The organism is Pseudomonas sp. HD6422 (genome assembly GCF_025377065.1).
Taxonomy (GTDB): Bacteria; Pseudomonadota; Gammaproteobacteria; order Pseudomonadales; family Pseudomonadaceae; genus Aquipseudomonas; species Aquipseudomonas putida_U.
In genome coordinates this window covers 1-56144 of the sequence record NZ_JAHWIW010000034.1, presented here as the reverse complement: position 1 = coordinate 56144, position 56144 = coordinate 1, and the positions used below count along the sequence as shown (strand labels likewise).

Annotated in this window: 54 protein-coding genes, 2 pseudogenes and 2 riboswitches (1 of these 58 running past the window's edge); of the genes and pseudogenes, 25 read left to right on the top strand and 31 right to left on the bottom strand. The window is 62.9% G+C overall.

The genetic code is table 11. From position 1 onward, the window contains the following. The 3 genes from KY379_RS22015 to KY379_RS22005 form a co-directional block, all read left to right on the top strand. A protein-coding gene (locus KY379_RS22015; protein WP_261241428.1) for an efflux RND transporter permease subunit crosses the window boundary here: on the top strand, nt 1-1055 show its 3' end. It extends 2053 nt beyond the left edge of the window; the window shows 1055 of its 3108 coding nt (coding positions 2054-3108); the start codon falls outside the window, past its left edge; the stop codon is at nt 1053-1055. Then, a complete protein-coding gene (locus tag KY379_RS22010; protein WP_133329348.1) occupies nt 1052-2542 on the top strand; it encodes an efflux transporter outer membrane subunit in 1491 nt (496 codons plus the stop codon). Before KY379_RS22015 ends, KY379_RS22010 begins: the two co-directional genes overlap by 4 nt. A 131-nt stretch (nt 2543-2673) precedes the next feature. After that, nucleotides 2674-4761 (top strand): putative bifunctional diguanylate cyclase/phosphodiesterase, encoded by a 2088-nt coding sequence (locus KY379_RS22005; RefSeq protein ID WP_261241427.1) that lies wholly within the window; start codon nt 2674-2676, stop codon nt 4759-4761. On the opposite strand, the gene KY379_RS22000 is transcribed toward KY379_RS22005, so the two are convergent. Beyond that, entirely contained in the window at nt 4758-5018 is a 261-nt protein-coding gene (locus tag KY379_RS22000) for a DUF1652 domain-containing protein (protein ID WP_133329352.1), read from the bottom strand. The genes KY379_RS22005 and KY379_RS22000 overlap by 4 nt on opposite strands. A 460-nt stretch (nt 5019-5478) precedes the next feature. Between KY379_RS22000 and xerC the strand changes: the two genes are divergently transcribed. Next, nucleotides 5479-6393: a tyrosine recombinase XerC gene (gene xerC / locus KY379_RS21995; protein ID WP_261241426.1), complete on the top strand. Its 915-nt coding sequence runs from the start codon at nt 5479-5481 to the stop codon at nt 6391-6393. Nucleotides 6394-6408: 15 nt separating this feature from the next. Here xerC and KY379_RS21990 read toward each other — a convergent pair whose 3' ends face one another. Together KY379_RS21990 and gspG are read right to left on the bottom strand one after the other, a co-directional pair. Continuing rightward, the gene (locus KY379_RS21990) at nt 6409-7599 is read right to left on the bottom strand and encodes a type II secretion system F family protein (protein ID WP_261241425.1); all 1191 of its coding nucleotides are present in this window, start codon (nt 7597-7599) and stop codon (nt 6409-6411) included. An 11-nt stretch (nt 7600-7610) separates the two neighbouring features. Next, nucleotides 7611-8036 carry a type II secretion system major pseudopilin GspG gene (gene gspG / locus KY379_RS21985; protein WP_133329358.1) on the bottom strand — a complete coding sequence of 142 codons (426 nt, stop codon included), beginning with the start codon at nt 8034-8036 and terminating at the stop codon, nt 7611-7613. A gap of 181 nt (nt 8037-8217) precedes the next feature. Here gspG and KY379_RS21980 point away from each other — a divergent pair, with 181 nt between their 5' ends. The 4 genes from KY379_RS21980 to KY379_RS21965 all read left to right on the top strand — a co-directional run bounded on the left by KY379_RS21980 (nt 8218) and on the right by KY379_RS21965 (nt 13540). Further along, on the top strand, nt 8218-8811 hold the full coding sequence (locus tag KY379_RS21980; RefSeq protein WP_196173351.1) for a transglycosylase SLT domain-containing protein: 594 nt from the start codon (nt 8218-8220) through the stop codon (nt 8809-8811). A 126-nt stretch (nt 8812-8937) separates the two neighbouring features. Further along, on the top strand, nt 8938-10362 hold the full coding sequence (locus tag KY379_RS21975) for a sensor histidine kinase (RefSeq protein WP_261241433.1): 1425 nt from the start codon (nt 8938-8940) through the stop codon (nt 10360-10362). 294 nt (nt 10363-10656) lie between these two features. Continuing rightward, nucleotides 10657-12147: a sensor histidine kinase gene (locus tag KY379_RS21970; protein WP_261241424.1), complete on the top strand. Its 1491-nt coding sequence runs from the start codon at nt 10657-10659 to the stop codon at nt 12145-12147. Then, complete coding sequence (locus KY379_RS21965) at nt 12116-13540, top strand: sigma-54-dependent transcriptional regulator (protein ID WP_133329366.1); 1425 nt, start codon at nt 12116-12118, stop codon at nt 13538-13540. Before KY379_RS21970 ends, KY379_RS21965 begins: the two co-directional genes overlap by 32 nt. 48 nt (nt 13541-13588) lie before the next feature. Here the strand turns inward: KY379_RS21965 and KY379_RS21960 are convergent, their stop codons facing one another. The 3 genes from KY379_RS21960 to KY379_RS21950 all read right to left on the bottom strand — a co-directional run bounded on the left by KY379_RS21960 (nt 13589) and on the right by KY379_RS21950 (nt 15972). Beyond that, nucleotides 13589-13888 (bottom strand): hypothetical protein, encoded by a 300-nt coding sequence (locus KY379_RS21960; protein WP_133329368.1) that lies wholly within the window; start codon nt 13886-13888, stop codon nt 13589-13591. Between the two features lie 79 nt (nt 13889-13967). Next, complete coding sequence (locus tag KY379_RS21955; RefSeq protein ID WP_133329370.1) at nt 13968-15320, bottom strand: GntP family permease; 1353 nt, start codon at nt 15318-15320, stop codon at nt 13968-13970. 112 nt (nt 15321-15432) lie between these two features. Then, a complete protein-coding gene (locus KY379_RS21950) occupies nt 15433-15972 on the bottom strand; it encodes a gluconokinase (protein WP_133329372.1) in 540 nt (179 codons plus the stop codon). Between the two features lie 207 nt (nt 15973-16179). Here KY379_RS21950 and KY379_RS21945 point away from each other — a divergent pair, with 207 nt between their 5' ends. The 3 genes and pseudogenes from KY379_RS21945 to KY379_RS27475 all read left to right on the top strand — a co-directional run bounded on the left by KY379_RS21945 (nt 16180) and on the right by KY379_RS27475 (nt 18629). Beyond that, on the top strand, nt 16180-17196 hold the full coding sequence (locus KY379_RS21945) for a LacI family DNA-binding transcriptional regulator (RefSeq protein ID WP_133329374.1): 1017 nt from the start codon (nt 16180-16182) through the stop codon (nt 17194-17196). A 50-nt stretch (nt 17197-17246) separates the two neighbouring features. Further along, a pseudogene (locus KY379_RS27480) lies at nt 17247-18092 on the top strand (PAS domain-containing protein); the annotation flags it as partial. 42 nt (nt 18093-18134) lie between these two features. Then, nucleotides 18135-18629, top strand: coding sequence for a methyl-accepting chemotaxis protein (locus tag KY379_RS27475; RefSeq protein ID WP_409977291.1), 495 nt, complete (start codon nt 18135-18137; stop codon nt 18627-18629). Here KY379_RS27475 and KY379_RS21935 read toward each other — a convergent pair. The 7 genes from KY379_RS21935 to KY379_RS21905 form a co-directional block, all read right to left on the bottom strand. Further along, nucleotides 18604-21861: a transporter substrate-binding domain-containing protein gene (locus tag KY379_RS21935; protein ID WP_261241422.1), complete on the bottom strand. Its 3258-nt coding sequence runs from the start codon at nt 21859-21861 to the stop codon at nt 18604-18606. The two genes, KY379_RS27475 and KY379_RS21935, sit on opposite strands and share 26 nt — an antisense overlap. Before the next feature lie 12 nt (nt 21862-21873). Next, the gene (locus KY379_RS21930) at nt 21874-22488 is read right to left on the bottom strand and encodes a response regulator transcription factor (RefSeq protein ID WP_133329380.1); all 615 of its coding nucleotides are present in this window, start codon (nt 22486-22488) and stop codon (nt 21874-21876) included. A 221-nt stretch (nt 22489-22709) separates the two neighbouring features. Next, nucleotides 22710-22952, bottom strand: a complete 243-nt coding sequence (locus KY379_RS21925) for a DUF1272 domain-containing protein (RefSeq protein WP_133329382.1) — start codon at nt 22950-22952, stop codon at nt 22710-22712. Nucleotides 22953-23017: 65 nt separating this feature from the next. Beyond that, complete coding sequence (gene cobM / locus KY379_RS21920; protein ID WP_261241421.1) at nt 23018-23770, bottom strand: precorrin-4 C(11)-methyltransferase; 753 nt, start codon at nt 23768-23770, stop codon at nt 23018-23020. A 29-nt stretch (nt 23771-23799) separates the two neighbouring features. Then, nucleotides 23800-24192: a cobalamin biosynthesis protein gene (locus KY379_RS21915; protein WP_133329464.1), complete on the bottom strand. Its 393-nt coding sequence runs from the start codon at nt 24190-24192 to the stop codon at nt 23800-23802. After that, nucleotides 24192-24884 (bottom strand): CbtA family protein, encoded by a 693-nt coding sequence (locus KY379_RS21910; protein ID WP_261241420.1) that lies wholly within the window; start codon nt 24882-24884, stop codon nt 24192-24194. Before KY379_RS21910 ends, KY379_RS21915 begins: the two co-directional genes overlap by 1 nt. A gap of 10 nt (nt 24885-24894) precedes the next feature. Further along, complete coding sequence (locus KY379_RS21905) at nt 24895-25080, bottom strand: CbtB-domain containing protein (RefSeq protein ID WP_133329388.1); 186 nt, start codon at nt 25078-25080, stop codon at nt 24895-24897. A 105-nt stretch (nt 25081-25185) separates the two neighbouring features. Continuing rightward, a riboswitch (cobalamin riboswitch) is annotated at nt 25186-25417 on the bottom strand. 80 nt (nt 25418-25497) lie between these two features. Beyond that, a riboswitch (cobalamin riboswitch) is annotated at nt 25498-25702 on the top strand. Nucleotides 25703-25802: 100 nt separating this feature from the next. Between KY379_RS21905 and cobW the strand changes: the two genes are divergently transcribed. The 4 genes from cobW (at nt 25803) to KY379_RS21885 (ending at nt 32315) form a co-directional block, all read left to right on the top strand. Beyond that, on the top strand, nt 25803-26870 hold the full coding sequence (cobW, locus tag KY379_RS21900) for a cobalamin biosynthesis protein CobW (protein ID WP_261241419.1): 1068 nt from the start codon (nt 25803-25805) through the stop codon (nt 26868-26870). Between the two features lie 3 nt (nt 26871-26873). Further along, a complete protein-coding gene (gene cobN / locus KY379_RS21895) occupies nt 26874-30635 on the top strand; it encodes a cobaltochelatase subunit CobN (protein WP_261241418.1) in 3762 nt (1253 codons plus the stop codon). Nucleotide 30636: 1 nt separating this feature from the next. Further along, nucleotides 30637-31647, top strand: coding sequence for an ATP-binding protein (locus KY379_RS21890; RefSeq protein WP_261241417.1), 1011 nt, complete (start codon nt 30637-30639; stop codon nt 31645-31647). A gap of 98 nt (nt 31648-31745) precedes the next feature. Then, nucleotides 31746-32315, top strand: a complete 570-nt coding sequence (locus tag KY379_RS21885) for a vWA domain-containing protein (protein WP_314733527.1) — start codon at nt 31746-31748, stop codon at nt 32313-32315. Nucleotides 32316-32428: 113 nt separating this feature from the next. Here KY379_RS21885 and KY379_RS21880 read toward each other — a convergent pair whose 3' ends face one another. Then, on the bottom strand, nt 32429-32695 hold the full coding sequence (locus tag KY379_RS21880) for a hypothetical protein (RefSeq protein WP_016392598.1): 267 nt from the start codon (nt 32693-32695) through the stop codon (nt 32429-32431). A 343-nt stretch (nt 32696-33038) separates the two neighbouring features. Here KY379_RS21880 and KY379_RS21875 point away from each other — a divergent pair, with 343 nt between their 5' ends. Then, on the top strand, nt 33039-34364 hold the full coding sequence (locus tag KY379_RS21875; RefSeq protein WP_261241416.1) for a sigma-54 dependent transcriptional regulator: 1326 nt from the start codon (nt 33039-33041) through the stop codon (nt 34362-34364). A gap of 23 nt (nt 34365-34387) precedes the next feature. Here KY379_RS21875 and KY379_RS21870 read toward each other — a convergent pair whose 3' ends face one another. From KY379_RS21870 to KY379_RS27465, 11 genes and pseudogenes are all read right to left on the bottom strand, one after another. Continuing rightward, the gene (locus tag KY379_RS21870; RefSeq protein ID WP_409977289.1) at nt 34388-36595 is read right to left on the bottom strand and encodes an LTA synthase family protein; all 2208 of its coding nucleotides are present in this window, start codon (nt 36593-36595) and stop codon (nt 34388-34390) included. 105 nt (nt 36596-36700) lie between these two features. Then, the gene (locus KY379_RS21865; protein ID WP_261241414.1) at nt 36701-37981 is read right to left on the bottom strand and encodes a hypothetical protein; all 1281 of its coding nucleotides are present in this window, start codon (nt 37979-37981) and stop codon (nt 36701-36703) included. A gap of 45 nt (nt 37982-38026) precedes the next feature. Continuing rightward, entirely contained in the window at nt 38027-38797 is a 771-nt protein-coding gene (locus KY379_RS21860) for a hypothetical protein (RefSeq protein WP_196173335.1), read from the bottom strand. A gap of 43 nt (nt 38798-38840) precedes the next feature. After that, nucleotides 38841-39521, bottom strand: a complete 681-nt coding sequence (locus KY379_RS21855) for a C39 family peptidase (RefSeq protein ID WP_133329406.1) — start codon at nt 39519-39521, stop codon at nt 38841-38843. Between the two features lie 63 nt (nt 39522-39584). After that, nucleotides 39585-40916 carry a heme utilization protein gene (locus KY379_RS21850; RefSeq protein WP_196173333.1) on the bottom strand — a complete coding sequence of 444 codons (1332 nt, stop codon included), beginning with the start codon at nt 40914-40916 and terminating at the stop codon, nt 39585-39587. Nucleotides 40917-40968: 52 nt separating this feature from the next. Continuing rightward, a complete protein-coding gene (locus KY379_RS21845) occupies nt 40969-41541 on the bottom strand; it encodes an adhesin (RefSeq protein ID WP_196173331.1) in 573 nt (190 codons plus the stop codon). Nucleotide 41542: 1 nt separating this feature from the next. Next, nucleotides 41543-41980, bottom strand: coding sequence for a hypothetical protein (locus KY379_RS21840; RefSeq protein WP_133329412.1), 438 nt, complete (start codon nt 41978-41980; stop codon nt 41543-41545). 290 nt (nt 41981-42270) lie between these two features. After that, entirely contained in the window at nt 42271-42831 is a 561-nt protein-coding gene (locus KY379_RS21835; RefSeq protein WP_261241413.1) for an AAA family ATPase, read from the bottom strand. Then, entirely contained in the window at nt 42828-43400 is a 573-nt protein-coding gene (pnuC, locus tag KY379_RS21830; protein ID WP_133329416.1) for a nicotinamide riboside transporter PnuC, read from the bottom strand. Before pnuC ends, KY379_RS21835 begins: the two co-directional genes overlap by 4 nt. A gap of 54 nt (nt 43401-43454) precedes the next feature. Beyond that, complete coding sequence (locus KY379_RS27470; RefSeq protein WP_409977290.1) at nt 43455-44189, bottom strand: methyl-accepting chemotaxis protein; 735 nt, start codon at nt 44187-44189, stop codon at nt 43455-43457. A 138-nt stretch (nt 44190-44327) separates the two neighbouring features. Further along, nucleotides 44328-44999: pseudogene (locus tag KY379_RS27465) on the bottom strand (cache domain-containing protein); the annotation flags it as partial. A 390-nt stretch (nt 45000-45389) separates the two neighbouring features. On the opposite strand from KY379_RS27465, the gene KY379_RS21820 reads away from it, so the two are divergent. Together KY379_RS21820 and KY379_RS21815 are read left to right on the top strand one after the other, a co-directional pair. Then, nucleotides 45390-46220 (top strand): undecaprenyl-diphosphate phosphatase, encoded by an 831-nt coding sequence (locus tag KY379_RS21820; RefSeq protein ID WP_133329418.1) that lies wholly within the window; start codon nt 45390-45392, stop codon nt 46218-46220. Nucleotides 46221-46222: 2 nt separating this feature from the next. Further along, nucleotides 46223-46669, top strand: a complete 447-nt coding sequence (locus KY379_RS21815; protein WP_261241412.1) for a DUF1294 domain-containing protein — start codon at nt 46223-46225, stop codon at nt 46667-46669. A 10-nt stretch (nt 46670-46679) separates the two neighbouring features. Here KY379_RS21815 and KY379_RS21810 read toward each other — a convergent pair whose 3' ends face one another. Beyond that, nucleotides 46680-47582 (bottom strand): LysR substrate-binding domain-containing protein, encoded by a 903-nt coding sequence (locus KY379_RS21810; RefSeq protein ID WP_133329422.1) that lies wholly within the window; start codon nt 47580-47582, stop codon nt 46680-46682. Between the two features lie 132 nt (nt 47583-47714). Between KY379_RS21810 and KY379_RS21805 the strand changes: the two genes are divergently transcribed. Both KY379_RS21805 and KY379_RS21800 read left to right on the top strand, forming a co-directional pair. Further along, on the top strand, nt 47715-48326 hold the full coding sequence (locus tag KY379_RS21805) for an FMN-dependent NADH-azoreductase (RefSeq protein ID WP_133329424.1): 612 nt from the start codon (nt 47715-47717) through the stop codon (nt 48324-48326). A 114-nt stretch (nt 48327-48440) separates the two neighbouring features. Continuing rightward, on the top strand, nt 48441-49466 hold the full coding sequence (locus KY379_RS21800; RefSeq protein WP_261241411.1) for an alpha/beta hydrolase family protein: 1026 nt from the start codon (nt 48441-48443) through the stop codon (nt 49464-49466). Here KY379_RS21800 and KY379_RS21795 read toward each other — a convergent pair. From KY379_RS21795 to KY379_RS21785, 3 genes are all read right to left on the bottom strand, one after another. Continuing rightward, nucleotides 49446-50627, bottom strand: a complete 1182-nt coding sequence (locus KY379_RS21795) for an MFS transporter (RefSeq protein WP_261241410.1) — start codon at nt 50625-50627, stop codon at nt 49446-49448. The genes KY379_RS21800 and KY379_RS21795 overlap by 21 nt on opposite strands. 151 nt (nt 50628-50778) lie before the next feature. Then, on the bottom strand, nt 50779-52365 hold the full coding sequence (locus tag KY379_RS21790; RefSeq protein WP_133329430.1) for an ABC-F family ATPase: 1587 nt from the start codon (nt 52363-52365) through the stop codon (nt 50779-50781). A gap of 235 nt (nt 52366-52600) precedes the next feature. Beyond that, nucleotides 52601-52837, bottom strand: coding sequence for a hypothetical protein (locus tag KY379_RS21785; RefSeq protein WP_261241409.1), 237 nt, complete (start codon nt 52835-52837; stop codon nt 52601-52603). A 155-nt stretch (nt 52838-52992) separates the two neighbouring features. On the opposite strand from KY379_RS21785, the gene KY379_RS21780 reads away from it, so the two are divergent. Then, on the top strand, nt 52993-53190 hold the full coding sequence (locus tag KY379_RS21780; RefSeq protein WP_133329434.1) for a hypothetical protein: 198 nt from the start codon (nt 52993-52995) through the stop codon (nt 53188-53190). 28 nt (nt 53191-53218) lie between these two features. Next, nucleotides 53219-53401 carry a hypothetical protein gene (locus KY379_RS21775; protein ID WP_133329436.1) on the top strand — a complete coding sequence of 61 codons (183 nt, stop codon included), beginning with the start codon at nt 53219-53221 and terminating at the stop codon, nt 53399-53401. 33 nt (nt 53402-53434) lie between these two features. On the opposite strand, the gene KY379_RS21770 is transcribed toward KY379_RS21775, so the two are convergent. Then, complete coding sequence (locus tag KY379_RS21770; RefSeq protein WP_133329438.1) at nt 53435-54097, bottom strand: SOS response-associated peptidase; 663 nt, start codon at nt 54095-54097, stop codon at nt 53435-53437. A 110-nt stretch (nt 54098-54207) separates the two neighbouring features. Here KY379_RS21770 and KY379_RS21765 point away from each other — a divergent pair, with 110 nt between their 5' ends. The 3 genes from KY379_RS21765 to KY379_RS21755 all read left to right on the top strand — a co-directional run bounded on the left by KY379_RS21765 (nt 54208) and on the right by KY379_RS21755 (nt 55720). Next, nucleotides 54208-54501 carry a hypothetical protein gene (locus KY379_RS21765; RefSeq protein ID WP_261241408.1) on the top strand — a complete coding sequence of 98 codons (294 nt, stop codon included), beginning with the start codon at nt 54208-54210 and terminating at the stop codon, nt 54499-54501. Nucleotides 54502-54926: 425 nt separating this feature from the next. Beyond that, complete coding sequence (locus KY379_RS21760; RefSeq protein WP_261241407.1) at nt 54927-55256, top strand: hypothetical protein; 330 nt, start codon at nt 54927-54929, stop codon at nt 55254-55256. 161 nt (nt 55257-55417) lie between these two features. Next, nucleotides 55418-55720: a hypothetical protein gene (locus KY379_RS21755; RefSeq protein WP_196171849.1), complete on the top strand. Its 303-nt coding sequence runs from the start codon at nt 55418-55420 to the stop codon at nt 55718-55720. Here KY379_RS21755 and KY379_RS21750 read toward each other — a convergent pair. After that, complete coding sequence (locus tag KY379_RS21750) at nt 55707-55898, bottom strand: hypothetical protein (RefSeq protein ID WP_133329444.1); 192 nt, start codon at nt 55896-55898, stop codon at nt 55707-55709. The genes KY379_RS21755 and KY379_RS21750 overlap by 14 nt on opposite strands. Between the last annotated feature and the right edge of the window lie 246 nt (nt 55899-56144).

Sequence of the window (56144 nt, the reverse complement as noted above, 5' to 3'; positions counted from 1 at the left end):
CGGCCCTGGTGCGTACCTTGCCCGAACTGACCTCGGTCGATGCCCGCGACGGCGGCGGGACGCAGCAGGTGACCCTGGTGGTCGACCGCGACCAGGCCAAGCGGCTGGGCATCGACATGGACATGGTCACCACGGTGCTCAACAACGCCTACAGTCAGCGGCAGATCTCGACCATCTACGACAGCCTCAACCAGTACCAGGTGGTGCTGGAGATCAATCCGAAATACGCCTGGGATCCCAGTACCCTGGAGCAGGTGCAGGTGATCACCAGCGAAGGTGCACGGGTGCCGCTGTCGACCATTGCCCATTACGAAAACACCCTCGCCGACGATCGGGTCAGCCACGAGAACCAGTTCGCCTCCCAGGACATCAACTTCGATATCGCCGAAGGCTATAGCACCGACCAGGCGATGGCTGCGCTCGAGCGGGCGGTGGCCAAGCTCGGCTTGCCCGAATCGGTGATCGCTCGCCTGGGCGGGACCGCCGACGCATTCGCCAAGACCCAGCAGGGCCAGCCTTTCATGATCCTTGGCGCGCTGGTGCTGGTGTACCTGGTGCTGGGCATTCTCTACGAAAGCTACATCCACCCGTTGACCATCCTGTCGACTTTGCCTTCGGCAGGGGTCGGGGCCTTGCTGGCGTTGTACCTGACCGGGGGCGAGTTCAGCTTGATTTCCCTGCTGGGGCTGTTCCTGTTGATCGGCGTGGTGAAGAAGAACGCGATCCTGATGATCGACCTGGCGCTGCAACTTGAGCGGCATCAGGGACTCACCCCTGAAGAGTCGATCCGCCGCGCCTGCCTGTTGCGTTTGCGACCGATCTTGATGACTACCCTGGCGGCCATCCTCGGCGCCTTGCCGCTGTTGCTCAGTCGCGCCGAGGGCGCGGAGATGCGCCAGCCCCTGGGCCTGACCATCATCGGTGGCCTGGTCTTCAGCCAGGTCCTGACCCTTTATACGACGCCGGTGGTGTACCTGTACCTCGACCGCCTGCGTCACCGTTTCAATCGTTGGCGCGGCGTGCGCACCGACGCCGCCCTGGAAACCCCGCTATGACCTTTGCCCAAGCTCCTCTCCACCGTGCCCTGCAGTTGCTGACCCGCGGGCGCGGTTCGCACCTGATCGGCGCCGGGCTGTGCGTGGCCATGCTCAGCGCCTGTACCCTCAGTCCGGATTACCATCGTCCGGAGATGGACACACCTGCGCAGTTCAAGCAAGCCGAAGGCTGGACCCAGGCCAGCCCTTCCGATGCCATCGCCCGTGGCGCCTGGTGGGAGGTTTACGGCGATCCGGGGCTCAATGCTCTGGTCGAGGAACTCAATCGCAGTAACCAGACGGTGGCCCAGTCCGAGGCCCAGTATCGCCAGGCCCAGGCGTTGGTGCGCAGCAGTCGTGCCTCGCTGTTTCCCACGTTGGACCTGACCACCAGCAAGAACCGTTCAGCACAAGGCACCGGCAGTTCGAGCTCGAGTCTGTCGAACAACAGCAGCGGCATTCGCAATACCTACAATGCTCAGCTTGGTGTCAGTTGGGAGATCGACCTGTGGGGCAAACTGCGTGAAACGCTCAACGCCGACAAGGCCAGCGCCGAGGCCAGCCTGGCCGATCTGGCCGCGATTCGCCTGAGTCAGCAGTCGGAGCTGGTGCAGAATTATCTGCAACTGAGGGTGATCGATGAGCAGAAACGCTTGCTCGAGGCTACCGTCGCCGCCTACCAGCGTTCGCTGCGCATGACCGAGAACCAATATCGTGCCGGCGTCTCCGGCCCCGATGCGGTGGCCCAGGCGCGCACTCAGCTCAAGAGCACCCAGGCCGACCTGATCGACCTGGCCTGGCAGCGTGCGCAATTCGAGAATGCCATCGCCGTTTTGCTCGGCAAGGCGCCTGCCAATTTCGCGCTGGCCGACAGCAAGTCGATCCCGGCGTTGCCGGATATTCCGCTGGCGTTGCCGTCGCAACTGCTCGAGCGTCGCCCCGACATCGCTGCAGCCGAGCGTAACGTCATGGCGGCCAACGCACAGATCGGCGTGTCGCGGGCGGCGTACTTCCCCGACCTGTCGTTGAGCATGAGCGGGGGGTACTCGAGCAGCAGCTTCAGTAACTGGATCGAGTTGCCGAACCGCTATTGGTCGGTGGGGCCGCAGTTGGCCCTGACCTTGTTCGACGCAGGCAAGCGCAGCGCTGAAGTCGACCGCACGGTCGCCGCCTATGACCAGACCGTAGCGCAGTACCGGCAGACAGTGCTCGATGGCTTCAAGGAAGTTGAAAACTACTTGGTGCAGTTGAAGGTGTATGGCGATGAGGCTGTCGTGCGCCAGGAGGCGCTGGAGGCTGCCCGCGAGTCGCTGCGTCTGACCGAGAACCAGTACAAGGCTGGACTGATCGGTTATCTGGACGTGGTCAACGTGCAGGCAACCGCCTTGAGCAACGAACGCAGCGTGCTGTCGTTGCTGGAAGGGCGGCTGGTGGCCAGCGTCCAGCTGATCGCCGCATTGGGCGGTGGGTGGCAGGCCGAACAGGCGTTCGCCGAAGCCAGAGAGTGAGCGGGGAGGGGCGGCAGGGCTACAGACTGGACCCATTCCCATTCGCGAAAACCTCGTGGCGTTTCGCCAGCGCTTGAGTACAATCTGCAGCCTTGTCCGGGTGCCTCCCGTGCCCGTCGCTGGAACTGCAAATGCTGATCGGTAGCTATTCTTCCGCGCTGGTGTTGATTTCTCTCTGCGTGGCCATTCTTGCCTCTTACACCGCCCTCGACCTCACCGGCCGCCTGACCACCGCCAAAGGACGGGCGGTGTACCTGTGGATGGGGGGTGGGGCGCTGGCCATGGGCTTCGGCATCTGGTCGATGCATTTCATCGGCATGCTGGCCTTCAGCCTGCCCGTGGAGCTTGGCTATGACATCGGGCTGACCGCGTTTTCGCTGCTGATCGCCGTGCTTTCGGCGGGCTTCGCGTTATGGATGGTCAGTCAGCCCAGCTTGCCGTGGCAGGCGTTGAGCTTCGGTGCGCTGATCATGGGGGGCGGTATCAGTTGCATGCACTACACCGGCATGGCGGCGCTGCGCATGTCACCGGGCATCGACTACGACCCGACGTTGTTCGGCATGTCCCTGGTCATCGCTGTCGGTGCGTCGGCGGCCGCCCTGTGGATCGCTTTCCGTCTGCGACGGCATACGCCCTACGTCAGACAGGTCCGAGGGTTGGCGGCGGTGCTCATGGGGATCGCCATCGTCGGTATGCACTTCACCGGCATGGCGGCGGCCAACTTCAGCGAAGGCAGTTACTGCGGGGCGCTGGCCAACGGTCTCAAAGGCGATGGCTTGGTCTACCTGGTGCTGATCACGACCCTGGCGGTGCTGGCGGTGGCCTTGCTGACTTCGGTGCTGGACGCCCGTCTGGAGGCGCGCACAGCCGCCCTGGCGCGTTCACTGGCCCTGGCCAACCAGGAGCTGACCCAGTTGGCCCTGCACGACACCCTGACCGGATTGCCTAACCGCACCCTGCTGGCCGACCGGATCGATCAGGCCATCGCCAAGGTTGCGGAGCAGGGCGGTTGCTTTGCGTTGATGTTCATCGACCTGGATGGCTTCAAGCCTGTCAACGACGCCTTTGGTCACCATGTCGGAGACCTGTTGCTCAAGGCCGTGGCCACCAGGCTGCGTGGGCATCTGCACAGCCAGGACACATTGGCACGCATCGGCGGCGATGAGTTCGTGCTGCTGGTCGACTTGCAGGAGCCGAATGACGCCATGGACGTGGCGGTCAAGCAGGTCAACCTGGTGTCACGGGCGTTCGAAGTGGCCGGCCACGACCTGCAGGTTACCGCGAGCCTGGGCATCGTCCTGTATCCAGGTAATGGCCTGGACCAGCACGAACTGCTGCGCAACGCCGATGCCGCCATGTATCACGCCAAGAGCGCCGGCAAGAACGGCTACCGCTTCTTCGACGCCTCGATGAACAGCGATGCCCGCCAGCAGCTGCAGTTGCTTCAGGACCTGCGCATGGCCCTGGAGCAGGGGCAGTTCCGCTTGCACTACCAACCCAAGTTTGCCGCCCAGGGTTGCCAGCCGATTGGCGCCGAAGCACTGTTACGCTGGCAACACCCGCAAGATGGACTGATGCTGCCGGATCGTTTCATCGCTATGGCGGAGAAAACCGGGCTGATCATCCCCATCGGCGAGTGGGTGCTGGGCGAAGCCTGTCGACAAATGCGGCAGTGGCTCGACCAGGGGTATCAACACTGGCGCATGGCGGTGAATCTGTCGGCATTGCAATTCTGTCATGGCGGCCTGGTCGACAGTGTGGCCCAGGCACTGCGGGACAATGGGCTGCCGGCCAACCACTTGACCCTGGAAATCACCGAAACCACGGCGATGCACGATGCCGATGCCAGCTTGCTGGTGCTACAGCGTCTGTCCGACATGGGGGTGGACCTGTCGATTGACGATTTCGGAACCGGCTATTCGAGCCTGATGTACCTCAAGCGGCTGCCGGCCAATGAACTGAAGATCGACCGAGGGTTCGTGCGCGACCTCGAGCAGGATGGCGACGACGCCGCTATCGTCTCGGCGATCGTGGCGCTGGGGCAGGCCCTGGGGTTGCGGATCGTCGCCGAAGGTGTGGAAACCGACGGCCAGCAGGCATTCCTGACCGGGCTGGGCTGTGATTCGCTGCAGGGCTACCTGCTCGGTCAGCCGGTGCCGGCCGAGCAGTTCATGGCGCGGTTGCAGGCCCTGGCACAGGATGTCGAGGTGCCCGCCTAAACGGCATCCTTGAGCATCAGCCTGGGTATGAAGGCATCCATTTCCGCTTCGACCGCCTCGATGATGCGCTCGACATCGGCGGCGGGCATCACTGCCGTGCACGGGATTCCGGCGATTGCCAGCAGGGTTTCGCCGGTAGCTCGGTCGAATAGCCGGGCGACCATGCTGCGGGGGGCATCCATGCTGGCTTCGAACCCAAGCGGGTGAAAATGCCAACGCATCACCTGGCAGGCGTTAGGGAACGTCATCTTGTTCATGCCAGCCTCCTTGTCCTTTCCTGGACAGCGTGAGGGTAGCCCAGGCTGCGGCCACCGGGTATGTAACCATAGCACCGGAAAAGGTCGCGCAGGCCTGGCGAACAGGAAAACTTCGCAAATACTTGAAACCGGTCACCTGTGGCATTCTGGCGCAGCCGCCGTCGGCGCCCATCGCAAACGTTTTCCGGAAGGAGGGTGGCTGAGCGGCGGGTGGGACACTATCAGACCAATGGCACTGCATCGGTGTGACGGCGCTGAGCGGGACCACCACGCTGAGCATCGTTCGATCGCACATCAACAAGGCGCCAATAGGGTACTATCACCCCCTGTGCCATTCTCCAACCTATTGAATATCAAGGTGATGGCACTGTTTCCGGGTCGTCCTGACCTGCCGTTTGGTTGTCGCCTCGATGTTGCCGGGGCGCGGCTTGACTCGCTTTCGCGCTACAGGATCCACGTTTTGTCCGAGCTTTCCCAGAACCCGCTGTTGCAATACCTGGCCCGCCTGGCTCCGTCCAGTCAACAGACCATGCGCTATGTGCTCCAGGATGCCGCCGATCGGCTCGGTTTCGTCGATCAGGATATTGCCGACGTGCCGTGGCACCGCCTTGACCCTGGCCATGTCATCGGCCTGGTTGCGGCGCTGAGGGCTGATGGTTACGCCCCCAACAGCTCGTCGCTGTATGTCAATGCCGTACGCGGCGTGATGAACGAAGCCTGGCGCCAGGGCCTGATCGATCATGAGCGGTTGTTGCGCATTCGCGAGGTCAAGCCTGACACGGGCAGCCGCTTGCCGCCGGGGCGCAACCTGCGCCGCAGCCTGATCCGCGAGCTGATGGAATTGTGCGCTGCCGATCCTCGGCCCCAGGGTGTGCGCGATGCAGCGATCATCGCCTTGCTGTATGGCACCGGCATGCGCAAGTCGGAGTCGGTCGACATCGACCTGGACGATGTCGACTTCGAGGCGCGGAGCATCCAGGTGCTGGGCAAGGGCAACCGGCAGTTGATCAAGTACGCGCCAGCCTGGGCGTTCGAGAAGCTGCAGGCTTGGCTGGACCTGCGCCGCGAAATGCTGCCCGCAGGGGTCCGTGACGATACGTTCCTGTTCAACCGCATTCGCCGGGGCAACCATATTACCCGCGCGCGCATCACCAAGCATGCCATCTACTACATCGCCCGCCAGCGTGGGGCGCAGGTGGGGGTAAAGATCATGCCCCATGACTTCCGCCGGGCGTTCATCACCCGGGTGATCGAAGAGCACGACCTGGCCATCGCGCAAAAGCTGGCCCATCACGTCAACATCCAGACCACCGCCAGTTATGACCGCCGCGATGACAACGAGCGGCGGCGTGCGGTGGACCGATTCGATTATTGAACCAGCCCCGGCGCGTCAGTGAATGCTCGATGCCAGTTCGAAGATCGGCATGTACATCAAGATCACGATCAGCCCGATCAGCAGCCCGATGAAGGTCATCAGCAGAGGTTCGAACAGCTTCACGAACCACTCGACCCAGCGTCCGATCTCCTGGTCGTGAAAGTCCGCACAGCGCTCGAGTATCTCGCCGAGGTTGCCAGACTGCTCCCCGGCCCGCAGCAGGCGCAGCGATACCGGTGTCACCAGCTTGGCCGCTTCCAGGGCATCGGACAGCGGTAGACCTTCGCCCACCCGCTGACTGGCCTGCTCCAGGCCCTGCGCCGAGGCGCTGCCCAGCAGCCCGCGGGCCATGCCCATGGCGGTCAGGATCGGTATACCGCCTTGCAGCAAGATGCCCAGCGAGCGGTAGAATCGCGCCAGTTCGTACATCATCAACCGTTGATGCAGCGCCGGTATGCGCCGCGTCTGGCGTGCGAACCAGCGGCGCACCCGCGGATGGCGACGTAGCAGCACCAGGGTCACGATGCCACCGACGGCACCCAACGCCAAGGGCGCCTGCTGGGCGTGCAGGAACAAGCCGATCTGCATCAGCATGCGCGACAGCCAGGGCAGTTCACTGCCCATGCCTTCGAACACCAGGCTGAAGCGAGGCACCACATAGCCCAGCAGGAACAGCACCACGCCCCCACCGACCAGCAACAGCAGCAAAGGGTAGACCGAGGCGCCCACCAGCTTCTGTCGGACCAGGTCCAGGCGCTGGCGATAACCAATGTAGCGGGACAACGCATCGCCCAACGCTCCGGTCCGTTCACTGGACTGCACCAGTGCCACGTACAGCGTAGGAAACACCCGCGGTTGCTGGCTCAGCGCCTGGGACAGCGAACGGCCTTCGTAGAGCTGACGAACCAGGGCTTCGAGCACCCTGCGCGCACCTGCGCCTGGGGCTTTTTCCGCCAGGCTCTCGAGGGCGTCGATCAGTGGCAGGCCAGCATTGAGCAAGGTAGTCAGTTCCTGGCTGAACAGCACCAGGTCGAACGCTGCCTCGCGACGCCAGGTCATGCTACCCAAGGTGCGGCCCTGGCCGCGAATGCTTACCACCCGCAGGCCTTGCTCGCTGGCTTTGCGCCGGGCTTGTTCGATGTCGTCGGCCTCGACCTGCAACTGCACCACGCCCTGGCTGCCCAGAGCCTTCAGGTGATAGCGCATGGGCCACCCCCTCATTGCCAACTGGTGATTTCGGCGTTTTCGCCATCGCCGCCGGGCTGGCCGTCCTTGCCCATCGACAGCAGGTCATATTCGCCGCCGTTCTCGCCCGGCTGGCGGTAGATGTAAGGCCGGCCCCAGGGATCCTGGGGAACTGCCTTCTGCAGGTAGGGGCCCGACCAGCGCGCCTCGCCGCTGGGGGCGACCACCAGGGCCTGCAGGCCTTGTTCGCTGTTGGGGTAATGACCGACTTCCAGCCGATAGAGATCCAGGGCCTTGCTCAAGCCTTCGATCTGCGCTCGCGCCACCTTGGCTTCCGAGCGGCCGAGCTGGCTGAAGTACTTGGGCGCGACGATGCCGGCCAATAGACCGAGCACCACCAGTACCACCAGAAGTTCAAGCAGGGTGAAGCCACGTTGGGGGTTGGGCCGGCGTTGCATGGTGAAATCCTCCGCTGCTGGGACATGCCGTGCAGGTCCCATGCAACAGCCGTGCACGTCTGCCTCGGGGCCTTGCGCCATGCGCCATGGCAAGCGGCACGCAGCTTGCGTCTTAGGCAAAAACGCCCTGATTCGCGGGGCATTTCCCCCAAAACGGGGGCAAGGCGGGGAGGCGAGCGACATGCGTGGATTGATCCTGCTTTCACTGTGGCTAGCGGCGACGATCGCCCAGGCCGATGTGTACATTTCCATCGATGCCAAGGGCGGCTACGTACTGACCAACGTCCATCGACCAGGACGCCACTATGAACGGGTGATCAGCGAGCCGATCGCCCAAGCCGGACCGAGCGACGCCCAGTTGATCACCGGGCGTCCCTATGCCGACGTGGTGGCCGCCGCGGCACGGATTCACGATGTGCCCCAGGCGCTGTTGCACGCGTTGATCAAGGCGGAGTCTGGCTATAACCCCCAGGCTCGCTCGGCCGCCGGGGCGGTGGGGCTGATGCAATTGATGCCGGACACCGCGCGGGAAATGGGAGTCGAGGACCGCCTCGACCCGGAAGACAACATCAAGGGCGGCGCGCGCTACCTCAAACGCATGCTGAGGCTGTTCGATAATGACATTACCCTGGCGGTCGCGGCCTACAATGCCGGTCCCGAGGCGGTACTGCGCCGTGGCGCGGTGCCGCCATTCGCCGAAACCCGTCGTTACGTACCGGCAGTTCTGCGCGAATATCGCAAGCTGCAGGGGCTGGCGGCGGATTCTCCGCTCTAGGGGGGTGAACGTGGACCTCATGCAGATTATCCCCTTCGATCCCCCCAACTCTGGGCTATAACCTTTCACAGGTGCCCAGCAGTGGAGTTTGCCATGGCCATCGTTCCCCCTTCCGAACTGCTCGTCATGCCTACCGCGACTGAGGCCTCCGGCGGGCCCAAGGCATTCAACCTGCTGCGCTGGTACGCCTGGGTGAGCTTGGCCATCATCGTCTCTGTGGCTGCCGGACTGGGGCTGATTTCCAGCCGTTTCATCATCGATGAGAGCGTCGAGCGCGATGCACTGCTCACCGCCCAGTTCATCACTGCGATCGCCGATGCCGAAGTCCGCCACGTGTCCATCCCCAATGTCCGTACCATGGGCGAACTGCTCGATCCGCGTACCGACCAGGCGGCCTTGCCGGATGTCGATCCCGATGCCCGGCGCAGGGCACGAGGCGAGTTTCTCGATCACATCGCCCACTTGCCGGACATGCTGCTGGCCAACATCTACGCACCGGACCGTACGGTGATCTGGTCGAGTAACCCGGCGCTGGTGGGCAAGCTGATCCAGGGCGACGACGATCTGGAGCGGGCGTTCGAGTACAAGATGCGCGTCTCGGCCAGCTATCACAATTTCGAGCAGGCCCGTAGCGAGCAGAAGTTCGTCACGCCGCCCGAGCAGTTGTTCATCGAGAACTACATTCCGCTATTCGACGCCAATGGCGAGCAGGTGACCGCCATGGTCGAGATCTACAAGGAGCCCCACGATCTGATCGTGCGCATCGAGCATGGGTTGATCCTGATCTGGTTGGCCATCGCCGTAGGGGCCGGTCTGGTCTATGTCGGCCTGTACGGCATCATGCGCCGTGCCGCGCGGGTCATGGCGGTGCAGCAGAAGCGTCTGATCAGCAACGAGACCTATGTGGCGTTGGGCGAAGTGTCGTCGGCAGTGGCGCACAGCCTGCGTAACCCACTGGCCAGCATCCGCTCCAGTGCCGAGTTGGCCCAAGCGTTCGATGACGGACCGGCCCAGCGCAATGTCAACGACATCATCAGCCAGGTGGACCGCATGTCCCACTGGATCCGCCAACTGTTGCAGTCGTTGCGCCCGCTCAACGATGAGGCCGTGGCGGTGGACCTGGCCAGGGCCCTGCAAGAAAGCCTGCAGGCCTTCGCCGTACCCCTGGCGCGCAGTGGCGTGACGCTTGATTTGCAGCCGCTCCCTTCGGTGCAGGTCCTGGGGCATCCGGCGTTGCTCGCGCAGATATTCCACAGCGTGATAGACAACGCGCTGGAAGCGATGGAGCAGGGCGGTCGCCTGCGGGTGGAGGTGGTGCGCCATGATCGGCGCAGCATCACGTTGTGCCTGTCGGACACGGGCATAGGCATGACCGAGCACCAGTCGCGCCTGGCGTTCAGGCCGTTTTTCACCACCAAGCAAGGGGGCTTGGGTGTAGGGCTGGTGTTGGTGCGACGGATAATGGAGCGCTTCGCCGGCTCGGTGCGGCTCAGCAGCCGTGAGGGGCGTGGGACCCGAGTCTGGCTGAACTTCAAGCTGGCGAAGTCATGACAATCTACATCTAGATATATCTATAACTATCTGATTTTAAAATAAAACTGGTCGATTGGGTGAAAGTTACCCAAAAGTGGGGAATCATTATCGAATGTGGATTCTGAGTTGTCTGTAAGCTATTGTTTTATATAGATTTAATTTTTTAGATAAAAGCTGGCTGACTTTTTGCTGTACCTAAAGCAACGTATTCGGCAGCGTGGCTGCCACGGCGAGGCGCCATCAAAACGCTACCTTGGGTAGCGGTCTACACAGGGCGCTTTCAGAACGCAATCGTTCAGTGGAATCCAACCGATGCAGATGCTGGAAGACCCTGTTCCCACAGCGGCATCACCTGCCAGCAGTCCGGCAACGCCGGTCAGCCAATTCAATTTGCTGCGCTGGTTTTCGCTGATCAGCCTGTTGATCATCACTGCTGTGGCAGTCGGCCTGGGCTACGTCTCGACCCGATTCGTGGTACGCGACAGCGTCCAGCGCGATGCCATGCTGACGGCCCAATTCATTCAGGCCATCGCCCAGGCCGAAGTGCGTCACTCGCAACTGCCGCCGGGCACGGCCATGGGGGAGTTGCTCGATCCGCGCCTGGATCAGCAGCATTTGCAATTCACCCCGGCGCTCGCCGAAGCCACCCGTTCCGAATTCCTCGACCACGTCGCTCATCTGCCTGACACCCTCCTGGCCAACGCGTATGCCCGCGACCGCACCATTATCTGGTCGACCAATCCGCAGTTGGTCGGCAAGCGTATCGAGAGCGATGGCGACCTCGAACACGCATTTCATTCGCGCAAGGCCGTGTCGGCCAGCTACCACAAGGCTGACGAGGACCGCGAAGAGCAGAAATTCCAGCGCGCCCCCCAATACCTGTTCATCGAGAACTACATCCCGCTGTTCGACAGCCAAGGCGAGCAGGTGTTGGCAATGGTCGAGATCTACAAGGAGCCCCAGGACCTGATACGCCGGATCCAGCGCGGCTATGTACTGATCTGGGCCTCGACCCTGGTCGGCGGGGTGCTGATCTACTTCGGCCTGTTCTGGATCGTGCGCCGCGCCGCCCAACTGCTGAGCCATCAGCAGGATCGCCTGGTGGCCAGCGAAACCTATGTGGCCCTTGGCGAGATGTCCTCGGCGGTCGCCCATAGCCTGCGCAATCCGTTGGCCAACATCCGCTCCAGCGCCGAACTGGCGCAGGAAATCGCGACCCCCCAGGCGCAGAAGAATATCGTCGACATCATCAGCCAGGTCGACCGGATGTCGCGCTGGGTGCGCGACCTGCTGGTGTCGCTGCGCCCGGCCAGCGACGAAGCCGAGGCCGTGGATCTGGTGGCGGCGGTCGAGGATACTCACCTGGCGTTTGTCCAGCAGATCAAGCGCAACGGTGTGCAGTTCCGTTTCCAGGGCCCTGCGGTGCAATGGGTCGCCAGTCAGCCATTGCAGCTCACGCAAATCCTCAACAGCCTGTTTTCCAATGCCATCGAAGCGATGCCCAACGGCGGCACCCTGTGCGCCGAAGTCAGCGTGCTCGAGGGGCAGCGTGCGCAATTGCTGCTTACCGATACCGGCAAGGGCATGACGCAGCAGCAGGAGCGTTTGGTATTCAAGCCGTTTTACACGACCAAGCAAGGCGGCCTGGGGGTCGGTTTGGCACTGGTCAAGCGCATCATGGAACGTTTTGGCGGCTCGGTCAGCCTGAGCAGCCGCCAGGAGGAAGGAACCCGCGTCAGCCTCATTTTCAACATCGCAGCGGGAGGGGACCATGGAGCACAGCATCCTGGTAGTGGAGGATGATGAAATCCTCGCCGAAAACATTCAGACCTACCTCGGACTCAAAGGCTTCGAGGTCACCGTGTGCCACAGCGCCGAACTGGCATTGGAGCAAGTCAAACGGATGCAACCCGATGCGGTGCTGACCGACAATTCATTGCCTGGCATGAGCGGGCATGACTTGTTACGTACGCTCGTGGCTCAGTCCCCGGACCTCAAAGTGATCATGATGACCGGCTACGGCAACGTCGAAGATGCCGTACAGGCGATGAAAGAGGGGGCGTTCCACTACCTGACCAAGCCGGTGGTGCTGGCCGAGCTCAAGCTGACCCTGGACAAAGCCCTGGCGACCGAGCGAATGGAGCGCACCCTGTCGTTCTATCAGGAGCGCGAGGCACAGAAATCGGGGCTGCAGGCATTGATCGGCGAGTCGCCGGCGATGCTCGGGCTCAAGCACACCTTGCGCCAGGTGCTCGACGCCGAGCGGCGCATGGCCAGCGATGACCTGCCGCCGGTACTGATCGAAGGCGAGACCGGTACCGGCAAGGAACTGGTGGCCCGCGCCCTGCATTTCGACGGCTCGCGCAGCAAGGGCCCGTTCATCGAATTCAATTGCGCCTCGATCCCGGCCAACTTGCTGGAAGCCGAGCTGTTCGGCCATGAGAAAGGTGCCTTCACCGATGCCAAGGACCGCCGCGTCGGTCTGGTCGAGGCGGCCGATGGCGGTACGCTGTTCCTGGACGAGATCGGCGAGATGGACCTCTTGCTGCAGGCCAAACTGCTGAAGTTGCTCGAGGATCGCAGCATTCGCCGGATCGGCGCAGTGAAGGAACGCAAGGTCGACCTGCGGGTGATCAGCGCCACCAACTGCAACCTGGAGCAGATGGTGCAGCAGGGCAAGTTCCGCCGTGATCTGTTCTTCCGCCTGCGCATCATTGCCCTCAAGGTCCCCAGGCTGTACGCCCGTGGCCAGGATATCCTGTTGCTGGCACGGCACTTCCTGGCTCACCACGGGCGCCGCTACGGCAAGCCCAACCTGCGTTTCAGCGCAGAGGCCGAATCACTGATGCTCAGTTACAGCTGGCCGGGGAATGTGCGGGAACTGCGCAATATGCTGGAGCAGACGGTGTTACTGGCGCCCCATGAGGTGATCCAGGCGCACCAGCTCAACCTGTGCCTGACATTGATCGACGAGCCGCTGACCTCGCCAGCGCCGATACCGTTCGAAGCGCCACGGCAAGAGCCGGAACCCGGCACCAGCCTACCGGACATGGAGCGCGACCTGGTATGCCGGACCCTCGACCGTACCGACTGGAATGTCACCAAGTCGGCACGGATGCTCGGGCTGTCACGCGATATGCTGCGCTACCGGATAGAGAAACTCGGCCTCATCCGGCCGGACAAGCGGCAATGGTAGGGGTTGCCGGCGCTGCCAGCGATGTCGGCGGAATGGGCGGTACGGGCTTCAGGGTTTACCGCTGCCGCCGTCGCCACCTTGGCCCCCTGCGCCCTCCGAGCCAGTGCCGTCCATTCCTGGCAGGTCACGGTTGTCATTCTGTCGAGCGGGTGGGTCTTGCGGCTCGCTGCCTTGCAGGCGCGGATCGGTGTCGCGCGGCATCGGTTTCTCGATCGGATTGAGGGTGCTGTCGACGCCCGGCTGGGGCGCCGGGTTGTGCGGATCGTCGGGGTAGGTGGGTCCAGTGCCGACCGCCCAGGCCATGGGTGTGGCGAGCAGGGCGGCAAGTACCAAGGTCGATCGATTCATGGGGCAGGCTCCTTTGCAGGGGTAGGTCCTCAGTTGGGCCCTACCCGAGCAGCCAGGGTGCCATCACCCCGATCAACGGTCAGACCACCAGTGACAGCAGCATGATGAAGATGATGCCGACCACCGAGAGGATGGTTTCCATCATGCTCCAGGTCTTGAACGTCTCGGCGACGGTCATGTTGAAGTATTGCTTTACCAGCCAGAAGCCGGCGTCGTTGACGTGCGACAGGATCAGCGAACCGGCTCCGGTGGCCAGTACCAGCAGTTCACGGTTGACCCCCGGCACCAGGTCGATCACCGGCGCGACGATACCGGCCCCGGTAATGGTGGCCACGGTCGCCGAACCGGTGGCGATACGAATGACGGCGGCCACCAGCCAGGCCAGCAGAATCGGCGAAATCTGCGCTTGCACCGCCATCTGCCCGATCACGTTGCCGACCCCGGTGTCCACCAGCATCTGCTTGAAACCACCGCCTGCACCGACGATCAGGACGATGGCGGCGGTCGGTGCCAGGCTCTGGTCGAGCATCTTCATGATTTGCTGGCGGGTGAAACCGCGTGCCGAACCGAAGGTGTAGAAGGCCAGTAGCAAGGCCGCGAGCAGGGCGGTGATGGGGTGGCCGATCAGGTCCATCCACTGGCGTATCACGTGCTCGGCGGGCAGTACCACGTCGGCGAAGGTCTTGAGCAGCATCAGCACCACCGGCAGCAGCACGGTGACCAGGGTGATGGTGAAGCTTGGCAGGTTGCCTCGGTCGGACTCTTTGGCGATCTGGTCCATCAGCTCCTGGGACGGACTACCAGGGATGTAGCGGGCGATGAAGTTGCCGAACAGCGGACCGGCGATGATCGCTGTCGGCAAGGCGACCAGCAGGCCATAGAAAATGGTCCGGCCGATGTCGGCATGGAAGATCCCGATGGCCAGCAGTGGACCCGGATGCGGCGGGACCAGGCCGTGGACCACGGAGAGACCCGCCAGCAGTGGAATGCCGATCTTGATCAGCGAAACCCCGGAGCGCCGGGCGACGATGAATACCAACGGCACCAGCAGCACGAAGCCGATCTCGAAGAACAGCGGAATGCCGACCAGGAAGGCAGCGAACATCATGGCCCAGTGCACGTTCTTCTTGCCGAAGGCGCGGATCAGCGTTTGCGCGATCTGGTCCGCGCCCCCGGAGTCGGCCATCAGCTTGCCCAGCATGGTGCCCAGCGCCAGGACGATGCCGACGAAGCCGAGCACCCCGCCAAAGCCGTCCTGGAACGACTTCATGACCTTGGCCACGGGCATGCCCGAGGTCAGGCCGAGAAAGCCCGCTGCCAAGGTCAGGGCGACGAAGGGGTGAACCTTGAAATGGGTGATCAGCAGAATCAGCCCGACGATGGTAACCAGAGCGTCGAGCAACAGGTAGGTATCAGTAGCCAGTCCGAACATGGTGGTTATGCCTCGGTCTTATCGTTGTTTTTGGCGTAGCGTGGTTTGAAGGGTCACCGCATTGCGGTGGCAAGGTAGCGCTGTCTTTGGTGAGCGGAAAAAACCACCGAAATCAGGCAGTTCGCGCCAGTTCCCGTTCACCGCAAGGCTTTAGCCAGGTGTCTACCGCCTCGGCCAGGTCTTCGATCGGGCGGGTGGCATCGAGTGCCAGGGTCAGCGGCTCGCCATGGGGCGGCTCGAGTGCGGCGAACTGGCTGTCGATCAGGCTGGCCGGCATGAAATGCCCTGGACGCGCGAGTACCCGTCGTTCGGCATCGGCCGGTGTCAGTTCGAGGAACACGAAACCCACGCCGGGCATGCTGGCGCGTAGCGTATCGCGGTAGCGACGCTTGAGTGCCGAGCAGGTGAGGATAGGGCGTACGCCGGTGGCCGCGACATCGTGCAGTTCCTGACCCAGGCGCACCAGCCAGCCGGCACGGTCGTCATCGTCGAGGGGGATACCGGCGCTCATCTTGGCGATATTGGCGGCAGGGTGAAACGCATCGCCTTCGATCAGGCGGCCGCCACTTGACTTGGCGATGGCGGCGCCGATGCAGCTTTTACCGCAACCGGCCACGCCCATCACCACGATGGCGGACAGTGGAGCATTCATTGAAACCTCCTGCGGGGCGAGACAGCGCTGTCTTGATAGAAACGCCTGACTGTCTTCCCGGTGTTGTTGGTCTTGTCCTTACGCAGTATGGACGCCAGGCGCTCGGTCGCTACCGTCGCGACCAAAGATTACATTGCCTGCGTCCTGAGACAGCGCTACCTTAGTGGCCGTTCCCGTCTCTTTGCAAGTAGTAAAATTACAACAATCATGTCTCGTACAGGTTCCCGCACCACCGGCCGTCCCACCCTGGCAGAAGTCGCCAGGCTCTCAGGGGTTTCCCCGATCACCGCCTCGCGCGCGCTGCGCGGGGTCAGCACCGTTGCGCCAGCATTGGTGGAAAAGGTCGTGGCGGCCGCAGCAAGCCTCGGTTACGTGGCCAACCCTGCCGCGCGAGCACTGGCGTCGGCGCGCAGCCAATCGGTGGTGGTGCTCATCCCATCGCTGTCCAACCAGTTGTTCATCGACACCCTCGAGGCGATTCACGAGGTCATGCGTCCGCGTGGCTTGGAAGTGCTGATCGGTAACTACCACTACGACGTGACCGAGGAAGAAAACCTCATCCGCAACTACTTGGCCTATCAGCCATGCGGCATCCTGCTCACCGGCTTCGAGCGCAGCGAGGCTTCCCGTCAGATGCTCGCTGCCAGTGGCGTGCCATGCGTGCACATGATGGAGCTCGGTGGCGAGGGCGTGTTCTCGGTGGGCTTTTCCCAGGAGCTGGCCGGACGGGCGGCAGCCCAGCACCTGATAGCGCGGGGTTGCAAGCAGCTGGCGTTCATTGCTGCGCAACTCGACCCGCGGGTGATGCAGCGCGCCGAAGGTTTCCGCCAGGCGTTGGTCGAGGCCGGTCTGCAAGGGGGCGAACGTGAGTTGCTCGCGCCCCAGCCGTCTTCCATCGCTCTGGGTGGCGAACTGTTCAGCCAGTTGTTGGCGCAAGCGCCAGAGGTCGATGGGATCTTCTTCTGCAACGACGATCTGGCCCAGGGGGCGGTACTCCAGGCATTGCGCCAGGGCATCGACGTGCCGGGGCAGGTAGCGATGGTCGGCTTCAACGACCTGCCAGCCTCGGCGCACATGGTCCCGCGGCTGACCTCGATTCGGACCCCGCGGGCGGCGGTTGGCAAGCGTGCCGCTCAAGCACTGCTGGCCTTGCTCGATGGCAAGCTGGTGGCGGCCGAGCAACAGGATCTGGGCTTCGAACTGATGGTCAGGGAAAGCTCCTGAAGCCATCGGAAACGGTAGTCACAACGGAGTAATTCCTTAGCAATAGCATTATGCTGGCACTTGTGCGCAGGCAATCTATGCTGAGGGCATCTCATGAGGAGGAGCCTGGCGTCATGTTCGATTTCCATCACAAGGCAGACCTGATTGAAATCCAGCGCAGCAGGGAGGCACTGGCGGGCCTTGAGGCCAAATTGGCGGCCATCAGCCGCTCGATGGCGATGATCGAATTCGCCCCCGACGGCACCATCCTCGAAGCGAACCAACGCTTCTGCCAGACCTTGGGCTACAGCGCCGACGAACTGCGCGGTCAGCATCATCGGATGTTCTGCGCCCCGGCCTATGCCAACAGTGCCGAATACCAACAGCTATGGCGTGAACTGGGCGAGGGCAAGGCGATCAGTGGCACCTTCGAGCGCCTGGACAAGGCTGGGCGAGAGGTGTGGCTGGAGGCTAGCTACATGCCGGTGTTCAATGCTCAGCGCGAGGTCACCAGTGTGATCAAGGTAGCCTCGGACATTACCTGCAGGGTGATCGAGGAGCACGAGAGCGAAAGCCTGCTCAAGGCCATCGGCCGATCGATGGCGGTGATCGAATTCACACCCGAAGGCCGGGTGATCAAGGCCAACGAAAACTTCCTGGCGACCATGGGTTACAGCCATGAGGAGGTGGTCGGTCGTCATCATGGTCTGTTCTGCCAGCCCCACGAGCGCGAGTCTGCGGCCTATCGCGAATTCTGGGCATCGCTGAACCGGGGCGAATACCACTCGCACCGCTTCGAACGGGTCAATAAATACGGGCAGACGGTCTACCTTGAGGCGTCGTACAACCCGATCTTCGACAACAAGGGCCGGCTCTACAAGGTGGTGAAGTTCGCCAGCGACATCACCGCCCAGGTCACCACCCAGCAAACCGCCGCCGAGGCTGCCCACGCCAGTTCGGTGCAGACCGACGCCTGCGCGCGCAAAGAGACCGAAGTGGTTCAGCAGACGGTAGAAGTGATCGAGCAGATTTCTCAGGAGCTCAACGATGCCGCCCGCAGCATCGATGCGGTGAGCAAGCAGTCGGATGTGATTGGTCAGATCGTCCTGACCATCCGCGGCATTGCCGACCAGACCAATCTGCTGGCCCTCAACGCAGCTATCGAAGCAGCGCGGGCCGGCGAGCATGGACGCGGCTTCGCGGTGGTGGCCGATGAGGTGCGCAGTCTGGCCGCGCGGACCAGCAAAGCGACGCTGGAAATCGTCGATGTGGTGCGCCAGAACCACGATCTTTCGTTGACCGCAGTGGCCAGCATGCAGTCGAGCCTGTCACGTACCGGTCGTGGCGTGGCGCTGGCCAACGAAGCGGGCACGGTGATCATGGAGATCCAGCAAGGCTCCCGGCACGTGGTCGATGCGATCGGCGAAATCACTTCGACGCTGCAATTGCATTGAGCTGTTCGTCGAGTTCGCGGCAAAGGGTCTGCAGGCCGGCATGGAGTTGCCGGCGCAGCTCGGCAGTCGGCTCACCACCGGCCTGAGCCTGCTCGATAGCCTCACATACGCTGACGATGCGTCGGACCTTGAGCATCTTCGCTCCTCCCTTGATGCGGTGGGCCAGGGCGCGAAGTGCTGCGTCGTTGCTGTCTTCGTCCAGGGCCTGCAGGGCGGCGAGGTCTTCGCCGGCGCTCTTGGCCAGTTGCTCCAGCAAGCGACGGGTCAATTGCTCGTCGTCCTGGGTCAGGTGGCGCAGCTCATCCAGGTTGAAGTAGCTGACCGGTGAGTGCTTCGGCGTGGCGCCTGCCACATGCTGCCTGAGGGTCTGCAGGCCGATCGGCTTGAACAGGCAATCGTCCATGCCGCTTTCCAGGCAACGTTCGCGCTCCTCGGCCTGGGCATTGGCCGTGATGCCGATGATCCGGCAGGGCACTGATCCCCGGGCCTGCTCGGTATTGCGGATGGCGCGGGTCAGGGCGTGGCCATCCATGACCGGCATGCTGCAATCGGTCAGGACCAGTTCGAATGGCGTCGACTGCCACAGGGCCAGCGCCTGCTCGCCGTTTTCAGCCAAGGTGACACGGTGGCCGAGACTGGAAAGCTGTTTGTCCAGCAGCATCAGGTTCGCCGGAAAGTCGTCGACCACCAGGATATCCAACGCCCCTTCGGTCGCCTGTGGCGCGCAGTGGACAGGCTCGGACACTTCGACGGGCGCGCTGCGCGGTAGGTTCACCAGCACCTCGACCCGGGTGCCGACGCCTTCGACACTTTGCAGATTGAGTTCGCCCCCCATCAGTTCGGCCAGGGTGCGGCTGATCACCAGACCCAGCCCGGCGCCCTGCTGCGCCCGCGGACCTTGGGCCTGGGCAAAGGCGCTGAACAGGCGGTCCTGGTCGGGCGCGGCGATGCCGATACCGGTGTCACGCACCACCAGGCTCACGCCGATGTGCTCGGGTTGCGATGTGAGCCGCAGGCTGACCTTGACCTCGCCGCGGTCGGTGAATTTGATCGCATTGCTCAAAAGGTTGGAGAGCACCTGCTTGAGGCGAAGCGGGTCAGCTTGCACCCAGCACGGCCCTTCGGGTACTTCGCTGTTCAGCTGCAACCCTTTCAGGTGCGCGTTGCCCTCGAAGACCCGCAAGCAGGCGTGCACCAGGCCGACCAAGTCGACCGCGACCGGTTGCAGGGTCATATGTCCGGATTCGATGCGCGAGATGTCGAGGATGTCGCCGATCAGTTCGAGCAGGCCGATCGCCGAGTCGTGCGCGGTGCGTAGGGTCTCGACGTCGCAGCGCCCGGCCTGGCTGTCTTCCAGGGCCAGCTCCAGCAAGCCGATGACGGCATTCATCGGCGTTCGAATTTCGTGGCTCATGGTGGCCAGGAAGGTGCTCTTGGTCTGGCTGGCCCGCACCGCGTCATCCTTGGCCTGGCGTAATTGCTCCAGGAGGCCCCGGCTCAGCCCCAGCTGAGTCTGCAGTGCTTGCTGGGCCTCGGTGCGCTGGTGGATGAGCTTGCGCAGGTAGCTGTTCCAGAACACCACACCCGCCAGCAGCAGCGCCGAGAGGATCAGCACCTGCAAGGCCAGGGTGCGGTAGTTGCGCCAAGGGCTGTCACTGACCAGGGTACTGGTCCGCCAGCGGTTGATCAGTTGGTCTAACTCATCCGGCGGAATGCTCAGCAGCACCTTGTCCAGAATCGCCTGCAGCTGTGGCTGGTTCGGAGCTACGGCGAACGCCGCTACAGCGGGGTCGTCGCCGAGCATGGCGGCGATCTGCAGGGTGCCTTTGAATGCGTGATTGATGTAATAACTGGCGTTGATGTGGTTGCTCATGGCCACATCGGCGTCGCCGTTGGCCACGGCTTCCATCAGACCGAGCGGATTGTCCACCTCAACAAGCTCGACGCCTGGGTACTGGCGCTGTAGCTGTGCGCGCTGCGGTGAACCGCGTAGCAAGGCTACACGCTTGCCGTCCAACGACTTGGCCTGGGCGGCCGAAACGCCTTGGGAACGCGTCACCAGCACTCTCGGGCTGACCAGGTAGGGGCGGGTATAGCGCAGTTTGGTGGCGCGCTCCGCGCCATAGCCCAGGGCGCCGATCATCTGTGCCTGGCCGCGGGCTACCAGATCGACCATCTTCTGCACAGAATCGTGCTCGACGACGTCGAAGTGCAGACCGGTACGCAGGGTTATCTGCTTGAGCAGGTCGAGGGTGATGCCGGTGGCATGCTGCTGGGTATCGTTGAAGGTCAGGGGCGCCAGGGCACTGTTGACCAGTACAGTGACGCTGGGGTGTGCGGCGATCCAGCTACGCTCCTGCTCGGTCAACGCCGCAGGGTGACGATCGAGGAGCAGGCTGGTGTTGCCGCTGCTCCAGCGTCTCAGGATGTTCATTCGCTCGCTTTCGCTGATCCTGGCCAGGGCGTCGTCGACCAGACGATGCAAGCGCGTGTTGTCGTGGGCCAGGGCAAAAGCGAACGCAGCCGCTGGTGCCTGGCAGAAATGGTCGATCTTCAGGGACCCCTGATAGCTTTTGCCGATCAGGTGGTCGGTGCTGATTGCATCTCCCAGATAGGCGTCGGCTTCCCCCAGTTCGACGGCTGCCATGCCCGTGAGCGTGGAGCGATACAGGCTCAGTTGGGCGTTGGGGTAGAGTGCCCGGACCTGCGCTGCGGGCAGGTAGTGGTCGACCATGGCCAGGCGCAGGCCGTCGAGGGCGTGGTTATGCTCCAGGCTACGACCTTCGCGGGTGACGATGACCGGCAGGTCGTCGGCGTAGGGTTGGCTCAAGGCCAGTTGGGCATCGGCGGCCTCGAATGCGTTGGAGCTCCCCAGTATGTCGATGCGTCCGTCACGCAGCGCGGCGATTGCCTCATGCCGGCTGTCGAATCGCCGTACCTCGATGCTGACCCCCAGTTGCTCGGCAATCAACCCGGCATAATCGGCACTGAGGCCTTCATAGTCGTGGAGACTGGCATTTATCTCGAAGGGAGGATAGTCAGGGCGTGAACTGCCCAGGCGCAACACTTTACGCTGTTGCAACCACTGGCGATCCTGGGCAGCGAGCTTCAACGGCGGTGCAGCACTGACCGAGCGCGCCAGCAAGTGACGCTGTTCGCCAGCGGCCTGCGCGAAGGCGTCGGTGGACAAGCAGCCCAGCAACAGGAAAAGACAGCAGAGGACGATTCTCATCACATCGCCCGTTCAGTTCACCTGGTTGCGCTTGGCCAGATCGACCATTTCCACGAGCGATTCGGTGCGCAGCTTCTCCATGATCCGGCCGCGGTAGGTGCTGATGGTCTTGGCGCTGAGGTTCATCTGCTGGCCGATGAACTTGTTGCTCTCGCCGCGGGCAAGGCGGCGCAAGACTTCCATTTCTCGGTTGGACAAACTGCCCAGACGGTAGGCTTCGCTTTCCAGCGTGCTGCTGTTGACCGACATCTGGGGAAAGGTGGAGTAGCCTTTGACCAGTGCTTTCAAGGCGAACACCACGGCGTCGAGGTCTTCATCCTTGGTCAGGAATGCGGCGATGCCGGCGTCCAGGCAGCGCCTGACATACAGATCTCCAGCCTGGCCGGTGAGGACCATGATCTTCGGTTGCGGCTCGAGCTTCTGCAGGCGTTTGATCACCTCCATGCCATCGAGTCCAGGGAGGCCGATGTCGAGGATGACGACATCCGGTTGAAGGTCACGTACGGCTTGGGCGACTTCTTTCCCGTCATCGATTTCTCCTACAACCTGAAAGCGATCACGCTCCAGAATGATGCGTAGGGAAAGGCGAACAATAGGGTGATCGTCGACGATCAGTACTGTAGTCATGTAGAAAACTCCTGTCGGAATGTGGTCCGTTTCTCCCGCGTAGCGGGAAGAGGCCTGCAGACGATGGCCGGCAGCGCGCAAGATACGGACATTCCTCCTCCTTAGTAATGGCGAGTATAGAACTGTGGAAATTCACACCATACTCTGTTGAAAAGCCCTACAAAGGACGAGGGAATGCTTAACCCCTTGCAGCACAGGGGCAAGACATCTTTACAGGGGTTTCAGAGGCACGAACCGTGGGGTTTGGATACGCGCGTGGAGGAGGCGGGGTTGTTACGCAAGGCCAGGCCCACTCGGCTTGGCCGGGCGACCAGTTGTCCCGCGCAATTGGGGCATTGGCCTTGCAATCTCTGCTCGGCGCAGCGACGACAGAACGTGCATTCGAACGAGCAGATCATGGCGTCGGGGCTATCGCCGGGCAGGTCGGTATCACAGCATTCGCAGTTGGGGCGCAGCTCCAGCATGGTAGAACTCCGTGGCATGGGCGGGAAGCTGGAGTCTGCTCTGGCCTGTAGACGCTTGGCAATCTTTAGTCACGGGGCCGGTACAGATGCGCGTGCCCGGCGCGATAAAGGGCCGAGTCGGCGAAGGCGGCATCGCCCAGCACCTGACCCACCAGAATCAGCGCGGTACGCCTAAAACCCTTGGCGGCCACCTGCTCGACGATGTCGTCGAGGCGACCGCGGACCCAGTCCTGATCCGGCCACGTGGCACGATGGATGACGGCGATCGGGCAGTCGCCGCCATAGTGCGGCAGCAGATCGGCGACGATCCGCCTGAGGTTCTTGATGCCCAAGTGGATGGCCAGCGTGGTGCGGTGACGCGCCAGGTCGGCCAGTTGCTCACCGGCTGGCATCGGCGAGGTGTCGCCGTAACGGGTCAGAATCACCGTCTGCGCCACTTCAGGCAGGGTCAGCTCGCAGCCGAGCAATGCTGCGCTGGCAGCGACGGCAGTGACCCCAGGGATGATCTGGTAGTCGATTCCCAGTTCGCGCAGGTGGCGGATCTGTTCGCCGATGGCGCCGTACAGGCTTGGATCGCCACTGTGCACCCGGGCGACATCCTGGCCCTTGTCGTGGGCTGCGCGGATCGCCGCGATGATTTGCTCCAGGTGCAGTTCGGCGCTATTGATCAGGGTTTCGGCCTGGTGCCCTTCGAGCACGGCCGCAGGCACCAGCGACCCCGCGTAGATGACCACCGGGCATTGGCGGATCAGGCGTTGTCCCTTGATCGTGATGAGTTCGGGGTCGCCTGGGCCTGCGCCAATGAAGTAAACAGTCATGGTGGATCCTTGAACGATGGGTGAGGCGATTATCGACCACGCGCCATGGCCAGGGTAGCCGGGCCGTGGACCTGGCGGGTGAGTACCAGGCTGGCCTGGCCTTCGACCTGCCAGGCCAGGGCCAAGGCCGCGCTTTCGGCTACGCCCCAACAGCCAGTGTGGAGGTGGGCGACGGCCGAGCGGTGGCTGAGCTGCGCCTCGAAGCGCTCGAGCGCAGGGGCGTCGAAATGCTGCAGCTGCAGGCCATGGCGCTCGGCGAGTTGCACCAGTGCAGGCTCGTTGGCCCTGGACGTCACGGTAGCGATGCCACATATCGCCGAAGGCGCCAAGCCATGGTCCTGCAACGCTTGTCGCAGCGCGCTTTCGAGGGTTTCCAGCGGACAGCCTCGGCGGCAACCGAGGCCGATGTACAGCGCCGTCATCAGGCCGGGTTGGCGCGACGATAGAGCCAAGCACTGAGCAGGCCCAGAGCCAGCCAGAACACGGCATTGGTCAGCCAGGAGGCGATCTTGAACTGGGTTTCCAGGTCCGCTGGCGCCAAGCTGGAATGATGTTCAGGTTGGGGCGCGCCGATGATATGGGGCAGTACCAGCAGCGCTGCACCGAGCGCCTTGAGCAGCCAGTGCTGACCGAACACCAGCAAGCCCAGGCCCACGGCAGTGGCGGCGGCGGTGCCGATCCACCAGGCCTGGCGCTGGCCGAGGTCAGCGGCGGCAGTCCCGGGCAGTTCCGGTGGCAGGCCCAGGGTCGGCGCCAGGCAGAACACGGCGAAGCCGGCCAGCCCCCACCAGGCGCCCGAGAGCGCGCGATTGGGTTCACGCAAGCTGTACAGTGCGGCAAGGATCAGGGCGAAGCCGACGGCTACCACCAAGTTGCCGCCGGTGGTGGCAACGATGCGCTGCCAACCGTCTTCGGGTGACCAGGCCTCGCTGTCGTGGCTGTGGGCGGCCGACGCTTCGTGGTCATGCTCGTGGTGCTCGCTCACTGGACCGGCGTTCTCATAGGTTTCGGCCTGGAGAATCAAGGGAGCGACCCAGAAGCTTTGCAGCAGGGTCAGCAAAAGAGCGGCGAGCAGGCCGCTGAACCCGGCGGTGCGGGCGATGCGCTTGATCATGCGGGCGGGCTCAGTGGCAGGGGAAGGCGGCGCTGTGACGCGTGTCGTGGGCGGCGTTGTGCACCGCTTCGATGTGCGAGAAGCCTGCGAAGTAGACCAGGCACAGGCCTAGCAGGCTGGCGCCGACAGCGACGACGAGGCGCTGGCTGAGGGAGCTGGGGGTGGCGACGCTGTGTTTGAGAGTGGTGACGGGCATGACGCATTCCTCTGCATTTATCTCAGGCAACAGGCGCGGCCGCCCCGGACGCATCAGCGCCTTGGGCCCCAGGAAAGGGGAATGCGACAGCGCCCGCCCTCCGCGGGGTGTACATGAACGCCAGGCCGGTCTCCGGGCTTACGAGGAGGAGCGTGGCTCCTGATGGGGTCACCTTCCCATGCCGAACTGCGTGGCACAGTGGTCAAGACCCTTCACTCGTCTACCGTTGCGGGGGCAGCACCGGAATGGTCGGGCCTGTTCGACATGTGTCGAGGGCCTGCGACGCACCGGTTTCCCGTTTCACCCCCGTAGGGGCACCTGAACGCAGGGCATAAGAAGAGCACGGGGCCGCAGTGGCGTCAACCACGACCCGGCACAATTTCCCCCGTCATCGGTTGACCCCCAGCCACCCCCCGCGTAGCCTTGCCGCTTCGAGGTTCTTCGGCCATGCCGAAGCTAAGATGGGAACGCGGTACAAGCCGCGGCTGCCCCCGCAACTGTAAGCACCCTTTGGATCGACACAGCCACTGCGCGACGGCGCGGGAAGGCGTCGTCCGCAAGCCCTGGATCACGGGGGCGACCGGTGCAAGCCAGGAGACCTGCCTCGAGGCGATTTCGACTTTCAACCGGGCGGGGTGATCCGGTGGCGAACGAGCCCAGCCGACCTGGCCCCGGGGCTGTCGTCCCGCATGCCCGCGCCAACCTGCCAAGGGCAACGCGACATGAAAACACTGGCCAAACTCCCCGTCACCATCGTCACCGGGTTCCTCGGCTCGGGCAAGACCACCTTGCTGCGCCACATGCTCGACAATGCCCAAGGCCGTCGTATCGCGGTCATCGTCAACGAATTCGGCGAACTGGGCATCGATGGGGAGATTCTCAAGCAATGCAGCATCGGCTGCACCGAAGAAGAAGCCAGCGGCCGGGTCTACGAGTTGGCCAACGGCTGCCTGTGCTGCACCGTGCAGGAGGAATTCTTCCCGGTGATGCGCGAGTTGGTGGCCCGCCGTGGCGACCTCGACCACATTCTCATCGAAACCAGCGGCCTGGCGCTGCCCAAACCGCTGGTTCAAGCGTTCCAGTGGCCGGAAATCCGCAACGCCTGCACCGTCGATGCCGTCATCACCGTGGTCGACAGCCCGGCCGTGGCCGCCGGCACCTTTGCCGCCTACCCGGATCAGGTCGATGCTCAGCGCAAGCTCGACCCTAACCTCGATCACGAGTCGCCGCTGCACGAACTGTTCGCCGACCAACTGGCCAGCGCCGACCTGGTGGTGCTGAACAAGGCCGACCTGATCGATGCACAGGGTCTGGCCAAAGTCCGTGCCGAGGTGGCGCAAGAGTTGCCGCCGGCAGTCAAGGTGATCGAGGCCGTCAGTGGCCGCTTGCCGCTGGAGGTATTGCTGGGCGTGGGGGCCGAGGCCGAAGCGCATATCGATGGCCGACGTACCCACCACGACAGCCATCATGACGGCGACGACCACGACGATCACGACCACGATGCCTTCGACTCCATTTCGATCGACCTGCCCGAGGCCGACGAGAGCCTGCTGCTCGACGCCCTGACTCAGCTCGTGGTCGAGTTCGGTATCCTACGTGCCAAAGGCTTCGCGGCCATTCCGGGCAAGCCGATGCGTCTGCTGGTGCAGGGCGTGGGGACGCGCTTCGACAAGCACTTCGATCGTGCCTGGCGTGCCGACGAACCGCGCATCACCCGACTGGTGCTGATTGGCCAGGACCTCGACGCCGCTCACCTGGAAGGGCGCCTGCGCCAGGCCCTGGGCGCCTGATCGATGCACCTGCTGCGGACCCAGCCCGGCGGCTTCGTGCCGGATGACAGCATTGCCGACCTTGGCCAGACTCCCGCCGAGCTGGTGATCCTCTGCAGCGGCGATTCGCACCTGGCGTTGCTCGCCGACACCGCCGAGCAATTGCCCGACGACTTTCCGACACTGCGCCTGGCCAATCCCATGCAGGTGCAGAACCACGCCTCGGTCGACCTCTACATCGACCAGGTGCTGCGTCACGCCAAGGTGATCCTGGTGTCGCTGCATGGCGGCGTCGGTTACTGGCGCTATGGGGTCGAGCAACTGGTCGAGCTGGCGGCCCAAGGCGTGCAACTGATCCTGGTGCCTGGCGACGATCGTCCGGACCCGGAGCTCACCGCGCTGGGCACGGTCGACCCGGCCCAGGCCGAGCGCCTCTGGCACTATCTGCGCCAGGGCGGCAAAGCCAATGCGCTCAATTTGTTCAACTGCATGGCCAGCCTGTGGCTGGGCAGGCAGTATCCCTGGTCAGAACCTCAGGCACTGCCGCGTACGGCCGTTTACCATCCGGCCAAAGGCAGCGCGACCCTGGAGCATTGGTACAGCCAGTGGCATCCGCAGCAACCCGTTGCAGCGCTGCTGTTCTACCGCTCACACCTGCAAGCTGCCAACACCGGCTTCATCGACGTGTTCTGCCAGCGCTTGCAGGCGGCGGGGCTCAATCCGCTGCCGGTGGCCCTGGCCAGCCTCAAGGAAAGCGCCTGCCTGGAGCAGCTTGAGCAGTGGCTGGAGGAGGTGGGGGCCGAAGTGGTGATCAACACCACGGGTTTTGCCCTGTCGAGCCCGCAACGTCCCAACCTGCGGCCGTTGCGCCGAGACATCCCGGTGCTGCAGGCCATTTGCGCCCAGGACAATCAGCCGGCGTGGGAGGTCAGCGAGCAGGGACTTGGCGCGCGCGATCTGGCCATGCATATCGTCCTGCCGGAGCTGGACGGGCGGATCATCACCCGGCCGGTCAGCTTCAAGGACCTGGCCTGGCGCAGCGAGCGCAGCCAGGCCGATGTCGTTTGCTACCGTGCTCACCCTGAGCGCATGGACTTCGTCGCCGAGCTGGCGCGGCGCTGGGTGGCCCTGGCCCGCCTGCCCAACGGGCAAAAGCGGGTGGCCCTGGTGCTCGCCAACTACCCGACCGGTGATGGCCGGATCGGCAATGGTGTCGGCCTGGACACCCCCGCAGCCGCTCTCAACATACTCGTAGCCTTGCGTGACGAAGGTTACCCGGTAGGCGACCTGCCCGACAGCGGCACCGGCCTGATCCATGCCTTGCTCGGTGGGGTGACCAACGATCTCGATCACCTGGACCTGCGCCCCTGCGCCCAGAGCCTGGCCCTGGCCGACTACCAGGCCATTTTCGCCCGCTTGCCCGAAGCCAACCGCCAAGCCGTGCTGGAGCGCTGGGGGCCACCTGAACAGGACCCTATGTACCGCAGCGGGCGATTGATGGTGGCCGGCCTGCGCTTTGGTCAGACCTTCGTCGGTATTCAGCCAGCACGGGGTTACCAGGTCGATCCCAGTGCGGTCTATCACGATCCTGACCTGGTGCCGCCCCACGCCTACCTGGCGTTTCACTTCTGGTTGCGCCACGTCTACGCCGCCGATGCAGTGATCCATGTCGGCAAGCACGGCAACCTCGAATGGCTGCCCGGCAAGGGCGTGGGACTGTCGGCACAGTGCTGGCCGGACGCACTGCTCGGGCCGTTGCCCAACGTCTATCCGTTCATCGTCAATGACCCGGGCGAGGGTGCCCAGGCCAAGCGCCGTACCCAGGCGGTGATCATCGACCACCTGATGCCGCCGCTGACCCGCGCCGAGACCTACGGGCCGCTGCGTCATCTCGAACGGCTCGCCGACGAGTACTACGAGGCGCAACTGCTGGACCCGCGCCGGGCCCGCGAGTTGCAGCGCGAGATTCTCGAACTGGTCAAGGCCAACCATATCGATCGCGAACTGCAGCTCGAAGGTCAGCTGGACGATGCCGCAGTGTGGCTGCCTCGGCTGGATACCTATCTGTGCGACCTCAAGGAATCGCAGATCCGCGACGGCCTGCACGTCTTTGGCCAGTCGCCGCAGGGACGGTTGCGCCGTGACACGCTGTTGGCGCTGCTGCGCGTCGAACGTGGCGATGGCAAGGATGGCAATGCCAGCCTGCCACGGGTCTTGGCCAAGGCACTGGCACTGGGCTTCGACCCGCTCGACTGTGACCTCGGTCAGCCATGGACAGGGCCGCGTCCGGCACTGTTGAAGGTAGTTGACGACAGCGCCTGGCGCACCTGCGGGGACACCCGCGAACGCCTGGAGCTATTCGCTTTGCAGGTGATCGAACAGGCGCTCGACGGTCGATTGCAGTTACCGCAGGATACCTCCTGGCAGGGGGTGCACAGGGTGCTCCAGGCGCTGTGCGAGGAAGTTGCACCCAACCTCGATGCCTGCGGCAATGCCGAGCGTGATGGCCTGCTCGCTGCCCTGGCCGGTCGTTTCGTTCCGGCCGGCCCCAGTGGGGCGCCCAGCCGTGGGCGCCTGGATGTGCTGCCCACCGGTCGCAACTTCTATACCGTCGACGTGCGTAACCTGCCGACCACCACTGCCTGGCGCCTTGGCTTCGCCTCGGCCAGCCTGATTCTCGAGCGCCACCTCCAGGACCATGGCGACCACCTGCGCCAGCTGGGCCTGTCGGTGTGGGGCACGGCGACCATGCGCACCGGCGGTGACGACATCGCCCAGGCCATGGCCTTGATGGGCGTGCGCCCGGTTTGGGCCAGCGCAGGCCAGCGCGTCGATGATTTCGAGATACTGCCGTTGAGCCTGCTGGACCGCCCACGGGTGGATGTGACACTGCGCGTCTCGGGCTTTTTCCGCGATGCCTTCGGCAACCTGATACGGCTGTTCGATGCGGCGGTGCAGGCCGTCGCCGCACTCGACGAGCCGGACGACCTCAACCCCCTTGCCGCACGCGTCCGTGCCGAGCGCCAGGCCTTGCAGGCACAAGGCGTCGACGCCGAGCAAGCCGCGCGCCAGGCCGGTTGGCGAGTGTTCGGCGCCAAGCCGGGTGCCTATGGCGCAGGTGTGCAGAACGCCATCGATGGCCGTCTGTGGCACAGCCGCGAAGACCTGGCCGAGGTCTACCTCAACCACGGTGGCTATGCTTATGGCGGCCAGGACGATGGTACTCCCGCCCGCGCACAGTTCGCCTCGCGTCTGGGCCAAGTCCAGGCAGTGCTGCACAACCAGGACAACCATGAGCACGACCTGCTCGATTCCAACGACTATTACCAGTTCCAGGGCGGCATGCTGGCGGCCTCGGAAACCCTGTCCCAGGCGACGGTGGCCAGCTATCACGGCGATCACAGCCAGGTCGACCGGCCACGGGTGCGTACCCTGAAGGAAGAATTGAACCGGGTGATTCGCGCCCGTGCACTCAACCCCAAGTGGATCGACGGCGCCAAGCGTCATGGCTACAAGGGCGCGTTCGAGATGGCGGCGACTGTCGACAACCTGTTCGCTTTCGATGCCACCACGCACCTGATCGATGATCATCACTATCAGTCGCTGGCCGATGCCTATGTACTCGACCCAGCGACCCGCGACTTCATGCGCCAACACAACCCCGAAGCGCTGCGTGACCTGACCGAACGCCTGCTGGAAGCCCAGCAACGAGGTCTGTGGGAGCAGCCCGGTGATTACCGCGAGGCCCTCGAGGCGCAACTGCTCGATGGCGAGGAACAGGCTTGAAATGAGTGAACCCGTGCAATTTCCATTGGCAGCCGTGGTGGGTGCCGACGACCTGAAACTGGCCCTGTGTCTGACCGCGATCGATCCGAAGATCGGTGGCGTGCTGATCGAAGGACCCCGTGGGATGGCCAAGAGCACCCTGGCCAGGGGGCTGGCCGATCTGCTCGGCGAGGGCCCTTTCGTGACCCTGCCGCTGGGGGCCAGCGAAGAACGCCTGGTCGGCACGCTGGACCTGGATGCCGCGTTGGGTCAGGGCAGGGCGCAGTTCTCGCCTGGTGTACTGGCCCAGGCCGACGGCGGCGTGTTGTACGTCGACGAGGTCAATCTGCTGCCGGACACCTTGGTGGATCTGTTGCTCGACGTGGCTGCCAGCGGCACCAACCGCATCGAGCGCGACGGCATTTCCCATCGGCACAGCGCCCGTTTCGTATTGATCGGCACCATGAACCCCGAGGAAGGCGAGCTGCGCCCGCAATTGCTCGATCGCTTTGGCTTGAACGTCCTGCTCGACGGCCTGCCCGAGCCGGCTGCCCGGCAGCAGATCATTCGCCGGCGCCTGGCTTTCGATACCGATCCTGAAGCGTTCAGCCAAGAGTGGGCCGGGGCGCAGGCGAGCTTGCGCGCACGCTGCCACAGCGCTCGGCAACGTCTGGCGGCTATCGCTCTCGATGACCAGGCGCTGGCCTGGATCACCGAGCGCTGTTTCGCGGCGGGCGTCGATGGCTTGCGGGCTGACCTGGTCTGGCTGCGTGCGGCCCGCGCGCACTGCGCCTGGCGTGGCGGGGAATGCATCGCCGAAGAGGATGTCGAGGCGGTGGCCGAGTTCGCTCTGCGCCATCGGCGGCGGGGCACGCCCCCCGAGAGCCAGTCCAATCCGCCGGCTGGGTCATTCAGCGCTGCCGGGCAGAGCACTGCCGGGCAAGGCGGGCAGGGGGATTGGGGAGCGCTACCGGCACAGCCCGTCTCCACCGGCGCTCGGCGTGAGGTACCGAACTGGGCAAAAAAGCCCTGAGCATCCGTCAGCAGCCGCAGGCGGCGGATGCCAGGGGCAGCGCCGGGGAACTGACAGGCCCCCGCGGCGGCCATGCGCAGCCCTCGTCCAGTGGTCGCGTGGCCTGGTTGCCGACGTTGCTCAAAGGTCGTCCCCGTCAGCGCCAGGACCTGTGTTGGCAGCAGCGCCGCAGCCAGGCGCCGGTAGTGTGGCTGGTGATCGTCGATGCGTCGGCCTCGACCCGTCGCCATCAGGCGCTGGCCACCACCAAAGGCGTGCTGGCGGAGCTGTTCGATCAAGCGTATCGCCAGCGCGCTCGGCTGGCCCTGCTCACCGCCAGTGGCGGTGCGCCACGCTGGCAGCGACACGGATTGAAGGCGTCGGCGGCGTTGCAGCCCTGGTTGCGTGCCCTGGGTGCCGGTGGTGGTACGCCATTGCTGGAGGCACTGGAGCAAGCACGCGACTGGTTACTGACGCGGCGCAAGGCGCACCCCCACGAAGCCCAGCGATGCCTGGTGTTCACCGATGGTCGCTTGCAGCGCTGGCAAGCCCTAGCCCCCATGCCCTGTGATACGGTGCTGATCGACATAGAACTGGCCCCTGTACGTCTGGGGCGGGCGCGGCAGTTGGCCGAACAGTTGCTGGCCGATTACCAGCACCTCGAACAATTGGCGTTAAAGAACAATTAAGAAGGGGCGCGACACTATGCCGCAATAAGGAAAGTGTCCATCCCCAATAATGGGGGAGTGGGGAAAGTTCCCCAAGTGCGTGGCAGGCACGCACTTGCAGGCAACCGGCGATATTACTTTGGCATCGACCAAGGTTGCAGGTCGTAGCCTTTTTCGCACAGTTCGGCGCGTACTTCTTCGATCAGGCAGGCCCACTGCGCGGGGTCGGAATAGATGCGCGAGGAAACTTGCTTGCTGCCGATACGCGTGCTGGTCCGGTCGATCACTGCCAGGCTCAGCTCTCCAGTGCCGTTGGGGGCATCCCAGGCTACACACTGGAAGGGTTCGAAGGCGTGGTCGGCGATCAGCAGTGCTTCGTTGACACGGAGCGGGGCGTTCATGGTTCGGTCTCTCTATGGTCCCAAACATCGAAATGTTAGTCCGCGGGATTTCTGGCTCGCTACAGTTATCGCGATGCGCAGCGCGGGGTTATTCGTACTGATGCTCCAAGTAGGTGTCCAAGTCACACGGCAGTTGTAAATTTTTTCGTGCGGTTATGAAGTTTGTTGTCCGCCGCCGTCTGTGACGCCATTAAACCGATGAAATTCCCGGGTGCCGTTGGTGTGGCAGCATTTAGTAGACAAACGGTAGTGGGAAGCGTCAACTTCGTTGCTACTGTTAATTCGGGCGTCGCAACTTACTGTTTTCTCGCACAAAACCATAATTTGGCGCCAAGGAACGGTCATGCACGAAACCGCAGCCCCTCGTCGCCTGCTCATCGTCGACCCGTGCGACGACTGCCACCGCCTTCTCCCCGGTTTGCGTAGCGCCGGATGGGATGTGCACAGCTGTTCCCTCGACCACGCGCTGGAGTATCCCTGCGATGTCGGCCTGCTGCGCTTGCAGGCTTCGCACCTGCGCCACCCAGACGCCGTCAAGGACATGATCAAGCGTAGCAACACCGAATGGATCGCCGTGCTCAGCGCCGAGGAACTGCGTATCCAGAATGTCGGAGACTTCGTCTGCGAATGGTTCTTCGACTTTCATACCTTGCCCTTCGATGTATCGCGCGTGCAGGTGACTCTGGGCCGCGCCTTCGGTATGGCGCGTCTGCGCGGCAAGGGCACGGCCAGGGTGGATGAGCCGGAACACGAACTGCTGGGGGAGAGCCGGCCGATCCGGGAACTGCGCAAGCTGCTTGGCAAGTTGGCGCCGACCGAGTCTCCAGTGCTCATCCGCGGAGAAAGCGGCACCGGCAAGGAACTGGTGGCGCGCACCCTGCATCGTCAATCGTTGCGCCACGAGCAGCCGTTCATCGCGATCAATTGCGGCGCGATACCCGAGCATCTGATTCAGTCCGAGCTGTTCGGTCACGAGAAGGGCGCCTTCACCGGCGCGCACCAGCGCAAGGTGGGGCGAATCGAGGCGGCGAACGGCGGAACGCTGTTTCTCGACGAGATTGGCGACCTCCCGCTGGAACTGCAAGCGAACCTGCTGCGTTTTCTGCAGGAAAAGCACATCGAACGTGTCGGCGGGAGCCAGCCAATCCCCGTAGATGTGCGTGTATTGGCGGCGACCCATGTCGATTTGGAGAAAGCGATCGAGCAAGGGCGTTTTCGCGAAGATCTGTACTATCGGCTCAATGTGCTGCAAGTGGTGACCGCGCCGTTGCGCGACCGACATGGCGACCTGTCGATGTTGGCCAACCATTTTTCCCACTTCTACAGCCTGGAAACCGGGCGCCGGCCACGTTCGTTCAGCGATAGTGCCTTGGCCGCCATGGGGCGTCACTCATGGCCGGGCAACGTGCGTGAGTTGGCCAACCGTGTGCGTCGCGGCCTGGTGCTGGCTGAGGGACGACAGATCGAGGCCCAGGACCTTGGACTGCATACCATCGACGCCGAAGAGCAACCCCTGGGAACGCTGGAAGACTACAAGCACCGGGCCGAGCGTCAGGCCTTGTGCGACGTGCTCAACCGGCACAGCGACAATCTGAGCATTGCCGCCAAGGTCCTGGGTGTTTCCCGGCCGACGTTCTACCGGCTGTTGCACAAGCATCAGATACGTTGAGGCCGCAGCGACTGGCGTTCGCCTCAACTGGCCTGTTCAGCTTCCGTGTCGACGCTTTCGGTTGGCGGCTCCTCTTCGCCCGGCAGCGCGGTGATGACACTGAAATCGGTAATCTCGACTGCGCCACCCCCATAGCCCAGGAGGTGGAAGGAAAACGCCTTGCGCGCGGTAGGGTTGTCGAAACCGAACTCCATCTCCAGAGGGGTGTCGGCACTGACGCGCATCTCGCCGGGTAGCCCGACCGAGACATCTTGTTCGTACTCCTTGGCCTTGAGCTGGATACGCGCCTCATGGCGGCTATCGAGCGAACGGACCTTGATGCGCACCCGGGTATGCGAGCCTTCAGGCATTTCCAGGTATTGAGCGCCGATCAGGTTGTCGGTCCAGTCGTCGTGAACGCGTTGTTGCAGTTCGATGCGGGCCGGGCCGCCAAACTGATAACGCAGGTTCAGTGGCGTCTTGAGCAGCGATTGATCGAGGACCGCAGCGAGGTCGCTGATCTGCTGCCCGGTACCGGCACGGCCGGGGCCGAGGTATTTGGCCTTGTCAGCGATGAAGCCCTCGCTGGCATAGGTGCGGCAACGCTGCTGGAAGTCGCATTCGGTGAATACGCCACGGCCATTGTGATAGCGCAGCATGCCATTGGTGAACGCGATCATCTCGCGCCCGTTGTCATACTCGCGGTACAACGAGCGGCCGCCCAAGTCGGCGGGAATCGGCAGCGCGAAGTAGTCGAGCAGCGATGTGGTCAAGTCGATATGGCCGTAGGTACCACGTTTGATGCGGGGAAGCGCGGCCTGCTCGGGCGCCAGGGTCAGGTTGAAGCCCCATGACGATGCCAGGCGCACCCCGTCGATGCCGTGGGACTCGTCGGAGGTGACTACCACCAGCGTGTCCTTGAGCACGCCCTGGCGCTCGAGACTGGCGAGAAAGCCATCGACGGCATCGTCAAGATAGGCCACTGCCGCCTGTTTGGGATCGTCATTGCGCTGCAGGTACGCTTCTGGCGCGGAATAGGGCTGGTGGGTGCCCACGGTCAGCAACGTCAGCATCCAGGGCTTGTCCTGCTTGCGCAGATCGCCGATGTAGGTCAGGGCGCCTTCGAAAAACGCGCGGTCGTCCTTGCCCCAGGGGAACTCGACGTAGTTGGGGTTGCCGAACCATTCCTGGCCATGCACCTGATCGAAGCCGATATGCGGCATGATCCGATCCTTGGCCATGAAGCGTAGGCCGGCACCCTGCAGGAAGTGAGTGCTGAAGCCGGCCTGGCGCAGTTGCGACGGCAGGCATGCCTGGTTGCGTCGGCCCTGGGTCAGCATCTCGGTCCCTTTTGGCGTGCCATTGGCGAGCTTGTCGTAGTCGCCGCACAGCATCGTGTACAAACCACGAATGGTCTGGTGGGTGTGCACGACGTAGTCCGGGATGTTCATGCCGCGCTCTGCCCAACGACTGAGCTTGGGCATCAAGTCACTGACGTAGTGGCTGGGCAGCGCCTCGCGGTTGGGGCGCAGGTACGCTCCTGGAATACCCTCGAGGGTTATGATCAGCAGATTGCGCGCCTTGCCCGGCGCTTCGAGCAGCTTGTGGCCGTTGAGGTCGGAGTGGGTCAGGCCGCTGCTCGGCAGGGGCGCGAGCCGGTTCTGCGGGGCTATCCAGCCCTGCGTGCGCTGCTGCAGATCACCCACCGCAGCTGACATCGCTTGGTGCAACAGGTTGTATTGGCGCCACTGATCGGCGTCGGAGGGAGCCAGATGCTGACCGGCCCAATGGGCTGTGAACAGTCCTGCGACCAAAGCCCAGGCCTTGCTTGGGACGCGGGTTCTCGGTTGGCCACGACTGCGCCAGACGCTCACCAGCCAGCCCACCAGACCCGCCCCCAGCAGCCAGGGCAACCAAGGATGGGCCAGGCCGCCGCCCGTGGAGTTTTCCATGAACTGCGCGTCGGACAGGTAACCCAGGTCGGCATAGGTTGGTAGCCTGCCGACGGCACTGACCAACTCAGCCGAGGCAATCCACAGGGCGCCCCAAGCGAGCAACAGCGGTAAGGCCAGCCACCATGCCCGTCGATGCAGCAGCAACAGCAACAGGCTGCCTACGGCGAGGTCCGAGAGGTATCCGAATGGATCGGACCAACCCAGCAGTGCACGTGCACTTAAGGGGATGACCAGTACCAAGGTCGCCAGGCTGGCGAAGCGGGTACGGGAGGGGCCGAACAGGTCGTTCACGAGCATTCCTTATTTGCCATCAAACCGTCATACATCTGTGCTTGATGATAACAGGCCAGGCGAGATAAGGCGGGGAGGCCGACGGTGGGCGCATCGCGCGCCCAGGTCAGGTCAGAAGTAGTAGGGGAATTTCAGGCTGAAGGAGAAGTCCGGCGAGTCGTCGGTCAAGCCGATGGACAGGTTGGGGACGATGGTCAGGTTGTCCGTAGCGGCGAAGGTCATGCCGATGTTGAAGTTGGCGGCGTTGTAGTCACTGTTGGGCACCGATTGCCAGTCACCGCCATCGGGCTTGATCTTGCTCTTGCTGGCGAACTGGTCCGATACCGAGAACGACATGCTCATCTTCTCGTTCAGGGCAAAGGCGATACCGGCGCCGATCTGCCAGGAGTCGCCGAGCTTCACGTCACCCGGCACCTTGGTGTTGACCGTGGGGCTGATGTCGCTGAACGAGTCCTCCATGTTGTAGGTGTAGGACAGGCTGCCGAACAGCACGGCGGGGTCGAAGGTCTTGACCAGCGACAGCCCAGGCGTGATCGACCAGACGCCGTTGCCAGTGGGCAGGTCTTCCGGCACCGAGAGGTTGTCGTTGGTGGGGTCGTTGATCAGCTTGATGCCGTACGGATCCTTGCCGGTTGGCGCTTTCACCCGCAGGGTGACCACGGCGTCCGGCCAGCTTTCCGATTCATCGAGGAATTTGTAGGCAACGCCGACATTGACGTCGCCGATGGTCGGGTCTCGGGTGACCGTGGCATCGGAGGTGACGGGGCCGGCGCCCCCGGCGCCCCCGGACGAGTAGGTCGATTCGCGGTAGACCACCGGTACGTTGATATCGAACTGCCAACGTTGGTCGAGGTTGTAGCGGGCCGTGAGGTCCAGTGTCCAGTTGTCGGCCTTGATCCGGTCGAGGTTGATGTTGCCGAGGAAGATCGAGTCCAGCGCCAGGAAGCCGTTGAGCACCAGGGCGCGGGTATCGTAGTGAGTGTAGGTCAGTCCGGTCTCGACACTGAACTTGCCGCCGCCGAAGAAGCCGCTGGCCTCGTCGTAGAGGTTGGATACGCTCTGCGCGGGCTCGGAGTCGTCCTTGAGCGACTGGCCATAGGAGCTGCCGGTGGTACCAGGCGCGCCGGCGGCGACGGTCTGGCCGCCCCTGACCGTTTCCGCCGGGGATTTGGTCAGGCGCCTTGGCGCTGGGGCAGGGGGCGCTTCTTCGACTTGGCGCAGGCGCTGCTCCAGCACCATCAGTGCGTTCTGTTGTGCTTCGTAGCGCGCTTTGAGCGCCATCAGTTCCTGTTTAAGGGCTTCGACCTGTGGATCGGTCGCTGCGTACAGCAGGTTGACCGGTGCCAGGGCCGTCAAACAAACGACAGCTTTTAACGTCAAAGATCGGTGCATGGTTAACCGTCCCTTCCGACTGCATTTGATGAGACGAAGCGTAGATCAGTATCCGAGGGTGCGAAGGCCTTTAAGCTGATCCAGGTTGCCGCTCACCGCGCCGGCGGTCGACACGTTGTCGCGTAGCACCACGTTGAGCGAGGTGAAGTTCTTCACCTGGTTGCCAGTGCCGAGCAGGGTGGCGTTCTGCAACAGGCCGCCCTGGGCCAGGCGCTGCAGGGTTGCGCCCTGGTTGTTGCTGGCGACGATGTTCATCTGTACACCACTGCTGGTGGACGAAACGCTCATCGAGCCTGCGCCATTACTGGCGGAGATCGTCGAGCCGGCGGTCAGCAACTGGCCCTTGGGCGTCGTCGAAGCCGTACTGCCGGCTTGGCTGGCCTTGGTGACGTTGATGGCGACGTCGTTGTTGGCGGCGTTGTTGTCCCCGGCGGCGCGCACGACCTGGGTCACGCCCTGGGTGGTGCCCAGCCCGGCGCCGCCGGTCACGGTGCCGGTTCCGGCGCTGATGGTGCCGGCTTGGCTCGACTGGCCGCTGGTGGTGGATTTTTCGTCGATGGTCGAGACATAGAATTGCGGTTTGATGGTGTTCTGCTGGATCTGCATCGTCGAACTGACGCCAATCACCTCGCCTTTGGCGTTCTGCCAGGTGCTGGACATGACGACGCCGAAGCTGATGATGCGCCCGGGCATGACGAAGCGCCCGCGCAGATTGGCCAGTTCATGGTCCTTGAGTTCGATGGGCGCAAACGTCTGCGCCTGGGTGGGCAGGCTCGCCGCGAGGCAGGCCAGGGTGAGCCAGGTTGGAATCTTCATGGGATGCTCCCCGAGCTTCGTGCTCTTTTGTTATAAGAGTCGATTAGAAGAAGTCGCTTTGGATGAAGCCGAAGTCCATCAACTCCGCGTCCTGTACCGGGGTGAAATTGTTGATGCGGCCTTTCGCGGTCAGTGGCAAGGGCGGATCGAGCAGGGCGTTGCCCTTGTCGTAGCCTTGGCCGATCACGGCGAAGATGATGCCGTTCCAGCCTTTGAGGAAATCGTCGACTTTATAGCGTTTGTGGCCCAATACCGGATCGCCGATGTACACCCAGCCCTTGTCGACCTTCTGCATGACCACGAAATGTTTGTAGCCGCGGATGTCCATCAGGACGACTACCGGAATGCGCACGCTGGTCAGGGTGTCCGCTGCCACCCGATAGCCCCGGGCGCGCATGCCCAGGCTTTCGACATAGCGTTTCATGTCCAGCATGGAAAAGCCCTGGACCCTCACCAGTTCTGGGTCGGCATGGGCCAGCATGCCTTCGATGATCTGTTTTTCGTCGACATCCAGCCAGTAGGCCTGGCGCAGGATGGTCGCGAGCGCGGCTGCGCCGCAGCTGAAATCGGTTTTCTGTTGCACCAGGTCGGCGAACTTGCGTTCGCGGATACTCTGGATCGGCTTGTAAATCACAGCGCCACCAGGAAGCACGGAAAGCGGCATCTGCGCCGCTTCGCTAATACTTGCCACACACAGCAAACATGCCAGGGCCAAAATGCGCATGTCGAACGCCTCTGATACGGTCGTGGCAAAGGCCCCCCGAAGGGGGCCTCTGTTACGCGCTGGTTAGAACGAGACGTTGGAAATGGCCAGCGAGTTGCTTTGCTGGTTGCCCACGCCCGCTGCCACGTTGACACCGAGGTTGCCACTGCCGCCATTGACCGAACCGCTCAGGGTTGCGATGTTGGTCACAGGGTTGGCCCAGCCGGTCGGAGTCAGAACCTGGAACGACACGGTGTTGCTCAGGTCGTAGGAGCTGCTCTCGCTGTAGCTCTGGGCTACGTTCTGGTGGGACTCGGAGCTTCCATCCTTGGATTTTTCGTAGCTCGAACTGGACGATTTGTCATAGGACGAATCGTAGGCCTTCTCGAACGACGAGTCATGGCTCGAACTGTGCGAGGCATCCACGGTGGCGTTGAGCGATGCATCCAGGGATCCATCGAACGTTTCGCTTTCACTGCGCTCATGACGGCCATAATCCCAGGTGCGGGTGGTCGATGCGTTGGCGGCTGCGTTGAACGTCACATCCAGCGAAGCGTTGTGGGACGAATTGGATTCCGAGCTCTTCGAGCCCGAGGCGCCCCAGCTTGCGCTGCCACTTGCATTGTGGCTGCTCGAGCCACTGGCGTTCTTGGCCCACGACGAGGTGCTGTCGGACACCAGGTTCGAGGCGTTGGCGCGGGCGGTGGAACCGGTGGCCCGAGTGGTGTAGGTCAGCGTATCCACTCGATAGGTACGGTCAGCACGGTTGTTCACGACCAGGCCTGGGCCGGTCTGGGTGGCCGAGGCGGTCGCTACCGCGTTGCCGATGTCAGCACCGGCGTTGGCGATGGCCATGGTGTTTTTCTGCTGGTTCAGGTCGCCGCCAGCGATGTTGATGCCCATGTTGCCGCTGCCGCTGTTACCCGATCCGCTCATCACTGCAGCCGCTTGGCTGCCGTAATTGTTCACCTTGTTGTTGTTGCTGTACTGGTTGACCTGGGCGGTTGCAGTGGCGGTGCCGAAGACGAAGCTGTTGTCCAGGCTCGATTCGGCTGCGGCGTTGGCGATGGCGGCGGCGTTGTCCTGCTGGTTGCCGGAGCCTGCCGCCACGTTGACCCCCACGTTGCCGCTGGTGCCGGTGGCCGAGTTGCTCATTTCAGCGCCATTGAGGGTGCCTTCGTTGAGGATCTTATTGTCTGTGCTGCTCTGGGCGTCCATGGCATTGGCGGTCGCCGAGATGTAGATCACGGTTGGATCGTCGTTGCCGTTGTGACCACCGTTATGGCCGTTGTTGTGGCCATTATTGTGACCGTTGTTATGGCCGTTGTTGTGACTGCTTTGCCCAGCTTGTACAGCAACAGCCATGACCGCAGCAATTGCGAAAACCAGAGGCTTGAGTGCCATCGAGGGTTTCATGGTGATTCTCCGTACGTTGTTTTAGGTTAAGTGCTGTCTTTACCTGTTTGGGTCAGTCCGCGACCCGGACGCTCAGGGTATTGGCAGTTCGATTTCCTACCCCGGCGCTCTGATTCACCTGGATGACCCCACGGCTACCGGTGAAGGCCCGGTCGCTGGTGGTGACCTGGCGATAGCCGGGTACGGATCCAGGTGCATCGGAGTTGTTGACCAGCGCCACGTTCTGCTGCAGAAGGACGCTGTCGTCGAGACTTTGTGGCTGCGTGCCGATGCTGATGCGCAGCGCATTGGCTTGCTGGGTGTTGGCCCCGGCACTCTGGTTCACGCCCAGGGCACCGCTGCCATGGCTGAAGGCATCGCCGTTGATCTGCGCACGGGTATCGCGGGCGGGATCGGCCAGGGTGTCGAGGTTCTGGCGGATCTGGTAGTTGGCGCTGGCCCGGGGGCCGACGGCGAAGGCGCGGGCGTTGGCCTGTTGCTGCTGGTCGCCGGCAGCCTGGTTGACCGCCATGTTGCCCTGGTAGCGGCTGGCGGAGCTGTCGATGATGGCGGTATCCACCACCGGCGACTGGGCAAGGGCCGAAGTACTGCAGAACAGGGCCGTGATCAGCAGCGAGTGCCTCATGTCACTTGCCTCCGGTGAGGATGTTCAAGGCGCCCATGCCACGTTGGACGCTGGAGTTGACCATGTTGGAGATGCCGTTGCCGCCACCGCTGGCGCGACCACCTGCCATATTCGGCAACTGTTGCGGGTTACCGACTTGTGCGTTGATGTTGTTGGTCTGCTGGGTCACCATCGCGGAGATGCCGGCACCGCTGCTGATGCTGGCGAAGTCGCCGTCGCTCAGCTCGTTGGTTTGCCGAAGTACCTGCGCGGAGGGGTTGGCGTTGGCAGTGGTCGGGTAGGGGTCGGGAGCGAGGGGCGGGCGCGTGGCATTGCGAGTCTGCACATCGCGGGTGATGACGATGATGCCGTTGTCCGCCTGGGCCGTCTGACTCAGACTGGCCGCGATTGTGCATCCGATCAGCAACAGGCTGTAGAAGCCTTTTTCGATATTCCCCACGATGGCAATTCCTTCTTCAGAGCGCTGGTTCCGTTCAGCATTGCCACGAACTAGAGCAGAAGGTGTGCCGGTTTTCGTTAAGGTAGGAAATTCAGTGGGTTAGCCACAATTGCTAGGGTGGGTAGGGAGCTGGCTGTTTCAAGGCTGATACAAGTTATTCGGAGAATCACGGCTCGGCCCAGCTAGTACGTTGTCTGAGCGATGTTGGGTAAGGGTGTTTCACGAATTTTTCACTGCCCCCGAAACTGGAGCAAAGCCCGCAAATACGGGGGAAAGGCCCCGGGGTGGTGTTACGCCGAATTAACACCCAGTGAGCGGATGGGGCCGTTTTTCTCCAGCAACTGCTGCACTGCATTGAGCGCGGCGCTTTCACGGGCTGACCAGTCACCGCCGATGATCTGCAGGGGTTGTCGATGTTCTTCCAGCCAGGCGAGGGAGTCGTCGAAGAACGCCTGGCGGTCGCGCAGCTCCGGCTGGCTGCGCTGGCCATCGGCGACCCAGTCAACGCCCTCGGGGCTAAGCAACAGGTGCAGGTCGTAGCGCCGCGCGAGCAGCGCCTGCTCGAGCCAGGCCGGGCAGTCGTCGAACAGGGCGCGGCTCCAGAGCATGTTGCTCAGCAGGTGGGTATCGAGGATCAGCAATTCCGGGGCTTGCCGACGAGCCTGATCTTCCCAGGCCAATTGCCCCTGGGCAATGACCGGGATATCGGCATAACAGGTGTCTCGGCACTCGTGGTCGATGAAATGTCGCACGTACTCGGACACCACCACTCCGCCGAATCGCGCCTGGATCAGGCCGCTGAGCCAGCTCTTGCCGCTGGATTCCGGTCCGCATAGTACGACGACCTTCATGGCGCCACCTGGGCCAGCGCCGGATCACGGCGCCATTCCAGCCAGCCGCGTACGGCGATCACAGTGAGCACGGCGAAAAAACCGGCGGTGAAATACATGCCTTGGTGCAGGTACTGGCCAACATACGCCACATCCACCACCACCCACAGCGGCCAGCATTGCAGGCGCTTCTGCGCCATCCACAACTGCGCCACCAGGCTGAAGCCGGTCAGGGTCGCATCCAGCCAGGGCAGCGCAGCGTCGGTCCAGTTCGCCATGCCAGCGCCCAGCGCCAGGCTCATCAGCACGCCTGCGGCGAGCCCGGCGAGCAAGGTCGACCTACCCAGGCGCGAGACTCGGCGCGCGTCCTCGACCCGATCCGGACGTTTCCACTGCCACCAGCCGTAAAGCGTCAGCACGGCATATGCCAGTTGCAGCAACATGCCCGAATACAGCTTCACCTCGAAGAACAGCCAGCCATAGATCAGCACCATGACCAGGCCGATCGGCCAGCACCAGGCGTTCTGTTTGACCGTCAGCCAGACGGCGCTCACGCCGAGCACGGCGGCGATCAGTTCGAGGCCGGACATCAGCGCTCCTTCGGTAGGGAAAAGGGCGTGATTGTAACCTGCCGGCCGCTGGCATTACACGCGGAACTGCCTGAGCAATTGTTCCAGTTGTTCGCTCAATTGTGCCAAGGCGGTCCCGGCCTCACTGGAGTGTCGTGCGGCATCGGCGGTCTGCTGCGACAGCCCGGCCGTGTCGAGCACATTGCGGTTGATTTCCTCGACCACATGGGACTGCTGCAAGGTGGCACTGGCGATCGACGCGTTGAGTGCGGTCAGATTGTGCAGCGCCTGGCTGATGGCATCCAGACTGGAACCCGCCTCGCGGGCCTGTTCGACGGTCTGGCGCGAGGCCTCGCTGCTGGTGTCGATGGCCCGTACCGCCGCATCGGACTGCCCTTGCAGGTGCTCGATCATGGTGTGGATTTCGGCGGTCGACTGGGCGGTGCGCTGGGCCAGCAGGCGAACTTCGTCGGCGACCACGGCAAAGCCGCGGCCCTGATCGCCAGCACGTGCCGCTTCGATAGCGGCGTTGAGCGCCAGCAGGTTGGTCTGCTCGGCGATGGAGCGAATGACCTCCAGTACGCCGCCAATGCGCGTGCTATGCCCGGCCAGGTCGCGGATGACCTGTACGGCTTGCTCGATGGTGGCCGACAGTCGATCGATCTGCTGCAGGCTGCCGTGGATCGCCTGCTGGCCATGTTCCACTTGTTGCTGCGCGGCGTGCATTTCCCCAGCGGCTTGTTCGGCGGTCTTGGCCACGTCCTGTACGGCGTAGGTGACTTCGTTGACGGCCGTGGCAACCTGATCCATCTGCAGCGATTGCTGACTGCTGTGCGCTCGGGTAGCGCCGGCGTTGTCGCCCACTTGACCTGCGGATTGGGCGAGGGCATGGGCGGTGCGCTGCAACTGGCCGACCACGCCCTGAAGCTTGCCGTTGAACTGATTGAAATGCTCGCCGAGGTGGCTGAGCTCGTCCCGGCCATGGGTATCCAGGCGTCGGGTCAGGTCGCTTTCGCCACTGGCGATGTTGCCCATGGCTTGTACGGCCTGCTGCAACGGCAGGGCGATGCTGCGGGCGATCATCATGACCACCAGTGCCATCAGCAGGACGATACCCAGCCCCAGCAGTAGACTGTCGCGCAGCTGGCGATTGAATTCAGCCTGGACGTCGTCGACGTAGACCCCCGAGCCAATGATCCAGCCCCAGGGCTTGAACAGCTGGATGTACGAGGTCTTGGCGACCGGGTCGGCGGCTCCGGGCTTGGGCCAGCGGTAGTTCACCGGACCTTCGCCCTGGCTGCGGGCGAGAGCGACCATCTCGTTGAACACGGCGAAGCCGTCGGGGTCACGGATGGCCGACAGGTCCTTGCCATCGAGTTTGGGGTTGGCCGGATGCATGATCATCTTCGGCCCCAGATCGTTGATCCAGAAGTAGTCGTCCTTGTCATAACGCAGCCCCCGCACGGCCTGCAGTGCCTGGCTCTGGGCGGCCTCACGGCTCAAGCTGCCGGCCGCTTCCAATCCCTGGTAGTAGGCCAGCACGCCGGCGGCGGTCTGTACCACATGGCGGGTTTTCTCGGCCTTGGCCTGGTAGAGATCGCCATGGATCTGGCGCAACATCAACAGCCCCAGAGCCACCAGCATCACCACCGCCACCAGCAGAATCAGCCACAAGCGGCGGCTGATCGACATCGACCTCAATGCCTTCATCATCAATACTCCCTGATTGTTCTTTTTATTCAGGTCTATCCAAGCATGTCCGGGCGTCGTGCCACACTCGACCAATGGCTAACTGCCATCAGTGAGCGCTATGCTTTACCGCGACAAGCCTTGGCAGAGGCGCTCTGATAGGATCTCGGCCGCGTCAGATGAAACCTTTAGGTGGGATGAACTTTTCTGCTGGCATTTGTCCCACCTGTCGCTGTAAAAACCGCAGGGCCATGCGTGGCATACAAGTAAATCAAGAACGAGGGGCCTGCCCATGAAGGCAGCGCTCCAACGGGGGAGTGGATGGATTTTTGGAGTGCCTTTCAGGCAATCATCTTGGGCGTGGTCGAAGGACTGACGGAATTCCTGCCCATTTCAAGCACCGGTCACCAGATCATCGTCGCCGATCTGATCGGCTTCGGTGGCGAGCGGGCCATGGCCTTCAACATCATCATCCAGCTCGGGGCGATTCTCGCGGTGGTCTGGGAATTCCGCCGCAAGATCCTCGATGTGGTCTTCGGTCTGACCAGCCAGCCGACTGCGCGCCGCTTCACCGCTAACCTGCTGCTGGCGTTCATGCCGGCGGTGGTACTGGGAGTGCTGTTCGCCGACCTGATCCACGAATACCTGTTCAACCCCATTACCGTGGCTTTGGCCCTGGTTGTGGGCGGTTTTATCATGCTCTGGGCGGAGCGTCGCGAGCACCGCATCGAGGTCGATCATGTCGATGAGATGCGTTGGAGTCACGCCCTGAAGATCGGCTTCGTGCAATGCGTGGCAATGATTCCTGGCACTTCGCGCTCGGGGTCGACCATCATCGGCGGCTTGCTCTTCGGTCTGTCGCGCAAGGCTGCCACGGAGTTCTCGTTCTTCCTGGCCATGCCCACCATGGTCGGTGCAGCGGTGTATTCGGGCTACAAGTACCGCGACCTGTTCCAACCCAGCGATTTGCCGGTATTCGCCGTGGGCTTCGTGACCTCGTTCATCTTCGCCATGATCGCCGTGCGGGCCCTGCTGAAGTTCATCGCCAACCATAGCTATGCCGCGTTCGCCTGGTATCGCATCGTCTTCGGTCTGTTGATCCTGGCCACCTGGCAGTTCGGCTGGGTCGATTGGTCAACGGCGAACGGCTGACCATGGCTCGCGAACAAGCGCCTCGGCGGCGCGCCAGTGGGCGCGAAGAGGGCGTGCGCAATACGCGCCTGAAACTGCTGGTGTTGGTCGCGCTGTGCCTGCTGCCCTTGCTGGGCGCAACGCGCATGGGCCTGTCGGGGCAGGGCTGGGTGCCGTTGGCAGTGTATCCATTGGCGAGCCTGGTGACCGTGTTGCTGTACTGGCAGGACAAGCACCAGGCACGCAGCCAGGCCTGGCGCACGCCGGAAAAGATCCTGCACGCCAGTGAACTGCTCGGCGGTTGGCCGGGTGCGCTGGTGGCCCAGCAGCTGTTCCGGCACAAGACCCGCAAGCTCTCCTACCAGCTGGTGTTCTGGGGCATCGTCCTGGCACACCAGGTGTTCTGGCTGGATTTCCTGTGGCTTGGCGGGCGGCTGCCGTGGCAGCAACTGTTCGGCAGCTTCGGCTGACTACAGCAGTTCAGACATAGCGCTCTGCACAGGCCTCGAACGAAGCCGCCAGGTGGTCGATCCAGGCCCGCACCGCGGGCAACAAGCCACGCCGGTGCGGATATACCGCCTGCAGGTAGCCGCCCGGCAGCGACCATTCCGGGAGCAAACGTACCAGCTCGCCGCGCTCGAGCTCTTCTTCACAGAACATGCTTGGCAGGGCCGTGAAGCCCAAGCCGGCGCGCACAGCGGCGTTGCGTACGACGAAATCATCGATGGCCAGACGCGGTTCCAGGGCGATTTCCTGCTGACGGCCTTGGGGGCCGAGCAGTCGCAGATGCACAAGGCGATCGGCCTCGACAGCACCCAACACCGGCAGCGACGCCAGTTCGGCCGGGTCTCGGATATGGTCGGCGAAACCCGGTGCGGCCACCAGTTGCATTTGCGCCTGACGCAGGCGACGGGTGACCAGAGTCGGATCTTCCTCGCCAAGATTGCGCACTCGTAGTGCGACGTCGATACCTTCGGAAATCAGGTCGACGCGGCGGTTGAGCAGGACCATGTCCAGTTGCACCAACGGGTACTGTTCCAGAAAGCGGCTGATCACCTCGGGCAAAAAGGCATGTGCCAGCGCTACCGGGCACGATACCCGCAAGCGCCCCCGCGGTTCGCTGCTCATGCTGGCCACTACCTCGTCGGCGGCTTCGGCCTCCATCAGCATGGCCTGACAGTGGTGCAGGTAGCGTTCACCCACTGCGGTGAGCTTCAGTTGGCGCGTGGTGCGTTGCAGCAAGCGGGTACCCAGGCGTTCCTCGAGCTCGGCGATGCGCCGGGACAGCCGCGATTTGGGGATGCCGAGCTGGCGCCCGGCGGCGGCGAAACCACCGGCTTCCACGACGCGGGCAAAATAGAATAAGTCATTAAGGTCTTGCACATTTTTTGTCCACTGTCCTATACGTGGGACAAACTAACGCATTTTTACGGTCTTTTCAGCTATTAGCCGGTTGGTTAGGATTCTCTCCATCGTGATCGCCACCGCCGCGGTCCTCACTCACAGGAGAGCCCCATGAAACTGTTGCATATCGATTCGAGCATCCTCGGCGACAATTCCGCCTCTCGCCAGCTCAGCCGTGAAGTGGTCGAGGCCTGGAAAGCCGCAGACCCCAGCGTCGAAGTGGTTTACCGCGACCTGGCCGCCGATGCCATCGCTCACTTCTCCGCCGCCACGTTGGTAGCTGCCGGCACTCCGGAAGACGTGCGTGATGCCGCCCAGGCCTTCGAGGCCAAGCTCAGCGCCGAAACCCTGGAAGAGTTCCTCGCCGCCGACGCCGTGGTGATCGGTGCGCCGATGTACAACTTCAGCGTGCCGACTCAGCTCAAAGCCTGGATCGATCGCGTCGCCGTTGCCGGCAAGACCTTCCGTTACACCGAAGCCGGTCCCGAAGGTCTGTGCGGGGACAAGAAGGTGGTGCTCGTCTCGACCGCCGGTGGCCTGCACGCAGGCCAGCCGACCGGTGTCGGCCATGAAGACTTCCTCAAGGTGTTCCTCGGCTTCATCGGTATCACCGACCTCGAAGTGGTTCGCGCCCATGGCCTGGCCTACGGCCCGGAACAGCGCAGCAAGGCTATCGACGACGCCCAGGCGCAGATCGCCAACGAACTGTTCGCCGCGGCCTGATGAGCGCTTGGACAGGGCGCTGCACGCGTCCCTGTCCTTTCATCCAGTTTTCATCCTTCTGCGCCTGAGCCCGGCTTATGCTGGGCCGATTCCTTCTCGCGGCGACAGCAGCCGATGAACATCCCCCGTCCTTTGCTGGCACTGATGCTCTGCGGCCTGCTCGGCCACGCCCAGGCAACGCCCTCGGTGGCCGGCCTGCATCACATGAACCTGACCGACCCGGTCGACGCTCGGCCCATGCAGGCGTTGGCGTTCTATCCAGCCAATGGCCGCACCCACGAGCAACGCATCGACGGTTACCGGCTGCAGGTAGCCGAGGAAGCGCCGGTTGCGATGGGGCAATTTCCCCTGCTGGTGCTGTCTCATGGCAACACCGGTAGCCCGCTGGCCTTGCACTACCTGGCGACCTCGCTGGCGCGTGCTGGGTTCGTCGTGGTGGCCGTGGTCCATCCCGGCGACAATGCCCGCGATCCCAGCCGCCTGGGGACCTTGAGCAACCTCTATGGACGTCCCTTGCAGATCAGCGCGGCGATCAGCGCTGCGCGTGACGATACGGTGCTCGGCCCCCACCTGTCCGCTGGCAAGGTCGGGGTGATCGGCTATTCCGCTGGTGGCGAAACGGCACTGATTCTGTCCGGTGCCCAGCCCGACCTCGAGCGTCTGCGCCGGTATTGCCTGGAACGACCGGAGGACCACGATGCCTGCAAGACTCACGGGGTCCTGATTGCCGACCGCAACGAGCTGGCCCCGCAGGCCGACCCTCGGGTAGGGGCGGTGATGTTGATGGCGCCATTGAGCCTGCTGTTCGGCCGACAGGCCTTGGCCGGAGTGCAGGTCCCGGCATTGATCTACAGCGGAGATCGCGACCAGTTGGTGGCGGTGGATCGCAACGCCGAGGCGTTGGCGCGAAAGCTGCCGATCACACCGGACTATCGCTTGTTAGCAGGAGCCGGGCACTTCGTGTTCATGGCCCGCTGCGATGCCGAGCAACAAGCGCGCATGCCGGCTCTGTGCAAGGACGCCGAGGGCGTCGACCGTCGGCATATCCATCATACCTTGCAGCAGGACACCGCAGCGTTCTTCAGCCAAACCCTAGGCGCGCCGGCGATGGCTGAGCGCTCAGCGGCGGCGGACAAGTAGCAGGCAGAGCCCGACGCCGGCCAGCGACAGCAGGGCAGCGACCCCGAAGATCGAGGCATAGCCCAGGTGCACGGCCACTGCCCCCATCACCGGACCGGCGATCGCCAACGCCATGTCGAAGAACACGGCATAGGCGCCCAGACCCGCCCCCCGACTGCTGGCGGGGACCTGCTTGATCGCTTCCACCCCTAGCGCCGGGTACACCAGCGACAGACCGAAACCGGTCAAACCCGCGCCTACCAGCGCCCAGGCGGGCGCCGGAGCCAACCACAGCAGGCTCAGACCGACTACCTCGGTAGCCATGCAGGCGATAGCCACGTTGTAGCCACCGAAACGGTTGACCGCGTTGACGAACAACAGTCGCGAGATGATGAAGCACACGCCGAATGCGCTCAGGCACAACGCCGCCCCCTGCCAGCCACGTTGCAGGTAGTAGAGGGTGACGAAGGTGGTCAGCGTGCCGTAGCCGATGGAGGCCAGGGTCAGGCCCAGCCCGCAAGGTGCCACGCGACCGAAGGCCGACCAGAACGGCAAGCGCTCGCCCCGGGTGATCACCACGTCCTCCCGTCTACGCAGCACCAACAACGCCAGTACTGCCATCACCAGCAACGCCGGCCCGAGCACGGCAAAGCTCAAGTACTCCACTGCCAACACCCCCACGGGGGCACCGATGGCGATGGCGCCGTAAGAGGCGATGCCGTTCCAGGAAATCACCCGAGCCGTGTGCTCGGCGCCGACCTGGTTGATGCCCCAGCTCAGCGTGGCGACGCCGATCAGGCCTTGAGCCACGCCGAGCAGCACACGCCCGATCAGCAGCAGCACGAGGCTGAGCAGTGGGCTGGACACGGTCCAGGCCGACAGCAGCGTCAACACACCGCAACCAGCGATGCCCAGCAGTCCATAGCTGATCGCGCGCTTGCCGCCGAGCGTGTCGGCCACGCGTCCGGCGAAGGGGCGGCTGGTCAGCGTGGCCAGGTATTGCAGGCCGATGGTCAGCCCGGCGACGATCGCGCCGAAGCCCAGCTGGTCATGAACATAGCTGGGCAGCACAGCGATCGGCAGGCCGATGCAGAGAAATGCAATGAAGGTGTAGAAGACGATCGAGAGGATCTGCAGGGTGATGCCGAAGGTGTTGCTGGGGGCAGGTTCTTGCGCAGTCATGGGCTCGTTCGCGGGCGGGCGGTTGGGCGTGACCCCATCATGGCTGTTGCGAAGGATAAATGAAAGCAGGCTAACGAATTATTCGACCGGTAGCCCCACCTGCTGGAGGGCGGACCAGGCACCAGAAGGTGCCCAGTCCTCTGTCGATGGCTTAGACCACCACGCCCTGACTACGCAGGTAATCGTCGTAGGTACCGCTGAAGTCCACCACGCCATCGGCCGTCAGCTCGATGATGCGGGTAGCCAACGACGACACGAACTCGCGGTCGTGGCTGACGAACAGCAGCGTGCCTGGGTAGTTCTCCAGCGCCAGGTTCAGCGCCTCGATCGACTCCATGTCCAGGTGGTTGGTCGGCTCGTCCATCACCAGCACGTTCGGTTTCTGCAGGATCAGCTTGCCGAACAGCATGCGGCCTTGCTCACCGCCGGAAATCACCTTCACCGACTTGAGGATCTCATCGTTGGAGAACAGCATGCGTCCGAGCGTGCCGCGGATCACCTGTTCGCCGCTGGTCCATTGGCCCATCCAGTCGAACAGGGTCACGTCGTCCTCGAAGTCGTGGGCGTGGTCCTGGGCGTAGTAGCCCACTTCGGCACTGTCGGTCCACTTCACTTCACCCTTGTCAGGGGTCAGCTCGCCGACCAGCGTGCGCAGCAGGGTGGTCTTGCCGATGCCGTTGGGGCCGATGATCGCCACCCGTTCGCCGGCTTCGATGGTGAAGCTGAAGTCCTTGAACAGCACCTTGTCGTCGAAGGCCTTGGCCATCTTCTCGACGGTGACCGCCTGGCGGTGCAGCTTCTTGGTCTGCTCGAAGCGGATGAACGGACTCACGCGGCTCGACGGCTTGACTTCGGCCAGCTGGATCTTGTCGATCTGCTTGGCGCGCGACGTCGCCTGCTTGGCTTTGGAGGCGTTGGCCGAGAAGCGGCTGACGAAGGTCTGCAGCTCGGCGATCTGCGCTTTCTTCTTGGCGTTGTCCGACAGCAATTGTTCGCGCGCCTGGGTAGCTGCGGTCATGTACTCGTCGTAGTTGCCTGGGAATACCCGCAACTCGCCATAGTCCAGGTCGGCCATGTGGGTGCAGACACTGTTGAGGAAGTGCCGGTCGTGGGAAATGATCACCATGGTGCTGTTACGCGCGGTGAGGATGGTTTCCAGCCAGCGAATGGTGTTGATGTCCAGGTGGTTGGTCGGTTCGTCGAGCAGCAGTACGTCCGGATCCGAGAACAGGGCCTGAGCCAGCAACACGCGCAGTTTCCAGCCTGGTGCGACTTCGCTCATCGGGCCGAAATGCTGTTCCAGCGGAATACCCAGGCCCAGCAGCAGTTCGCCGGCGCGGGATTCGGCGGTATAGCCGTCCATCTCGGCGAATTCGGTTTCCAGCTCGGCGACGGCCATGCCGTCTTCTTCGGTCATTTCCGGCAGCGAGTAGATGCGGTCGCGCTCGGCCTTGACCTGCCACAGCTGGCCGTGGCCCATGATCACCGTGTCGATGACGCTGAATTCTTCGTAGGCGAACTGGTCCTGGCGCAGTTTACCCAGGCGGGTGTTCGGCTCGAGCATGACCTGGCCACCGGACGGCTCCAGGTCGCCACCGAGAATCTTCATGAAGGTGGATTTGCCGCAGCCGTTGGCACCGATCAGGCCATAGCGGTTGCCGTTGTTGAATTTGACCGAGACGTTTTCGAACAGCGGCTTGGAGCCGAACTGCATGGTGATGTTGGCGGTGGAGATCAAGGAGCTTACCTATCAATAACTTACGTGGCTTCGTCGCAGCTGCGGACCCATTTCGGACCAATCTGGCGCTGAGCTAGCACCTGCCAGTCGTTGGACGAGTTCGTCCAGCGCGCATGAGTCGATGAGAGCATCTGCACGCTATGCCCGAGCTGTTGGGCGATAAATGCGGGGGTTGAGGCCGAACATTGAGCCTATTGTCGCATAGGTGAGGTGGCAGTTGCAGGGGGGCAAGCATTCAGCCTTCAGGTGGTACCACCCCACAGATGAACTGATTCGACCCCAGGCGGTGCGAACCGTACTCCACCACGTAACCTTCACCACGGCGCTCGGCCTCGGCTTTCGCGGTCTTATGGTCGGCGTAGACGTCGACGAAATGCCAGGGATAACGGTCTCGCAACACGCCCCAACCGAGCACCCAGCCTTCGCGGCTCGGATCTGCTGGAAGATTTTTCGCCAGGCTGCGGATGCTCATGAAGTATTCCTCGATTGATGCAGACATGATCTGAACATAGCCGTATTCTGCGTGTTCCCAATGCCAAACTGCTTAGCGTCGTGCCGTTGGCGCCGGCATCTGCTTGGCACGGCATTCTTGGGGCAGGGCGATCGTCGTTCAAAGGAGTTGAGATAGTGTGGATCGGAAGTGACCAGGCCAGGTTCAGATTGCAGCGACGCATCATGGGGGTCGCGCTGTTCTTCGCGGTATTTTTCCTGGCTGCCAAGATCGAGGCCTACCTGGTGGGCGATGGCACTCTGACGGATGTGTTGCGCGGGCTGTTCGTCACCGGCTTCACCGGTGGCGCGTTCTACCTCGCAGGCAGATGGTGAAATTGACTTGCGATAGAGGGGAGTGGGTGTGAGCAGCAAGCAGCGCATAGTGACTTTGCCTGGGCTGGCCACTTTGGTCATTACCGTCCTGGGCGTGGTGCTGTACTGCACCGAGCAGGTCGGGCTTTGGGGGATGTTCGTCATCCTCATGCTGCCGAACATTTGCATTGGACTGAGCAAGCGCTTGAGCAGGCTCGCAGGCCGTACCTGATATGCGGGAAACTTCCTGGCCAATGGTCCGGACTCATACCGGTACGATCAACTGCGGCCCTTCGTTCCTCACATTGCCCACGGCCATGCCAACCCGATGCCACGCGAAGGCTTCAGGCGGTTCTCCCAGGTTGAGTGCCAGTTGCTCTGCATGTGCATTCGCCGTTTGCGGGGACAGCCAGTCCCGGGCAAGCGCGGCTGACAAAACAACCGGCCGCCGATCATGCACATCGACCATCCCTCCCAGCGCGTCGGCAGTGATGATCACAAAGCCATCATGCTGGTTTCCAGCAAACTGGCCGATGCTGGCGCACAGGGCAGGGCGACCGTCCCGGCGCCGGATGTAATAGGGCTGTTTTTTCGGGCCGCCTTCATCGACCCATTCGTACCAGCCGTCCACCGGCGTGATCGCCCGTTGCGGCCAGATCGCCCGGAAAAACGCACCATGGGCGACCTTCTCGACTCGGGCATTGATTGGCGGTGGACGATCGGTCGCCCAGTGCGGGCGCCACCCCCATTTCACCATATCCGCCCGCAAGCCCGCGTCATCGACCCGCAGCACCGCCACGGGGGTGCTCGGCGCCACGTTGAACCTGTCCAGCTGTCCGTCGCCGACGTGGTTGCGCCAGGCGTCGGGCATGCTCAGGGTTTCGACGAAATCATGGATACCGCGGTATTGCGTCAGCCGCCCGCACATCGCACTGTCCCCGCACCAGAAAAAGTAAGCATAGTCCGCTGCGTGGTAGTGGATTTTGTCGCTATAGGGTGCTGAAATGCTGTATCTATATACAGTGTCGATGGTGCGCTATGTTTTTCCTTCTTGTCCGCCGCCGCGTGAAAGGTGTGGCGATCCCCACTGGGCATCTGGGCCAGATACAGCCGCTGAGGGCGGACGTTCATATCGGCGACCATCACAGCCAGGCACTTGGCCGAATCGCTACCCAGGCCTGGGTACACAACCCTGCGCCCGGACCGGACATCATTCCGCGGCTGCTCGATGCGCGGGTCACGGGCATGGCCCAATGTGGAATGAACATTACCGGCATGGAAGAAATCGACGGCGTGCTGTACGCGCAGTCGTGGTGGTGCAGGACACAGTGACGTTCGGCCTGGGCGCTGGAAAGCGCCTCAGGTGTCGACTATGCCTAGTTAACGAACCACGTGCTTGGAAGGAGGCTCAATGGACTGCTTCATTTGTGGAAACGAAGCGTTGCTTCTAAGAACGGGACCCTCCGGCCGCTCGGTCAACTGCCCTGAATGCGGTATTTATGAAGCGCGAGGCGACTTCAATCCGGCTTGTCGCGCCGTGGCAGAGGGCTTGCGGGGCGCCCTCGACAGACAGCGCAGCGAAGCTGTCGAGCCAGCTGTTCTCACAAGCCAGGCGGCATATCTGCTCTATGTGCTCAGTCGAATCGGGCTCAATAGCCGTGCTTGAGCGCGACTGGATCGAACCGTTCTACCTTGGTGGGTTAGTGCGATTTTGCCGCAGTTGATAGAATCCATCAGCTCAAATGGATCAATTTCAAATGCCTATATTTCGTATTCTCAGTTGCTCGACTCTGATAGCCGTCATTGCGGGCTGTGCGACGCCTGGAAAGCCGACCGGCAGTAAGGTCACGCACAAGACGCCAGAGGCTTACGCTGCCTGCGTAATGCCGAAATGGCAAGCGCTGGCCCCGCAGACCACGCAAAAGTCAATTTCCCACGGCTATCGCATCACCGCACCGAGTTCGGTCACCTCCGATGAGGTGCTGGAGGTCGTGGCGTATCACGAGGGTAGCCGGGCGACCTTCTACAAAGGCAGCTTCTTGTCCTCCAACAAGTTGCGCATGGCGGCGCGGGAATGTCTTGACTGAAACGCGCCGGCGATCGTGAGAGAGGCTGCATCCGTGATGAGCGCCCCGTGGGCGTCCGGAATCGCCATGGGGGCAAGTTTTGCATTCGCCTGCCTCACTCGTGATAATCCAGCTCTTTTTGCGGAGGTCTCCGAGTGGAAACCAGAAGTATCGTGGCTGAAATGTTCATCGGTATCCCGACGCATTTCTGGGTATTGCCTGTCGCCGGTGTCGTCGCTTACTTCGGTCTGAAATGGGCCGACCGCTCGACTGTCCGCTCGACCCTGCTGCGTACGATCACCTACTTGCTGTTGCTTGCACTGGCGGTACTGCCCAACGGCATCTATGCCCTGTTCCCACCGACGCCGGAGGTGCTGGTGCAGGGGCAATCCTTGCCTAACTACGAGGGTCTGTTCTACCTGGACGCGTTCTATGTATTCGCGGGCTGGGCGTTGAGCCGGGTGGCCAAGCTCAAGTTCCGCTGAGGGATGCGAGCTTGCGCTGGAGTTCGGCCATCAGGCGTTGGCCGGTGGCTTCCAGCACGTCGGCATAGACGGCGATTGCGCCGCAGGCGCGGCAGGTGACGATGGACTTTTTGTGCGGCCGATCTGGTTTGACGATGTCGGCTGCATCGCATTCTAGGCATTTGAGCGTGACGCTCATGGTTTCCACTCCTTGGAACTCTGGTCCTTGCCCCTTGTACCGGTTAAAGCTGGGCAGGGGGATAAGACCTATTGGTTATACGGGATTGGAAAACGTTCCTGAAGATTGGCAAGTTTTTTCGTTCTTTGTGGGGGAGGGGGCTCTGTGATTGGGTGGTTGATCCGAGGGATGTAGCGGCGCTACTGGCCCCTTCCGCCTTTACGGCGGGCTCCTTTGTTCTTGGACAAAGGAGCGCAAAACCGCTTG

Coding starts and splice junctions, on each gene's coding strand:
- KY379_RS21770 (WP_133329438.1), bottom strand. CDS start 54,097: ATGTGCGGGCGGCTGACGCAATACCGCGGTATCCATGATTTCGTCGAA.
- KY379_RS21765 (WP_261241408.1), top strand. CDS start 54,208: ATGTTTTTCCTTCTTGTCCGCCGCCGCGTGAAAGGTGTGGCGATCCCC.
- cobN (WP_261241418.1), top strand. CDS start 26,874: ATGCACCTGCTGCGGACCCAGCCCGGCGGCTTCGTGCCGGATGACAGC.
- KY379_RS21890 (WP_261241417.1), top strand. CDS start 30,637: ATGAGTGAACCCGTGCAATTTCCATTGGCAGCCGTGGTGGGTGCCGAC.
- pnuC (WP_133329416.1), bottom strand. CDS start 43,400: ATGTCCGGCCTCGAACTGATCGCCGCCGTGCTCGGCGTGAGCGCCGTC.
- KY379_RS21975 (WP_261241433.1), top strand. CDS start 8,938: ATGCCTACCGCGACTGAGGCCTCCGGCGGGCCCAAGGCATTCAACCTG.
- KY379_RS21760 (WP_261241407.1), top strand. CDS start 54,927: ATGCCTATATTTCGTATTCTCAGTTGCTCGACTCTGATAGCCGTCATT.
- KY379_RS21750 (WP_133329444.1), bottom strand. CDS start 55,898: ATGAGCGTCACGCTCAAATGCCTAGAATGCGATGCAGCCGACATCGTC.
- KY379_RS21865 (WP_261241414.1), bottom strand. CDS start 37,981: ATGCACCGATCTTTGACGTTAAAAGCTGTCGTTTGTTTGACGGCCCTG.
- KY379_RS21945 (WP_133329374.1), top strand. CDS start 16,180: ATGTCTCGTACAGGTTCCCGCACCACCGGCCGTCCCACCCTGGCAGAA.
- KY379_RS21915 (WP_133329464.1), bottom strand. CDS start 24,192: ATGACGGCGCTGTACATCGGCCTCGGTTGCCGCCGAGGCTGTCCGCTG.
- KY379_RS21845 (WP_196173331.1), bottom strand. CDS start 41,541: ATGAGGCACTCGCTGCTGATCACGGCCCTGTTCTGCAGTACTTCGGCC.
- KY379_RS21835 (WP_261241413.1), bottom strand. CDS start 42,831: ATGAAGGTCGTCGTACTATGCGGACCGGAATCCAGCGGCAAGAGCTGG.
- KY379_RS21905 (WP_133329388.1), bottom strand. CDS start 25,080: ATGCCCGTCACCACTCTCAAACACAGCGTCGCCACCCCCAGCTCCCTC.
- KY379_RS21795 (WP_261241410.1), bottom strand. CDS start 50,627: ATGACTGCGCAAGAACCTGCCCCCAGCAACACCTTCGGCATCACCCTG.
- KY379_RS21800 (WP_261241411.1), top strand. CDS start 48,441: ATGAACATCCCCCGTCCTTTGCTGGCACTGATGCTCTGCGGCCTGCTC.
- KY379_RS22005 (WP_261241427.1), top strand. CDS start 2,674: ATGCTGATCGGTAGCTATTCTTCCGCGCTGGTGTTGATTTCTCTCTGC.
- KY379_RS21935 (WP_261241422.1), bottom strand. CDS start 21,861: ATGAGAATCGTCCTCTGCTGTCTTTTCCTGTTGCTGGGCTGCTTGTCC.
- KY379_RS22000 (WP_133329352.1), bottom strand. CDS start 5,018: ATGAACAAGATGACGTTCCCTAACGCCTGCCAGGTGATGCGTTGGCAT.
- KY379_RS21855 (WP_133329406.1), bottom strand. CDS start 39,521: ATGCGCATTTTGGCCCTGGCATGTTTGCTGTGTGTGGCAAGTATTAGC.
- KY379_RS21950 (WP_133329372.1), bottom strand. CDS start 15,972: ATGAATGCTCCACTGTCCGCCATCGTGGTGATGGGCGTGGCCGGTTGC.
- KY379_RS21820 (WP_133329418.1), top strand. CDS start 45,390: ATGGATTTTTGGAGTGCCTTTCAGGCAATCATCTTGGGCGTGGTCGAA.
- KY379_RS21870 (WP_409977289.1), bottom strand. CDS start 36,595: ATGCTCGTGAACGACCTGTTCGGCCCCTCCCGTACCCGCTTCGCCAGC.
- KY379_RS21815 (WP_261241412.1), top strand. CDS start 46,223: ATGGCTCGCGAACAAGCGCCTCGGCGGCGCGCCAGTGGGCGCGAAGAG.
- KY379_RS21960 (WP_133329368.1), bottom strand. CDS start 13,888: ATGAATCGATCGACCTTGGTACTTGCCGCCCTGCTCGCCACACCCATG.
- gspG (WP_133329358.1), bottom strand. CDS start 8,036: ATGCAACGCCGGCCCAACCCCCAACGTGGCTTCACCCTGCTTGAACTT.
- KY379_RS27470 (WP_409977290.1), bottom strand. CDS start 44,189: ATGGATCAGGTTGCCACGGCCGTCAACGAAGTCACCTACGCCGTACAG.
- KY379_RS21910 (WP_261241420.1), bottom strand. CDS start 24,884: ATGATCAAGCGCATCGCCCGCACCGCCGGGTTCAGCGGCCTGCTCGCC.
- KY379_RS21930 (WP_133329380.1), bottom strand. CDS start 22,488: ATGACTACAGTACTGATCGTCGACGATCACCCTATTGTTCGCCTTTCC.
- KY379_RS21860 (WP_196173335.1), bottom strand. CDS start 38,797: ATGAAGATTCCAACCTGGCTCACCCTGGCCTGCCTCGCGGCGAGCCTG.
- KY379_RS21785 (WP_261241409.1), bottom strand. CDS start 52,837: ATGAGCATCCGCAGCCTGGCGAAAAATCTTCCAGCAGATCCGAGCCGC.
- KY379_RS21875 (WP_261241416.1), top strand. CDS start 33,039: ATGCACGAAACCGCAGCCCCTCGTCGCCTGCTCATCGTCGACCCGTGC.
- KY379_RS22010 (WP_133329348.1), top strand. CDS start 1,052: ATGACCTTTGCCCAAGCTCCTCTCCACCGTGCCCTGCAGTTGCTGACC.
- KY379_RS21980 (WP_196173351.1), top strand. CDS start 8,218: ATGCGTGGATTGATCCTGCTTTCACTGTGGCTAGCGGCGACGATCGCC.
- KY379_RS21955 (WP_133329370.1), bottom strand. CDS start 15,320: ATGTTCGGACTGGCTACTGATACCTACCTGTTGCTCGACGCTCTGGTT.
- KY379_RS21965 (WP_133329366.1), top strand. CDS start 12,116: ATGGAGCACAGCATCCTGGTAGTGGAGGATGATGAAATCCTCGCCGAA.
- KY379_RS21925 (WP_133329382.1), bottom strand. CDS start 22,952: ATGCTGGAGCTGCGCCCCAACTGCGAATGCTGTGATACCGACCTGCCC.
- KY379_RS21880 (WP_016392598.1), bottom strand. CDS start 32,695: ATGAACGCCCCGCTCCGTGTCAACGAAGCACTGCTGATCGCCGACCAC.
- KY379_RS21850 (WP_196173333.1), bottom strand. CDS start 40,916: ATGAAACCCTCGATGGCACTCAAGCCTCTGGTTTTCGCAATTGCTGCG.
- KY379_RS21755 (WP_196171849.1), top strand. CDS start 55,418: ATGTTCATCGGTATCCCGACGCATTTCTGGGTATTGCCTGTCGCCGGT.
- KY379_RS21990 (WP_261241425.1), bottom strand. CDS start 7,599: ATGCGCTATCACCTGAAGGCTCTGGGCAGCCAGGGCGTGGTGCAGTTG.
- KY379_RS21805 (WP_133329424.1), top strand. CDS start 47,715: ATGAAACTGTTGCATATCGATTCGAGCATCCTCGGCGACAATTCCGCC.
- KY379_RS21970 (WP_261241424.1), top strand. CDS start 10,657: ATGCAGATGCTGGAAGACCCTGTTCCCACAGCGGCATCACCTGCCAGC.
- cobM (WP_261241421.1), bottom strand. CDS start 23,770: ATGACTGTTTACTTCATTGGCGCAGGCCCAGGCGACCCCGAACTCATC.
- cobW (WP_261241419.1), top strand. CDS start 25,803: ATGAAAACACTGGCCAAACTCCCCGTCACCATCGTCACCGGGTTCCTC.